This is a genomic window from Clostridium puniceum, assembly GCF_002006345.1.
GTDB classification, from domain to species: domain Bacteria; phylum Bacillota; class Clostridia; order Clostridiales; family Clostridiaceae; genus Clostridium; species Clostridium puniceum.
The window spans coordinates 57,672-115,342 of the sequence record NZ_LZZM01000099.1; the positions used below are offsets into that span (position 1 = coordinate 57,672).

The following is a 57,671-nucleotide window of genomic DNA, read 5'->3' on the forward strand; positions in this document are numbered from 1 at the left end:
ACAAGGAGATTATAATGTTGTGGAACGGCTTCTTAAAGTTCTTTCCTGTCCTTATGCTCACTCTATAGAACAAGATGAGTACTCCACATTACCCGCTAAATGCAACCAGCCTTATCGAACTTTTTGTGGCACCTAAAATAGGAGAATTAGAGCAGCTAATTGATATAAAATTTTTTAATAATTGTTAATCAATTAAATATAACTTGGTATAAGTAGTATACTGAAATAATTATATAACAATTTATATATAAGAAAATCCAAATTTAAAATTTGGATTTTTTTGTTTTCAAATCATATTTTTTAAATTTTCATTGACAGGCTAAAAATAATGTATATACTAGAAATATATAAAGTATACTATTAGTATACTTTATATATAGGAGGTGTATTCAAATAGGTATTACAGAACGAAAAGAAAGAGAAAAACTAGCTCGTAAAACTGAAATAATAAATGCGGCTGAAAAGATTTTTTTCAAAAAAGGCTTTGAAAATTCTACAATGGATGATATTGCAAAAGAGGCTGAGTTTACTAAGAAAACTATATATTCATATTTTAAAAGTAAAGATGAATTATACTTTGAAATAATGTTATTAGGATACAATATATTAAATGAATTATTTGATAAGGTAATCAAGGAAAATAGCAAAAAAAGTGAAATTGAAAAAATCAGAAAGCTTGGTGAAACTTTTGTTAAATTTAGTAAAGATAATCATGGATATTTTAAGGTTATTTCAGATTATGAAAATAAAGAATTTGATTTCCAAGTTGATGATGATAATTGTTTAATTAAAAAAAGTTATATAGTGGGCGAGCATTCTTTAGAGATTTTAAATGACTGTATTATAAATGGAATTAAAAAAGGTGAGTTAATAGATCATATTGATTCATATACAATTTCTCTTATGCTTTGGTCAAGTTTTACAGGTTATATTGGTTTAATAAATAAAAAAGAAAAATATATAAAAGCTTATTACAATAAAAATATTGAGAATTTAATGGAAGATGGAATAGAAATTTTATTAAGGTCTATTAAAAAATAAGGAGGGATTTTATATGGTAAATATAAACAAAATATTAGTTGTAGCAGTTTGTTTTGTACTTTTAATTGCTATTATTATTGGGGGGAAGTATTTAATTTCCGTAAAGAACTATCAAAAAGCCGTTAAAGATTTGAAAATTGGTACTATAGAATTATCAAAGGTTTCTGATGGAGAATATACTGGTACTTGTAATGTTGATTACATTTATGCAAAAGTTATTGTTACAGTTAAAGATCATGAAATTAAAAATATAAATTTATTAGAACATAAAAATGAGAAAGGAAAGCCAGCAGAAGTCATTACAGATAAGGTAGTTAAGGAGCAAAGTGTTCAAGTAGATACTGTTTCAGGAGCAACCAATAGCAGTAAAGTAATTTTAAAAGCAATTGAAAGCGCATTAGTATCTGGAACTCAAAAATAATGAATTATATGAAATATGTTTCTTATAATTTACAGCTATAATACGTCAGTAGGGGAAATGAATAGAAATAAATTGATACTAGATTAGAATACTATGAATTAATCTTTCTATATAAATTTCACGAATATGTTAGAAGTTCATTATAGGACAAACTATATATTAACCAAGTGGGTATTAATAGAAGTATAATTAAACTTTATTAATGCCCATTTGCTCAATATTACACTATTTTTTATACAGCCAAATTATTAAAGAGAATAGGAGCTTATTTCTATGAATTGTCATTGTTTATAGAAGTTTGACAATTTATAGATGAAGTAAGGAAGTTAAATATATTTAACTTAGAATTCACGTAATCAAAAAATTATTTATTATTAACAATTCTTTTTATACAATCATTAAGCCAATCTATATAACTTTTTTCTCTCATAATAGCGCTATTTAAGACGATGTAATCACCAAAGCTGGGAGAGGAAACTTTAGATATATCTTTTGTTTTTGAAAGTTTTTTCATAGAAGCTTCTAAGTATTCAAGCCTTTCCGAATGTTTATTTAGAGCAATTTCAAATTGTTGTAATAAAATATCAATATTCATTTCATCACAAAAATAAGCTTTCAATTTAAAGACATCTTTAGGTGTCGGTTCTAAAGGATCATCTTTTGCAAGCCATTTTTGTAAAGATCTTTTTCCTTTTTCAGTTATGGTATATAATTTTTTTTCTAGTTTTTCACCCTGTATAATTGTTTCATATGAAATAAGATCTTCATCTGTCAATTTTTTTAATTCAGGATATATTTGGCTATGTCTAGCATACCAAAATTCTACTAACCCTTCATTAAATTTCTTTGTTATATCATATCCTGTTAATGAACTTCTATTAACAAGACCTAAAATTGCATACTTCAATGTTCTCATATATATTGTTAGCACCTCATTCTTCTTATTGTTTTAGAATTTACAAAATAAAGTTAAAATTTATAAAATAAAATTTATAAATAGATTTAAAAGCATCAGAAATGAACAACCTGAAAATCAAATTTTATTGTAAAACAATTTTAACACAATTAAATATAAAGGAAAACAAAGTGTGAATAGTAATACATGTCAATGTTGACATATTTAGTTTAATGGAGATATAATGTATAAGAGTTATTATTTAGGAGCTATAATATGTTAAAAGCTTCAAATATTTGTATTTAGGAGGGTGTGTATGAACAAGTATAAGAAATTATTTGAACCAATTATGATTGGTAAATGTGAAATAAAGAATCGTTTTGCATTGGCACCAATGGGTCCACTTGGATTAGCTGATAGTGAAGGCGGCTTTAATCAAAGAGGAATTGACTATTATATTGAAAGAGCAAAAGGTGGGACTGGCTTAATAATCACAGGAGTCACTTTTGTGGATAATGAAGTTGAAGAACATGGAATGCCAAATGTTCCATGTCCTACACATAATCCAGTTCAATTTGTTAGAACAGGAAGGGAAATGACAGAAAGAATACATGCGTATAATGCAAAAGTATTTTTACAAATGTCAGGCGGATTTGGAAGGGTTACTATACCAACTAATCTTGGAGAGTTTCCTCCCATTGCGCCATCACCAATTAAACATAGATGGCTTGATAAGACTTGTCGTGAACTTACAGTAGATGAAATTAAATCTATAGTTAAAAAATTTGGAGCTGGAGCTTTCAATGCAAAGAGAGCAGGTTTTGATGGAGTGCAAATTCATGCTGTTCATGAAGGGTATCTTATAGATCAATTTGCTATTTCATTATTTAACCACAGAACTGATGAATATGGTGGTAGTTTAGAAAATAGACTTCGCTTTGCACAAGAAATAGTTGTAGAAATTAAAGATAGGTGTGGAGAAGATTTTCCAGTAACGCTTAGATATTCACCAAAAAGTTTTATTAAAGATTTAAGAGACGGAGCACTTCCGGGCGAAGAATTCACTGAAAAGGGTAGAGATTTAGAAGAAGGAATTGAAGCTGCTAAATTGCTTGTATCATATGGATATGATTCATTAGATACAGATGTTGGATCTTATGATTCGTGGTGGTGGAGTCATCCTCCAATGTATCAAGAAAAGGGCTTGTATAGGCCATATGCTAAGCTAATGAAAGAAAATGTAGATGTACCAATCATATGTGCAGGAAGAATGGACAATCCAGATATGGCACTTGAAGCTATAGAAAATGGAACATGTGATATTATAAGTTTGGGAAGACCACTTCTTGCTGATCCTGATTATGTAAATAAATTAAAAGCTAATAATTATAAATCAATTAGACCATGTATATCATGCCAAGAAGGATGTATGGGGCGTATTCAACACTATTCAATGCTTAACTGTGCTGTTAATCCTCAAGCTTGTAAAGAAAAAGATAATGCACTTACACCTATATTAAAGAAGAAAAAAGTTCTAATAATTGGTGGTGGAGTAGCAGGCTGCGAGACAGCAAGAGTTCTATCTCTTAGAGGTCATGAACCAGTATTGTATGAAAAAAGTGATAGACTAGGAGGAAATCTTATTCCAGGAGGATCACCAGATTTTAAAGAAGATGATATTGCATTAGCTGATTGGTATGAAAATACATTAAAAGAACTAAAAGTTGAAGTACATTTAAATAGTGAAATAACAAAGGAACAAATATTAAATTATAATGTTGATAGCGTAATTATGGCTACAGGTTCAATTCCAAAGGTATTTTCACTTGGAGATGATCATAAGGTATTTGTAGCAACAGACGTTTTATTAGGTAAGAAAAATGTGGGAAATAGTACAGTTGTAGTAGGTGGAGGTTTAGTTGGATGTGAACTTGCACTTGATTTGGCTAAAAAAGGTAAAAAGGTTACTATAGTAGAGGCTTTGCACAAAATTTTAGCATTAAATGAACCTCTATGTTCTGCAAATAGTGAAATGCTTGAAAAGTTAATTCCGTTTAATAATATTGATATTAAAACAAATTCAAAGGTAAAAACATATAAAGATGGATGTTTAGAAATAGAAACAGAAAATGGAACAGAAAAGCTTCAATGTGATTCAGTAATACTTTCTGTAGGATATAAAGAAGAAGATTCTTTATATAAAGAATTAGAATTTGAAATTCCAGAAATTCATCTTTTAGGGGATGCACGTAAAGTATCTAATATTATGTATGCCATTTGGGATGCTTATGAAATAGCAAATCATATATAGCTATTAATAATAAAGTGTCATGTATATTTTATGGATGGCACTTTGCCAGTAATTTAGATGAAGCGTATATGAAGGGAGAAAATTAATTTATGAGTGATAAAGAAAATAGTTTGGAAATTGTAAACAACATGAGAAAAGGAAGCCTTGCTAGAGCAAAAGCTTCAAAGATTTTAGGAGAAGAAATTTTTATTCCAACTAGAGAGGGAAAAACACGTTGTTTGGTTTATAAATCTAAAAATGAGAAAGTAATGTCACCTATATTTTTCGATGTTCATGGTGGCGGATTTGTAGCGGGCTTACCAGAGGATGATGATAGGTTTTGTGATAAGGTTAGAAATGAATTAGATATTACTGCTATTTCAATTGACTACAGACTTGCACCTGAATATAAGTGTCCAACAGATAAAAATGATGTTTATGATGTTATAAAGTACTTAAATTTACATAGTGATGAATTTGGAGTTGATCCGAGTAATATGGCAATTGGAGGTCATAGTGCTGGTGCTAATATTTCAACAGTAGTGTGTATGATGGCAAAGGAAAAAAAAGAATTCTCATTTAAATGCCAAATATTAGATTATCCACCTCTTGATTTGTCAACACCAGCAACAGAAAAATTCTATATAGAAGGGGCAATACCACCTGAAATAGCTTTAATATTTGATGAGTGTTATAGGAAAGAAGAGAATGCTAAAAAACCATATTGTTCTCCAATATTTGCAATAGAAGAGGAACTTAAGAATCTCCCACCAGCAGTAGTTATAACTTGCGAAATAGATTCTCTTAGAAACGAAGGAGAATATTATGCACAGAAGCTTGTAAAATCAGGAGTTGAAACAAATGCAAAGAGATTTTATGGAGTAAGACATGGCTTTACAATTTCAGATTTTGATTTACCTGAAAGTAAAGAAGCACATAAGATGATGATTGATGGAATAAGAAAATATCTATCTAATTAGTTTTAGAAAATTTTTAATTTTAGAAGTTTCATCATCATCAGAAGTGTTAAATAATATGATGCAAGAAATGATTGTACATGTTAGAAAACTCAAAATATAGTTAAATTTCAAGATGGATAAAGATCTGAGACTATCGAATTATTAAAAAGATTTATTAATAAAAACATTGAAACTTTGATTTGATTGGCTATTTAAAAATAGAAATAAATTTTCTATTTTTAAATAGCTTATTTTTTATATGATTGAATCACAATATGATTAGATAATAATATTATGAATTCCTTTAAAATTCATAATGTATGATTTTTAAAGAAATGATATGTATATAAAGAAATGAATGAAAAATTAATCTGGACATATTTAACAATGAGACTTTTTATTGAATTTTATGACATAGTTTGTTAGAATGCGTATATACACATAAGTAAATCTTAAGTATATAAAAGGTATATGTTTTAATATAGAATTAAGCATCTGAAAATAAAATTCTATGTATAATTATATAAAATTTTAGGGGGAAATTAATTGGTTGATTTTGATTTAGAAATAAAAAATGCACGTTCGATTAATATAAAGGAAATAGAATTGAGCCAATATATAATTGATGATAATATTAAGAAATCTATTATTTTATATAATACAGCAATAGGAGAAGTGAAGAAAGGCAATTTCGATTTAGTAATAAATGATTTAAAAAAAGCTTTATCCTATAATGAAGGTTTTACAGAAGCTATTAAACTTATGGGGTTATGCTATGTTAATATGAAAGAATATAAAAAAGCAGAAAAAACTTTTAAAAAACTTAATAAAGATATAATGTACAATGAATTAGCAAATGAATATATGCAAAGTTTATCAATTAAAAAATCTATGGATGAATGTATAACGGTTACAGAAATTGTTAAAAATGTTTCTAATAATAAAAAGAAACAATATAATTTAGCCATATATTCAAAAAGAAATATTGTTATAAGTTTAGTAATTTTTATGGTTGTTATAGCTGGAGTCAGCATAAACTATTTTTATCAAGAAACTATTCAAGGAGTTTTCACAAAATTTAATACAAGCATTCAAGGGGAGCAAAAAAATAATAAAATGCATGATTCTAATGAAGAAACATATATAAATTCAGATGAAGATGAGGTTTTGATGCAGGAAAATACTGTATCAAATGGAGAATATAAAAATATGCAAAATAATTTAGCGGATACTAAATTGGACTCAGACAATTATAAAAATAATATTGTAAGTATGTTAAAGGATGCTGAAGAATTTTTGAATAATGGAAATTATGAGAAAGCTGCTAGCATTTTAATAAGTATGAAAAGTAATAGCTTTGATGACGAAACAAAAATGAAATTTGATAAGTTGTGGCAAAGTTTAAAACCAAATTCACTATGGATTATATACAATGATGGTAATAAGCTGTACAAGCAAAAAAAGTATTTAGAAGCACTTCCTAAATTAATAATAGCTTCAGAGATTGATCCTAAATTAGATCTTATGCCATGGATTACTTTTCAAATAGGGATGTGCTATAAAGAAACAAATGATAATGATAATGCTCTTATATATTTCAATAAAGTAAAAGATAATTATCCCAAGTCCCAATATGCCTCAAATGCTCGAATGATGATAAGTCAAATTGGTAATTAGAATTATTATTCAACTGCTAAAGTAAACAGACTTTTTACATAAGCTACTTATTGTTTATGGAATTAAATGGGAAAGAGATACTGCAAAAGGTATTATGTAAAAATAATCAAAACATTATTTTTACATAATACCTTTTTTATATTAAAATGTTTAAACTGCTAAATAAAAGTTAATGTATATAAATTAAGAGGTTTTAATAAGTTTAACTATTAATTAGCATAAAATGAAATAAGTTATAGTATTGTTATATATTATATTCATATAACATTAAAGAATAAATTTTCATCTTTATGTAAACGATATCTATAAAAGAAACACTTGGAGGGATGCATAATGAGTAAATTTTTAAAAATCAGAAAGAAAAAAACATTAAAAAATATAACTGATAACAAAAAAAACAATATTTGAAGGCATGGATAAAATAGAGAATCAATTAAAAGAAATGGTTTTATCAATTGATGAAATAGTTAGTTCTACAGATAAGACTAAAATATCAATGGAAAATATTTCTTCTATTTCAGAAGAAACAGCTACAACAACAGAACAGGTATCAGATGCAACACAAGAACAAATTCAAGGAATTCAAAAGGTATCTGAATTTGCTCAAGAATTAAATGACGTGGTTGAAAATTTAAATGGTGCAATATCTCAATTTAAAGTTAATTAAGTTATGTAAAATAATAGATTAAAGATATGCATATATTTTCTGTAAGCAAAGCAGGTTGGTCAATTATTTCTGAATATACTCAATATAATATAATGGAAGCATGTGGTTAATAAAAACTGCATGCTTTTTACGTATACTAGGAAATTATAGGATTTTTAAGTAGGAAAGGTTTATAAAACAAAAAAATAAAAATTAAGAAACAATATTAAATTAGAAATTGACAAGAAAATAAAATAATGATATTATCTTTATAAATCCTATACGAATACTTTGAATTATTGCTGACTAGAAAACTAGAGGCGTTAAATAAAATTACTAAAATTTTATTTAACGCCTTTTTTATTTCATTAATACCTAGTATTTATATAAGATTGCAAGAATAAAGGGGGACTATACAATGAAAAAATTAAAATTTATTAACGCTATTGTAGGAATATTAATGTCAACAACAGTCTTAATAGGATGTGCAGGTAATGCCACTGAAAAAGGAGCGGATAATAAATCAGGAACTGAAGCGAAAACTATAGTAATAGGAACGGGAAATGCTTTTAAGCCATATTGCTATTTAGATGAAAGTGGCAATCTTTCTGGTTATGAAATCGAAGTGCTAAAGGAGATTAATAAAAAACTTCCACAATATACATTTGAATTCAATCAACTTGAATTCAAAAATATATTATTAAGCTTAGAATCAAATAAAGTAGATGTAGGGGCACATCAATTTGAAAAAAATCCAGAACGTGAATCTAAATATTTATTTGGAACTGAAAGTTATACTAATTTTATTTTAAGAATTACTGTTGGGAAAGATAGAAAAGATATAAATTCAATTAAGGATTTAGAAGGCAAAAAGGTACAAACAAGTGCAGGAAGTAATGATGCTTATATTTTAGAACAATATAACAAAGAACATAATAATGCTATAAACCTTGTTTATACATCATCATCTGATGCAGCTACTACTATCAAAAATATTGAAGATGGAAGAATAGATGCTTTTGTGTCAATTAAAAGAATTGTTGACTCATATAATCAAACTTATGGAGATAAATTAAAAACTGTTGGTGATCCTATAGCGACATCAAATACTTACTATGTTTTTAGAAAAGATGATATAAATCTGCAACGTGAATTTGATAAAGCATTAAAAGAATTAAAAGATGATGGAACATTGGCTAAAATTTCAATAAAAATTTTAGGTGGGGATTACACAACTAATGAATAATTATAAGTAATAAATTTGATGAAAGTCATTTTTAGTGAAAGTTAACCTAAAAGATATTTTATATAGATATGATTGTTACTATAGAATACATATATATAATCGTCATATCAGAATTAAGTTTATTAGTGGATTTCTATCATTACTATAAAGGAGAGATAAAATGGGAAATTACCTTGATGTTAATCTAATATTTCAATATTTACCGCAATTGTTATCTCGCCTTCACATTACATTATTGATTGTGCTAAGTGCAACTGTTATTGGATTAGTTTTGGGCGTTATATTAGCTTTATTTCGTGTATATAAAGTACCATTGTTAAATCAACTTTCTATTGTTTATATATCATTTATGCGTGGGACACCAATACTTGTGCAAATGTTTATAGTATTCTATGGACTGCCAATATTATTAATGAAAATAGGGATAAACATAAATAGATGGGATAAATTATACTTTGTTATAATTACCTATGGACTTAATGCAGCAGCCTTTAAAGCAGAAATGATGAGAGCAGCAATAGCAAATATTCCAGTAGGACAAGTTGAGGCTGCATATTCAGTTGGGATGACAAAATTGCAAGCTTTTTCAAGAATAATCGCACCCCAATCAATTATTATAATATTGCCAACACTTGGAATTACTTTAGTGGGACTTCTTCAAGATACATCATTGGCATTTACACTTGGAATAATAGATGTAATGGGAAAGGTTAATGCTATAGCAGCCAATACATATCGTTCTTTAGAAGGGTATGTTTCAGCAGCAATTATTTTCTTTATATTATCTATTTTACTAGAACAGCTTTTTTCGAGAATAGAGAAAAAATTGCATGTAAAAAAAATATAGTGTGGCAGGTGAAGATATGAGTTTTGATATAAGCTTTATGATTACAGCTTTAAAGGAAGCGCTAAAATATATACCTATTACTTTGGAACTCGCTGCCATACCTCTTATTATAGGCAGTATTTTAGGGACATTGATAGCAGTAATAAGAATATATGAAGTTAAAGTTTTGAGTAAGTTAGTACAGATTTTTGTTGTTATTATTAGGGGAATTCCTCTTGTGTTAATACTTTATATAGTTTATTTTGAAGTAACCAAAGAGTTTGATACCTTTGCAGATAAATTTAATTGGACTATTCACTCTAAAGATATAAATGTTATTTATATAGCAATTGTAGCAATATCAATTTCTGCTATTGCTAATATATCAGAAACAATAAGGGCAGGTTTAATTTCAGTAGGCAAAGGACAGTTTGAAGCATCATATTCTGTAGGACTTACAAGAAGACAAACATTAAGAAGAATTATAATTCCACAAGCATTACCAGTAATTGTTCCATCATTATGTAGTAATTTTATAGGGCTTATTAAAGGCTCTTCTATAGCTTATTTAGTAGCTATAGTAGACATAATGAATGGAGCTTTAATAACGGCGACTGCAAATTATAAGTTTTTAGAAGCGTATATAGCAGCAGCGATTGTATATTGGATATTATGTGCTTGTATAGAAAAAGGCTCCTTTATTATAGAAAAATATTTGAGATTATATACAAGAGGTGAATGTGTATGAAAAGAATAAATATAATAGAATTTCTTAAAATTTATTTATTAACACTAATCTTAATAGGTATGGCGTTTATATGCTCAAATAGTACAACTGTTGTAGATAGGGAAAATAGAGTTACTGTTAAAACAGGAACTGATTTTGAACCATATTACTATTTAGAGGGAGAAAGGAGTTGAAATTTTGATTGAAATAAAGGGAGTCCATAAGAAGTTTGGTAAAAATGAAGTTTTAAAGGGTGTTGATATTAAAGTTAATAAAGGCGAAGTAGTTGTAATATTAGGTCCAAGTGGATCAGGAAAGACTACCTTATTAAGGTGTATAAATTTTCTTGAAAAAGCAGATGAAGGTCAGCTAGTAGTAGGCAGAAAAATTGTTCATTTCAAAAGTGCAAATAAAAAAGATATATTAGAAATTAGAAGACAGACAGCTATGGTTTTTCAATGCTACAACCTTTTTAGCAATAAAACAGCACTTGAAAATGTAATGGAAGGCTTAATTATTGCGAGGAATATACCAAAAAGAGAAGCAGAAGAAATAAGTAAAAAGACACTAGATAAGGTTGGATTAAGTGATAAATACAATTTTTATCCATCTCAGCTTTCAGGAGGGCAACAACAGAGGGTTGGAATAGCACGTGCGGTTGCTCTTAATCCAGAAGTAATTTTATTTGATGAGCCAACCTCTGCTCTTGATCCTGAGCTTGTAGGAGAAGTACTTTCTGTAATGAAAACTGTAGCGAAAGAAGGGATTACTATGATTGTAGTTACTCATGAAATGTCTTTTGCATCAGATATAGCCAGCAGGGTGATTTTTATGGATGGAGGAGTTGTAGTAGAGGAAGGTTCTCCAGAGGATATATTTTCCAATCCCAAGGGAGATCGAACTAAGCAATTTTTAAAGAGAATACTTCCAGAATGGAATTACACAATTTAGTCATATTCAAAAAAATAACAACTCATCATGAATATGTATTAGTTTAGGAGTGATAAAATGGCGAAGATAGTTGAAAGAAATAGAGAAGATAGGAAATATGCAGTTACTGGAGGCGGTGATTGTAGTCGAAAACTTTCAGAGCGTTTAAAAAAAAGATGCTTAAAAAATGCCGACAGAAGTTTTGCACAAACTACTCAATGTCAACAGATAAATAGTATTCAAGCATTTTTATCAATGGAAGATGCAGCCTTTGTAGTACATTCACCTAATGGTTGTGTGGGATGTGTATCATTTATGAATGATAATTTTAAGGTAGGTCAATATCATAGAGGAATTCATAATATTAGAAATGCTAGATATATTGTTACTAGTTTAGATGAAAAAGATATTGTTTTTGGTGGAGAAGAAAAATTAAAAAAAGCAATTGTTGACTTAAATTCTAGATATAAGCCAAATATAATATTTATATTTACTTCTTGTGCATCAGGGATAATTGGTGATGATGTTGATTCTGTAGCAATTAATCTGCAAAAAGAAATTGATGCTATTTTAGTTCCAGTGCATTGTGAGGGATTTAAGTCAAAGGTACCAGCAACAGGATTTGATACAGCATTTAATTCAATAATAAAATATGTACTTACAGATGAACATATTGAAAAAGAAAAAGGGCTAATAAATGTTTTTGCAACCACGTCTATAGGATATGAAGATCAAAAGGAAATAGAAAATTTATTAGATGTATTAGGGTTACATGTAAACTATATACCATTTTATTCAAGTGTTGAAAAACTTAGAAAAATAATAAAGGCAGAATATTCAGTAGCTATATGCCAAGTGTTTGCAGATGAATTTATGGAATACTTAAAGAATGAATATGATATTCCTTATTCTATAACTGGTATGCCAATAGGTATAAGAAGTACTGATGAGTGGTTTTTATCTGTTGCAAAGCTAGTGGGAAAGGAAGGCGTTGCTCGTAAATATATTGAAGAACAGCATAAAAAGGTTATTCCAGAAATTTCTAAAATAAGAAAGATAACAGAAGGTAAGAAAGTATTTATATGTGCAGGTACAGGAAGAGGAATTGCAGCAGCAAGCTTAATAGAAGACTTTGGAATGAAACTTGTTGGAATACAAACTCCTACTTATGAGGAAGCTTTTATAGAAAGCTTCGATGAATTAGAAAAAATTCATGGTGGAGATTTTATTATTGATGTGGCTAATATGCAGCCTTTTGAGCAGGTTAATCTTGTTAATAGGTTAAAACCAGACTTTTTTCTTGGAATGTCTAATTGGGTATCAAAGCTTGGAATTCCATCAACACACATCCTAGAAGCTAAGAGACCAACCTTTGGATATAATGGACTCATATATTTAGGAAGAAAAATTGAAAATTCAATTGAAAATCCAAGTTTTAATATTAAGCTAGCTGAACATAAAAAACTTCCATACAAGGAAGCTTGGTATAAAGAAAATGCATTCAAGTATTTGAAGGAAAGGGTGTAAGTTAATGAAAAATTATGTGGAAAATCCTAGATCTTTATGTGCTCTTAATGGGGCTATAGGTGTTTTTTCAGCATTAGGTAAAACTATACCTATTCTTCATGCAGGACCTGGGTGCGGACTTCAAGCTTCAATAGGTGTAAAATCAGGTTATATAGGTGGAGGAACTGGATGCCCAAGTTCTAACATGTTTGAAAAAGAAGTTGTTTTTGGTGGAATTAATAGATTAAGGGAAACAATAGAAGGAACCTTGGAGATAATGGAAGGCGATTTATATGCTGTTCTTACAGGATGTACTTCAGGTATTATAGGTGATGATGTAGAAAATTTAGTTGAAGAATTTAAAAAAAAGGATATTCAAATAGCTTATATTGAAACATCTGGCTTTAAAGGGGATTCTTATTTTGGATACGAAGTTTCTTTAACCGAACTTGTGAAACAGTTTGTGAAAAAGAGTTCTGAAAAAGAAGCTAAAACAGTAAATGTTTTTGGAATAGTACCAACACAGGATATAACCTGGAAAGGAAATCTTGAAGAAATTACAAGAATCTTAAAAAAACTTGGATTAAAGGTAAATACATTTTTTACTGAAAATCAAGGTATAGAAAATATAAAAGCATCTTCAAAAGCGGAGTTAAATATAGTATTTTCTTCATGGCTTTTGAAAGAACTATCAGAGATCTATAAAGATGAGTTTGATATTAATACTTTTAGATATGAAGGTCTTCCAATTGGTCCTACAGCTACATCAGATTTTATAAGAAGATTAGCAAAACATATTTCAATAGATGAAAAACTTATAGAAAGTATAATTAAAGAGGAAGAGGATTACGTGTACAGTTATTATGAGTATATTAATGCAATGATAAAAACATATCGTTTTATAATTGTAGGTGACTCAAATACAGTATTAGGCTTAAATAGATTTTTGGTTAATGATTATGGACAAATTCCTCTAATATCGATAATTACAGATGATGTGCCAAAAGAAGGTAGAGAAGAAATAGAAAATCAGTTAAATAATTTAGAATATGCAAGAAAACCTGAAATAATTTTTGAAAATGATAAATGGAAAATAAGTGAAATTATAAGAGAAGCACAAGATGAAGCAACTTTGATTTTAGGAAGTAGCTTTGAAAAGGAAATAGGAATAGAACTTGATATTGTTACAATTGTTGTTTCAAATCCATCAACAGAAGCACTTATTCTTAATAAAGGCTATGCAGGGTATAGGGGATGTTTAACATTCTTAGAAGATTTATATGATAATAATTAATTTTTATAAAAATAGTTATAAATAAATTAGAAACATAAATTATTAATTTAATTTTAATATGAAAGAAGGATAAATAGGAGTGAAGCAATTAAAAAATAAATAAAATATGTTGAGGAATCAAAAATTGATTTGTTTTTAATTTTAGTTAAGGTAAATATTAGGTAGGAGGGAAATAAAGAAATGGCTATAGATTTAAAAATATCTGCAGTTGGGACAAGAGAGAGTCGTTTAGGTTCTATTACAGGATACAATGGTGATTTACATGATATCGTAAATAAATCTCAATGTGGAACGCTAAAAAATAAGGAGAGATGCTTTAGTCAATCAAGTTCATGTAATGCAATGTGTGCATTAGGGCAATTATCTGGAATAAGAGATGTAGCAATAATAAATCATGCACCATCAGGGTGTACAGCAGTTGCATCAGGTATTAATGTAAATAACAATCAATTAGCAACTAAAAGAGGAGTTTCAAATAATACAGTGTTTTTAGGAACAGATATGGATGAAAATGATACTGTATTTGGAGCAACTGGGAATCTTAAAGAAATAATATTAGAAACTTACAATAGATACAAACCAAAAGCTATATTTATAGGTACATCATGTGTATCTGGAATTATTGGTGAGGATGTTGATAGTGTAGTTGAAGAAGTTAAAAAAGAAATACAGGAGGATATTCCGGTAGCGGCAGTTCACTGTGAAGGTTTTAGATCAAGAATATGGGCTACAGGATTTGATGCGTCAGATCATGCTGTTCTAAGCAGCATAGTAAAACCACCAAAAAAGAAAACTAATAAAATTAATTTTAAAAATTTCTATGAGAGTGAAAGAAAACAAATAACTGATATATTTAGTAACTTTGGAGTTGAACCAGTATTTTTTTATCAAAATTCAACAGTTAAAGAATTAGAGCATCTTTCAGAAGCACTTGCAACAGTGAGTATATGTGGAGTTTTAGGTTCATATTTAGGAAATGGACTAGAACAGCAATATGGAGTTCCATTTGTAAAAACAATTAATCCATTAGGAGTTGTAGGTTTTGAAACCTGGCTAAGAGGCATTGGTGCTGCAATCCAAAGAGAAAAAGAAGTAGAATCTTATATTGAAAGAGAAAGAGCTATTTACATTCCTAAAATAGAAGAAGTTAAAAAAGAACTTAAGGGACTTAAAGCTGTACTTGGAATGGGACCAGGATATACATATGAAGTATCTCGAGTTCTTCAAGAATTGGGAATGGAAGTAGTTTGGGCTGCATCGTGGCATCATGATAAGATGCATGATAATGAAAAAATGCCAGCATCTCTTAAATATTTAGCTGAAAATTCTAAAGATAATTTTAAAGTAAGTGTTGCTGATCAGCAAAATTTCGAAATTTTAAATATAATAAATCATCATAAACCAGATATATATTTTTCACGTCATCCAGGTACAACTGTCTGGGCAATTAAACAAGGTGCAGCGGCACTATGTGTAAATGATGAATATATGATCTTTGGATATAAGGGGACTCTTGATTTTGCTTATACAGTATTAGATACAATTAAAAATAGAAGTTTTGAAAAAAATTTAGCATCTAGAGTTAAACTTCCTTATACAGAATGGTGGTATAAACAAGATAACTCAACATTCTTAGAGGAGGCAAAATAAAATGGCTAAAATATTAGATCAACCAAGATACAAATGTGCTTTGGCAGCTATGCAGACTGTGCAATCAATAGAAGGTGCTATACCTATATTACATGCAGGACCAGGCTGTGGCGCTAAACTTGGAGGTGGAGCAGGAAATTCAGGACATTTTTCACATAACATTTTTCCATGTACTAATATAAGTGAAAAAGAGGTAGTTTTCGGTGGAGAAAAAAAATTAAATGAAATAGTTGAAAATTCATTAAAAGTTATAGACGCTGATTTATATGTGGTATTAACGAGCTGCACATCAGAGGTTATTGGTGATGATGCAGAAGAAATTGCGCGTTCTTTTAGGGAACAAGGAAAGCCAGTAATATTTACATCTACACCAGGATTTAAAGGCAACAACTACTTAGGGCACGAATGGGTAGTTGACGCAATTATAGATCAATATTTAGAACCAAGTGATAAAAAAATAAAAGGACTTATTAACATTTGGGCAGGAATTCCACTACACGACCCATTTTGGCTAGGAAATTTAAGAGAACTCGAAAAACTTATAGAACAATTAGGCTTAATACCAAATACTATATTTGGACATGATAGAGGAATTAAAAATTTAAATAAAGTTCCACAAGCTGAATTTAATCTTTTAGTTTCACCATGGCTTGGATTAAATAATGTAAAAAAACTAGAAAGAAAATTTGAAACCCCATATCTTCACTATCCTGTATTACCAATAGGTGCAACAGAAACAAGTAAGTTTTTAAGAGCAGTAGGAGATTTTGTTGGAATTAATAAGGAAAAGGTAGATAAAATTATAGAAAAGCAAGAAAAAGAATATTATTATTACATAGAACGATTTGCAGATGTATTCCTTGAAACACGTGTAATGTCAAAGCGTTTTGTTGTAGTTTCGGATTCACAATATTCACTCGCATTAACAAAATTCTTAGTAAATGATCTAGGCTTATTTCCAGCTAAACAATTTATAATTGATGATGCACCGGAAAAATATAGAAAATCTATAACAGAATATTTTAAAGAATTAAATTACGATATAGAAGCAGAGGTTGAATTCTCTGTTGATGGATATAAGGTTCATGATGAAATAAAGAATACTGATTATCATGGTTATCCTTTAATTTTAGGTAGCTCATGGGAAAAGAAAGTAGCTAAAGAAACAGAAGGTCATTACTTAGCTATATCATGGCCAATAAATGAAAGATTAGTTATAAATAGTTCATATGTAGGATATTCAGGAGGGCTTAAGCTTTTAGAAGATATATATTCTGTAGTTCTTACTAGATTTAATTAAAAATAATTTACCACTGATTTAACAAAGAATTTAACTCAAACATGGGGAAATTAGGAATTGATTAAGTTATAAAAACTATCTATATAATGAAACCAAGTAAACGTATAGTAATAAGTGAATACTTGAATCTGACTGGAAAACCAGAGGGCTTACTTCTAAAAAAATAGAAGTGAGTCCTCTAATTTTAATAAATATTATTGAAATAGAAATCAAGAGGAGTGATGAATAATGAAGAGAATGTAAAAGCATTAAAAGTATTAAAAGCAATATTTAGTGAGATTATTAAGATTAATTAACTTCGATTAATATGCTAATTAATAATATTTAATACAATAAAAAATAATAGATCAATAAAAGGCTTTAAAATTTGCAAAACATGAAATTTAAAGCCTTTTGTCTTTATATAAATTTTTTTAATGGATCTTTACTTAGAGTTTCTCTGCCATGAGGTATGTACCAAATGCTTAGATCTGGACCTTTTGGCAATATTTTGTATTTATTTCCTTTAATGGTTGATAAATGATAATGCTTTTTTATGCTAAGAAAATCTGTTGTATCTCCAAAACCGGGAGTTTGATATAAGTCTCTTGCATATCCCCATAAATTGGGAAATTCGATTATTCTATTACGATTTACCCTAAAGCCATTGTAATAAGCGGCATCAAACCTAGCTAATGTAACATATAGTCTAATATCTGAATCTGTTATATAATCTCCAAATAAATATCTTTTATTTTTTAACCTTTTCTCTAACTCGTCCAGACGGTTAAAGACTTCATCATAAGCTTTTTCATATGCTTCTTGAGATTGAGCAAATCCGGCCTTATAAACACCGTTATTTACTTCGTGGAAAATAACATAATTTAGCTTATCAATATCGTTTCTGAGCTCTTCTGGATATAAATCAGGAGCATCTTTCTTGTGAAATTTATTCCAAACTGTTTCGAAATAATTGGTCAATCTAAAGTAATCATTGTTTACTACTTTTTTTGTAGTTATATCTACAACAGCTGGAACTGTAGGTCTGCCTTCATAGTTTGGATCTGCATTAAAATAAACTTCACTTATGTATTTAATTTGTAATACAGGATCTACATTATCCTTGTCTAAAGTGAATGCCCAATCAGTATGAGGAACTTTAGGTCTAATTGGGTCTGCAGTACCAACACTAATTACATCTTCTAGGCCAAGTAATTTTCTAACGATAATAGATCGATGAGCCCAAGGGCACACAGGAGACCATAGTATACGATATCTCCCTGCTTCAATTGGCAATTTCCCAGGACCATCACCAAAAGGTGTATCAAATTTATTAAATTGTCTTTTAAATCCGCCCTTTTTATCTAATTCTTCTTTTTTGATTATCAATTCCATTTTACCTACCCCTTTAATTTAATAAAATTTCATTACTATCAGTTCATCCAAAATGCTTATTACACTAATTAAACAAATCAAATGTATATTTTAATAATAAAATATCTAATTACAAAATAGAAATTAAAAAAATCATTTCTTAGTAATTCAATATGTTTAGTTGTATTACAAATAAACATATTCCACTTCTTCACTTTTGTCAACTATTTTTTTATTACGGTAAAAATATAAATAATTTATTTTACAATAATATTTTCCTTCAAAATATCTTTTGAATTATAATTAAACTAAAATATATAATTAAATATTTCTTCTTGACAAAACGTACAATAACTTTCATTATGTATTCATAGTATTGATATGAATTTAAAAGTTTAGTTCATTTTTGAAAGTGTATTGACGCGTAGTAGAATTTAAACGTTAAACTTGTCTAGCTCAAGTTCTAATGCTATGAAAGTATGTAATATAAGGGGGAGTTTAAATGCAAATCAATAAAGAGAGGATAATTTCTGAATTTACCAAACTAGTGTCTATAGACAGCAAATCCTTTTGCGAAAAAGATATGGGTATATATATTAAAAAGCGCTTAGTTTCACTTGGCTTCTCAGTATTTGAAGATGATGCTGGAAAGATTTTGAATGGAAACTGCGGTAATATATATGGTTTTAAAGAAGGGAATACTTCATTAGATCCATTATTGTTTTGTGCACATATGGACACAGTTGAACCATCAGAGGGAAAAGAAGCTGTAATTGGCGAAGATGGCATAATTAGAAGTAATGGAAAGACTGTACTAGGAGCTGATGATTTTTCTGGAATAGCCGCAATATTAGAGGCTTTACAGACTATAGAAGATAAAAATATTTCACATCGTCCAATTGAAGTTTTGTTTACAATTGCAGAAGAAGTATATTGTAAAGGGGTTCAGCAGTTTGATTTTTCTAAAATAAAATCAAAGGAAGCATATATTCTCGATTTAACAGGTCCTGTTGGATTTGCGGCCTTCAAGGCACCAACAATTTTGTCATTTAATATTATTATAAACGGAAAATCATCACATGCTGGCTTTGCACCAGAAAAGGGCATTCATTCTATTTTAGCTGCTGCAAATTCTATTAGTAGCCTAGAAATTGGACGTATAGATAAAGACACAACTCTTAATATTGGAAATATAGAAGGTGGTATAGCAACTAACATAGTACCTGATCAGTGCATAGTTAAGGGTGAAATACGAAGTTATTCACATAAAAAAGCACTTGAATTACTGGAAAATATAAAGCAAAATTTTATTGATTCAGCTGCAAAAATTAAGGCGATAGTAGATTTTCATAGTGAAATTCATTGTGAAGCTTACGAAATATCTATTAATCATCCTGTTATCAAAAGATTTGAAAGAATTTCTAATGAACAAAAACTTCCAACTACTTTAGTAGAAACCTTTGGTGGAAGTGATAATAATATATTAGCAAAACATGGAATAAAGGGAGTTGTTTTAGCTAATGCTATGAATCAATGCCACTCTTGCGAAGAATATACCACTATAGATGAATTATGCAATATTGCAGAATTGACAAAGTCGTTAATGATTTCACAAGATTAAATAATAATTGTAATTTTGAAAAAGCTGTTAAAGAATTATTTACTAGTAATTATTCTTTAACGGTTTTTTTATATTTATAAAATTAGTGTTTATGTTATGAAAAAGTCGTAGTTATAAATAATCTTTAGACAAGGTAATAAAAATTTGTAATATGTGAAATTAAAGTATTGACAATTCAGATCAACTTAGTTAGAATTAGTTAAATAAAAACACACTAAATCTATAGGGATTGTGTGAGAAAAATAAATGCAGTACTAAATATAATTATAAAAAAATGAAAAAGAGATAAAATTGGGGGAGGATAAAGGAATGGAATTAATTCGGGCTACTGAAAATTGGCAGAGGGCAGCAGCATATAATGTTCGAATAGAAGCTATGGTAAAAGGATTTGGCATAAGGTTAGATCAAGAAATCGATGATAATGATAGAGAAAATACAAATTATGTTGTTGCTATTGCTGGAAAATATCCAGTAGGAACATGTAGGTTAAACTGGCTTGATGAAAAGACTGGGAAAATTGAACGAGTATGCGTTCTTAAGGAGTATAGAACAAAAGGTATAGGAAAGCAAGTTATATTAGAAGCAGAAAAATGGATGCAGGAAAAAGGCATAAGCAAGATATTAATTTCAAGTAGAGTAGATGCTGTAGGTTTTTATGAAAAATTAGGATATGAAGTAAACTGGGATACAAGAGAAGATCATGGTGTCTTTGAATGTGTAAATACAGAAAAAATATTATAAAAACAATTAAATTATGAATTGATTAGTAGGAGGAATGAAAAGGCATAAAAAGAAGAACAGTGAGCAAAACTTAAACTTATAAAAGAGATTTCAGAAGAAGTATTGGGTAATAATTAATCAACTATGGAAAATATCAGTTATGGATAACTTTATAGGATATTTTATTAAATTTCAAATTTGATGTAGGGTATAAAGATAAAATTAAATTTATAGAAAAAGGAAGGTTTTTATTATGAGTAAAGATGAGCAAATAGTTTTAAATGATGTGATTGAAGAAAAGAAAGAATCAAAAATAGCTACTTCAGAATCTGCACATGAAATTAGTAAAGATGGAGCTTTTATAAGACAAAAAAATCACTTTGCAACGCCTTTTGGAAGTGGAGAGAATGAACTTCCTGTTGAAGCAAATAGATATAGGTTATTATGTGCAGGTATTTGTCCATGGGCACATCGTCAAATAATTGCACTTAATTTATTAGGATTAACCGACGTAATTAGCATAGGAGAAGCTAGTCCAGTTAGAACAGAAAAGGGATGGGAATTTTCTTTAGATAAAGGCGGGGTAGACCCAGTACTCGGAATTCGTTATTTGCCAGAAATCTATGAAAAAACAGATCCTAATTATGACGGACGAGCTACAGTACCAACAGTTGTTGATGTGAAAACCGGTAAAGTTGTTAATAATGATTATTTTAAATTAAGTAACTATTGGGAAACCGTTTGGAAGCCATTTTATAAGAATGATGCACCAGATTTATATCCTATAGAATTGAGAGATGAAATTGATAAACTTAATGATATTATTTTTCATGAGGTAAATAATGGAGTTTATAAGGCAGGATTTTCACAATCACAAGGATCTTATGAAAAAGCATATGACACTTTATTTGCAAGATTAGATGACTTAGAAGAAAGATTATCAAAACAACGCTATTTATTTGGAGATAAAATAACTGACTCTGATATTCGTTTATATGTTACATTAGTTAGATTTGATATCGCATATTATTTAGTATTTCGTGTAAATAGAAATAGAATTATTGATTTTCCTAATTTGTGGGCATATGCTAGGGATTTATACCAAACACCTGGGTTTGGTGACACTACCAATTTTGATGCAATAAAAAGAGGTTATCATTTAGGAAGCCATGCAGAAAATCCTTATCAAATTTTAGCAAAGGGGCCTGATTTATCTATATGGAATACACCACATGGAAGAGAAAAATTAACAAAATAGAAGTTGTGAAGTAAATTATCAGAAATAAATGATGGAGGGATGGATTATGTCAGATAAAAATATAGTAGGACCACGTCCAAAGGAAACAGAAAATGAAATTGATGAAAAAGGAGCTTTTGTAAGGCAAAAAAATCATTTTGATAAGCCTTTTGGAGATAGAGAAAATGAAAATCCAGTTGAAGCTAATAGATATCGCTTAATTTGGGCAAAAGGATGCAATTGGTCAAATCGAGCTTCTATAGTAAGGGAATTATTAGGTATAGATGCAATAAGTGTTAATTTGGTAGGTAGAGAAAAAAGAGAAATAGATTTAGGCTGGGAATTTGTATATGACGAAAATAATACAGATCCAGTTTTAGGAGTTCAATTTTTAAGTGAATTATATACAAATGGTGATTCAGAGTATAAAGGACGTTCAACAGTACCAGCATTAGTAGATGTTAATGCAAAAAAAGTTGTTAATAATGATTACCACAGATTAACTAACTATTTTGAGGTGGATTTTGCGCCTTTTCACAAGAAAGATGCGCCTGATTTATATCCAAAACTTTTAAGAAAAGATATAGATGAGTTTAACGAATGGTTATTTCATAATATTAATAATGGGGTGTATAAGGCAGCGTTTGCGCAATCAATTGAAGCTTATACAGAAGCATATGATAATTTTTATAAAGGTTTAGATAAATTAGAAAAACGTCTTGAAACTAATAGATTCTTGTTTGGAGATTATGTAACTGACAGTGATGTACGCTTTTTTGTAACCTTAGCAAGATTTGATATATCCTATTATAAAAATCTTGGACCAACACGCGGTCGTATAGTTGACTTTAAAAATATATGGGGGTATGCACGTGATTTATATGATATACCAGCATTTAAGAATAATACATACCTTAGAGATTTAGCAGAAAGACATGGTGATACAAATACAATTTTTATTGATTATAATACACGCTTTTGGAATCAAATTGATTTTGATGGTATTTGGGGAGAACCACATAATAGGAAAGTATTGAGCAAAGATCAAGAAAATAAATTTTTAATACATAAAAAATAATAAAGTAAAAGAAAAGGGGCAATATTTAATGAAAAAGAAAATAAGTAAAAAAATAGGAATATTAATAACTGTTATATTAACCTTAGCATTTACAGTTGTAGGCTGTGGTCAAAAAAATGATACAAGTGCTTCGAAAAGTGGTACTGAAGATTCAAAAAAGAAAATTATAATAGCAACAGGTGGAGCACCAAAGCCATTTTCTTATGTTGATAGTAATAATAATGTAACTGGTTATGATATTGATGTAGTAAAAGCAGTTTTTGAAAAGCTACCTCAATATGAAATTTCTTTCGAAAAGACAGAATTTGCTTCAATATTTGCAGGTCTGGATTCAGGGAGATATCAAATAGGTGCAAATAATTTTGCCATGAATGAAAAGCGTAAAGAAAAGTATATTTATTCAGATGCAATTTTTAAAAATCAATATGTTATAGCTTTAGCAAGTAATAATAAAGATATTAATTCATTTAACGATCTTTTGGGAAAGAAAACTGAAGTTACTTCTGGTACAAATTATGCAACTGCTCTTGAAAATTATAATAAGAATCATTCAGATAAGCCAGTAACGATCAACTATACTGATGCGGATTTAATATCTATTTTGCAACGAGTAGAAAGTGGACAATTTGATTTTCAATTAATTGATGCAGCAATGCTTAAAGGGTATATTGAGGAACATGGCTTAAAATTAAAAACTATACAATTAAGTAAAGAGGATTCAGATTTAATAGGAACTCCTTATAGCTATTTGCTAATTGGAAAAGGTGCAGATGGAGAAACTCTTTCAAAAGATGTTAATAAAGCTTTATCAGAAGTAATTAGTGAGGGGAAAGTTAAAGAAATTAGTGAAAAATATTTTAAGGAAGATTTTACTCCAAAGTCAAATTAAGAGAGGGTGTAGCAAATGCCAAATATCTTTGATTTTAAACTTGTATTCACTCAAATTCCTGAATTATTGAAGTACCTACCTATGACTTTGGAAATTACAATATTGTCAATGATTCTTGGATTGATAATAGGTCTTGTTTTAGCAATGATTAAGATAAAACAAATACCTGTATTAAAACGCATAACTGCTATATTTGTTTCATTTATAAGAGGTACTCCTATTATAGTTCAATTATATATAACTTATTATGGAATACCAATTCTATTAAAATATTATAACTATTATAATGGAACAAATTATAATTTGAATAGCATTCCTTCATTACTTTTTGTATTAGTTGCCTTTTCATTAAATGAGGCAGCGTATAATTCAGAAAATATTCGTGCAGCGATTCAATCCATTGAGAAAGGGCAAATTGAAGCTGCTCATTCGCTTGGAATGACTTCCTTGCAAGTGCTTAGAAGAATAATAATTCCAGAAGCTTTTGTTGTAGCACTTCCAACCTTAGGTAATGCATTAATAGGTTTGCTTAAAGGAACTTCATTAGCCTTTGTATGTTCAGTTGTAGAAATAACAGCTCAAGGAAAGATTTTAGCTGGAGCTAATTATAGGTATTTTGAAGTATATGTTTCACTAGCTATAATTTATTGGATATTAACAATTATCATTGAGCAAATTATAAAATTTCTTGAGAAAAGAATAAGTATCCCTGATGTTATTCAGGCTCGATTTGCAAAAGAGGAGGTTCTTTCATGATAGAAATTAAAGGATTATCAAAAAAATATAATAATAATATTGTTCTAGATAATGTTGATTTAAAAATCCAAAAAGGTGATGTTGTAGCTGTTATTGGACCATCTGGAACAGGGAAATCTACTTTTTTAAGATGTCTTAACTTGTTAGAAAATCCTGAAAAAGGTTTTGTGAAAATGGAAGATTTACAGGTAGACCTTACAAAGAAATCTAAAGCAGATATAATAAATATTCGTAAAAATACTGCAATGGTATTTCAACAATTTAATTTGTTTCGAAGAAAGACCGCTTTAGAAAATGTCATGGAAGGTTTAGTTATAGTAAAGAAAATTTCAAAAGCTGAAGCTGAAAAAATTGCTATTGAACAATTAAAAAAGGTAGGGTTATTTGAGCGAATTCATTATTATCCAAAACAGTTGTCTGGAGGGCAGCAGCAACGTGTTGCAATCGCAAGAGCATTAGCAATGAATCCTAAAATATTGTTGTTTGATGAGCCAACATCAGCTTTAGATCCAGAACTTGTAGGTGAAGTTCTAGAAACAATCAAAGCAACTGCATTAGAAGGAAATACAATGATTATTGTATCTCATGAAATGAATTTTGTTAGAAACGTAGCAAACCGTGTTCTATTTTTTGATAAAGGAAAAATAATAGAAGATGGAACTCCAAAAGAGGTATTCCAAAATCCTAAAAGTGATAGAGCAAAAGAATTTATTTCAAAAATATATTATTCAAAGGCTCCAGAATATGAGATTTAATCTATAAAACAAAAATCAAGACTTCAAAAGCATTGATTAGAAAGTTATGAATCGATAGTAGGAAGTGATAAAATGAGTGAACTAAAAAAATTTAAGACTTTTTCTAATGAAATACAAAAAGATGGGGCTTTTATTCAACAAGATAATCTCTTTATAAAAAAGTTTGGAAATAAAGCAGACGAATGGCCAGTAGAACCAAATCGTTATAGATTACTTTGGATGCCAGCCTGTCCTCACTCTCATAAAGTAGTGATTGTTCTTAAGCTTTTAGGTTTAGATAAAGTAATTAGTATAGGAGCAGCTGGACCTTATCGTACAGAAAAAGGATGGATTTTTAGTTTAGATAAGGATGAGAAAGATCCAGCACTGGGAATTCACTATATTAGTGATATTTATGAAGCAGAAGATCCAAATTATTCAGGACGTCCAACAGTTCCAATTATAGTAGATACAGTTACAGGAAAAGGTGTTAATAATGATAACTTTAATTTGACAACTTATTTAGAAACAGATTGGGAGCATTACCATAAAGAAAATGCACCAGATTTGTATCCTGTAGAATTAAGAGAAGAAATAGAAAAGCTTAATAAAATTATATATGAGGATATTAATACAGGGGTATATAAGGCTGGGTTTGCTCATACTCAAGAAGCATATGAGAAGGCATACGATAAACTATTTTTAAGACTCGATGAATTTGAAAAGAGATTGGAAAATCAGAGATATTTGTTTGGAAATAAAATAACTGATTCTGATATTCGCTTATATACTACATTAGCAAGATTTGATTCAGTATATTACCAAATATTTAGAACTAATCGAAATAGACTTGTTGACTATAAAAACTTATGGGATTACGCAAGAGATTTATATCAAATTAAAGGGATAGGTGATACAACAGATTTTGAATTCATAAAAGATAGCTATCATTTATCACCACATTTAAAAATTTTATTTGGAAATATACACAGTTTATTGCCAAAAGGTCCTGATTTATCGGTATGGATTAAACCTCATGGTAGAGACAGATTTTAGTGAGAAGTAAATTTTATGGAGAATATAAAAATGAACTATAAAATACAGAAAACCGCAGAAAATATTAATTGGTCAAAAGTTGCAGAATTATTATCGCATTTTGGATTAAGTGATTTTGACGCTGAAACTCAACAAAAAGTATTTGAACAGAGTTATGCTGTTGTGTTTATTATCGATAATGGAGAACTAATTGGAGTTGGACGGGCTATTTCAGATGGTATCTGTCAAGCGGCAATTTACAATATTGCATTAGATGAAAAATATCATGGAAAAGGCTTAGGAAGAGTAATTATTAATCAGCTTATTGAGCAAGTAAAGCAGTGTAATATTATTTTATATACACATCCTAATACAGTTAATTTTTATGAAAAACTTGGTTTTTCACAGATGAAAACTGGTATGGCAATGTATCAAAAAGAGCATATAGAAGAACTTAAGAAGATGAACTTTATTTGATAAAAGGATAATAAATTTAAGAGGAACTGACTAGATAACTAGAGGTTTTGAAATTTGTGAAGCACATATTTCAAAGCCTTTTGTTTTTGTAAAAAAATAAAAGAAGGAAGGGACAATTATGAGGTACATGAAAAGAGTAAATAAATTAATTGGATTAATGATAGCAAGTGTATTTATTGTAGGGGCATTCACAGCTTGTGGAAATCAATCAATGCAAAAAAGCAGTACCGAACCATCACAAGAGAAACAAAAGATTGTGGCAGCAACTAGCGGATCACCAGCACCATTTGTCTATATGGATAATAACAATATAGTTGGATATGATATTGAAGTGCTTAAAGAAATTTTTAGGAGACTTCCTCAATATGAGCTTGAGTTTCAAAAAACAGAATTTGCTTCTATTTTTGCAGGACTTGATTCAGGGCGATATCAAATTGGATGCAATCATTTAGGATATAATGCAGAAAGAGCAAAAAAATACATATTTACAGACGAGATGTGTTTTTCAAAAAGAGCTCTTTTAGTAAGAAATGATAATACGGATATTAAATCTATTGATGACATAGGGGGGCATTCAACAGAAGTTACAGCTACATCATTTAACACGGACTGGTTTGAAAAATATAATAAAAGTCATACGACTAATCCAGTAATTTTAAAATATGTAGAAGAAGATCATTCAGTACAAGATGTGTCAGATGGAAAAATTGATTTTGAATTTTTTACAAAAGCTACAATACAACAGCAAATAAAGGATATTGGTCTAAAGAATTTAAAACTTATTGATGTTTCAAAAGAAGATTTTTCAGAAGGTGTTGGAAATTTCTTTATTGTTCCAAAGGGACAGGAAAAGCTAGGAAAGGATATGGATGAGGCATTTGAAGCTGCTTTGACAGATGGAACTATATTAAAAATCAGTCAAAAATATTTTGAGGGAGAAGACTATACACCAACATTAGAAGATATTAAAAAAGAAAAGGAAAAACAAGAGAAGGATCAGTAGAAGGTGTATTAAAGTAAAAATGCTAATTTATTATTTGAGTTAGGAAAGGAATAAAAAATGAATGAGATAGTGAATAAACAAAAATCAGAATTTCATGTGGAAATTATAATTAAAGGAAAAGGTGGACATAGTTCAACTCCTCATAAAACTCGCAATCCAATTATAATAGGCTTTGAGATTATCAATGCTATTAACGCAAAATTGGCTTATCAATTTGATAGCTTTGATGATTTTACATTAGTGCCAACTGCATTTGAAGCAGGAGCAAAGGAAAATATAATTCCAGAAGAGGCTAAAGTTACGTATCAGGGTGTATTTGTAGATTTTTCATATTCAAAAATATTGTATGAATTAATATCTAAAACTTCAGAGGCTATTAGTGTATTATATGGTGCTAATACTGAAATATCATTTAAAAATTCTTGATATTTATTAGATGATGAATTTGGAAGAGATAAGGAGAAGAAAAATATATGAGCAGAAATATTAGGAAGAAAGTACTTGAAAATTATAAATATTTAGTTGATGCAAGAAAGTATTTTCATATGTATCCAGAATTAAGCTGTCATGAATATGAAACGGCTAAGTATATAAAACGGGAATTGGAGAGATTTCAGATACCGTATGAAGTAGCAGGAGAAAATAGTATTATAGCAACAATAACAGGAAAAAGAAAAGGAAAAACAGTAGCGCTTAGGGGAGATATAGATGCTTTACCAATACAGGAAAAAACGGGTAGTGATTTTGCATCTAGAAATGAAGGTGTTATGCATGCTTGTGGACATGATTGCCATGCTACATTCATGTTAGGTGCTGCAAAAATATTAAATGAATTAAAAGAAGAAATTTATGGAACTGTTAAGGTTATTTTTCAAGAAGGTGAAGAAATAGGTGTTGGTGCAATAAAAATAATGTCATCAGGACTTCTAAATGATGTAGATAATATAGTAGGATTACATGTGAGTCAGGAATTAGATTTAGGTAAATTCGTACTTGGGCATGGGATACAGACTTCGTATGGAGCTGGTGCAAGAATAACGGTTTTGGGAAATAGGGGAAATATTGAATGCCCATACAAAGCAGTAAATGCTTTAATAGTAATTGGTCAAATTGTGACAGCAATTAATGCAGCTGTCGTGTATGAATTTGCTAGTGAGCAACAGGTTGTATTGGTACCTACTGTTATAAGATCTGGATTGGAATTAAATGTAATTCCAGATAAGGCAGAAATAGCATATAATTTTAGAACTTTAAACAAAATAAATGTTGATGGGCTAAAGAGAATTTTTGAAAACATTCCTCAAAATGTTGCTAAAGCATATGGAGCAGAGGCAATAGTAGAACTATGGGGACCAGGAGAAGCAGTGAATAATGAGATAGAAAGTACAGATAGAGCAATTAAAGTAATTAAAGATAGTTTTGGAGAAGATTCGATTTTTAGCAATAGACCTTTTATGGGTGGTGAAGATTTTTCAATTTATCAAAAAAAAATACCAGGTGTATTTGCACATGTAGGTAGTGCAGTTGATGGAATTTATAGGAATTTACATACAGACAAGACTTTAATGAATGAAGAAGTATTAAAGTATGGGGTTGAATTCTTAATTAATTATGCATTTGAATATTTAAGTGAAGCTGATAAAATATGCTGAATATGTTGATATTAAAACTATGCAGATGTTTCAGCTTCTTTAGAATTTGATTAAAAACAAAATAATGAGATAATTTTAAGAAAAATAAAAACCTTATTGACTAATTATACCAACATATACTATAATTTATATATAAATCATAGTAAATTAATAAGAATAATAGGAATATTTTTTATAATGTAAATGCAGTGAAAGGAAGAAGTATATTAAGGAAAATTTTCAGAGAGGAATTCTTGAAAGAGCTGAAAGGAATTTTAAATGGAACTTAATAGAATGCATCCCAGAGCACTAAGTTGAAATTACAGCATATTCAAAAAATGCCAGGTCAGTCTCCTAGTTATTTTTTGATCATGCTTAAAAAGTAGGCTTAGCAGGAGTGCCTGATATAGCACAAAGAGATTTTATGCATAACAATTTTAGCATAATAATCAGAGTGGGACCGCGGATATATTCTGCCTCTGTGTAATAATAGAGGCAGTTTTATTTTGGAAAGAACTATGCTTTGAATAATTAAATTAATGTTCAGAATAAGTTTTAAGTTAATTACAAAATATGGGCTATACAAATAAATTTATAAACATAAATTGTATAATAATTACAATTTGTCATAAAAATTAATATAATAAATTTTTATAATTAAAAAAATTGGGGGGATAAACTTATGGCAATTAATGGTAAAGAAATAGAAAATAAAAAACTTGAAGAAATACTGAAGATGATTGATAAAATAAGATATGGATCTATAACTTTAATTATACAAGATGGTGTAATCATACAAGTAGATAAAAATGAAAAAATAAGAATGAAATAATTAAAATTAAAATTTAACAAAAATAGGAGAAAGAAATATGTTAGTTGAAGAAAAATATAGATTACTTAAAGATGTAATAGAGAAAAAAAGAGCGCAGCTATAGCTTTCTCAGGAGGTGTTGACAGCACTTTTCTTTTAAAAGTAGCTAAGGAAATTTTAGGAGATAAATTAATTGCAGTTACCGCAACATCTTCTACCTATCCAGAAAGAGAATTAAGGGGGCAATTAAATATTCTGAAAATATTGGAGTTAAGCATATAATAATTTCTTCAGAGGAATTAGAAATTGAAGGTTTTGCCAATAATCCTGAAAATAGATGCTATTATTGTAAGAAAGAGCTTTATACAAAAATTAAAAATATTGCTTCAGAAAATGGAGTAGATTACGTATTTGATGGGTCAAATCTTGATGATATAGGAGACTACAGACCAGGAATGCAGGCAGCCAAAGAACTTGATGTAGTAAGCCCATTAAAAGAAGCAGGACTGACTAAAAAGGATATAAGGGAATTATCGAAGGAGCTTGGACTTCCAACTTGGAATAAACCTTCTTTTGCTTGTTTGTCTTCTAGATTTCCTTATGGAAATAAGATAACTTTGTCTAAGTTAAATATGGTAGACAAAGCTGAACAATTTCTTTTAGATATGGGTATAACTCAAGTAAGAGTGAGACACCATGGAGAGATTGCAAGGATAGAAATAGAGTCATCTGAAAGAGAAATTTTTTTTGATATAGAAATAATGAATCGTATAGGTAACGAATTAAAAAAATTGGATTTACTTATGTTACTTTAGACCTGATTGGTTATAGAACAGGAAGTATGAATGAGAATTTATCCCAAGAAGAAAAAATGCATAAGAATGCTTGAAAAATAATTAATAAATTTTAAAAAGTTATTGACAAATATAATTAAAAAGCATATATTATAAAAAAACACAGTAAACTAATAAGAATAAGCGGAAATATAAACCAGATATTTTAAGTAAATCTGACTGGAAAACCAGAGGATATACTTCTAAGTAATAGAAGTATATCCTCTTTTCTTTTTGATTAATAACTAAAAATAAACGAGGAGGAAGAAAAGTCTTATTCTCATATCTAATTTGCAAGAAAACTTAAAATAGGAATTAATTAAATTCACAGATTAAGAATGAGAAATACTTTAGGCATATGAAAAATAAGAAGTGGAAGACACGATTTATATTTTGAAATATACCATACATAAAGTTTTTAATAAATAATTAAAAAAGGAGAATTTAAAAATGGCAGAAAAAACATTAAGACAAGTAGCGATTTATGGAAAAGGAGGAATAGGAAAATCAACTACAACACAAAACCTAACAGCGGGGCTTGCAGAGCTTGGGAAAAATGTATTGGTGGTTGGCTGTGATCCTAAGGCAGATTCAACAAGATTATTATTGGGAGGACTTGCTCAAAGAACTGTTTTAGATACCTTAAGAGAAGAAGGAGAAGATATAGAATTAGATTCTATAATGAAAACAGGTTTTAAAGGAATAAAATGTGTTGAATCTGGAGGACCAGAACCAGGAGTTGGGTGTGCTGGAAGAGGAATAATTACTTCTATTGGAATGCTTGAAAGGCTAGGGGCTTATACAGAGGATTTAGACTATGTATTTTATGATGTTCTTGGTGATGTTGTATGTGGAGGATTTGCAATGCCTATAAGAGAAGGTAAGGCAAAGGAAATTTATATAGTTGCAAGTGGTGAAATGATGGCATTATATGCTGCAAATAATATATCAAAAGGAATTCAAAAATACGCACTAAAAGGCGGAGTTAGACTTGGTGGAATAATATGTAATAGCAGAAATGTTGATAGAGAGCTTGATCTTTTAAGGGCTTTTGCAAATGAACTTGGAACTCAATTAATTCATTTTGTACCAAGAAATAATGTAGTACAAAGAGCAGAAATAAGAAAGAAAACTGTAATAGAATTTAGTTCAGAAGATAAACAAGCTGATGAATATAGAGATTTGGCAAAAAAGATAGAAGAAAACAAATTATTTGTAATACCAAAGCCAATGACTCAAGAGAGACTTGAAGAAATTTTAATAGAATATGGTTTAATGGACGATTCTGAATATATAATTTAATTTTGGAAACATAATTATTGGAGAAAATGAGATAACTAAGTTAAATAGAAAAGGACTTAGAAATTAGTGTGACAGTAGTTCCAGCATTCTAAAAGGGGAGAAAAGATATGTCGTATAAAATAGCATTTGCAAGCAGTGATGGAAAAGTTGTTAATCAACATTTTGGAAGAACGAAGAAATTTTTAATAGTTGAAATAGAAAATAAAGATTATAAATATGTTGAAGCCAGAGTTAATGAACCATCTTGTCAAGATTTTCAACATACTGAAGAATCAATGAATAGATCTATTGAATTAATATTAGATTGCAAAGCAGTTTTTGTTGCTAGAATAGGACAAGGTGCTTTAGCTCAAGTTGAAGCTAAGGGAATAAAAGGAATTGAAGCGCCATATTTTATTGAAGATATAATAGATAAAATATTAAATTCAAAGGTGAATATTCTAAATATATATTAATGAGAAAATTTAAAATTAAATTATAGAATTAAACTTATAAAATAAAGTTTAGTTAAAGTCAACAAAAGGAAGTGAATTAAATTGGGTAATTTTGATCATCTTGCAAAAACTCATCCATGCTTAGGAGGAGAAGCACATTTTAAATATGGAAGAATACACTTACCAGTAAGTCCTTCTTGTAATATACAATGTAAGTTTTGCAAAAGAGGATTTAATAAATCAGAGGTACGTCCAGGAGTAAGTTCACTGCTGCTTACTCCAGAAGAGGCAGTTAATACAATAAGAAAAGCATTAACGTTATGTCCAGAAATTAGCGTTGTCGGAATCGCAGGGCCAGGAGATACACTTGCAACTGATCATGCTCTTGAAACTTTTAGTTTAGTAAAAAAGGAATTTCCACACCTTATTAATTGTTTAAGTACTAATGGATTAAGATTAGAAGAAAAAGCTGAAAAAATTGTGGAAGCAGGTGTACAAACTATAACAGTAACTGTTAATGCCATAGATGCGAGAATACAAAAAGATATATGTTCCTTTGTAATTGATGGCAATGGAAAAAAATTAGAAGGAGAAGAAGGCGCACGAAAATTAATAGATGCACAACTTAGAGGAATTAAGAAAATTAGTGAATTAGGAGTTATAGTTAAAATAAATAGTGTTTTAATTCCAGGGATAAATGATGAGCATATTAAGGAAATAGCTAGAGTAACTAGAGAATTAGGTGCTTCAATATTAAATATTATTCCATTAATTCCACAAAATGAGTTATCTCATCTAAAAGCACCAACATGTGTGCTTTTAGAAAAGTGTAGAGGTGAGGCAGGAGAATATCTTGATGTATTTAGGCATTGTAAGCATTGTAGAGCAGATGCCTGCGGAGTGCCAGGTAAAAATCAAGATATACATGGTCAATTATATGATAAAGAAGTAGTAGAAACTTTTTCTCATGGTTAGAAATATGGTCATAGAAGAATAATCATTTATTATAAAAGAAAAATTTATATGCTTTATTTTATAATAGATGGAATAGAAATTTTGCTAAGTTAAAACAGAGTAAACAAATAGGAATGATTGAAGAAGTTTGTAATTCTATAATTAGTAAATTTCAGACATTAATGAAATAGAAAGTGTATTAAATTATGAAATGTCTTTAGATGAGGGGGAGAAAAATGAGAATAGAATCATTATTAATTCATGGTGCAATTGATGGAGACGAGACAACAGGAGCAGTAAATGTTCCTATATATCAAACCTCCACATATAAGCAAGAAGAATTAGGTAAAAATAAAGGATATGAATATTCAAGAACAGGAAACCCAACAAGGGAAGCATTAGAAAAAACTATTGCCTTATTGGAAAGCGGAACAGGAGGCCTTGCATTTAGCAGTGGAATGGCTGCAATTACAGCTATTTTATCTTTATTTAAAAGTGGGGACAAAATAATAATACCAAGCAATCTTTACGGAGGAACTTTTAGAGTAATTGATAAGATATTTAAAAATTTCAATATTCAATATGAAATAGTTGATTTTTCAAGATTAAGTGATGTTAAAAGAATTTTAGAGAGCAATAAAAAATTTTCTAAGATAAAGGCTGTGCTAATAGAAACACCTACGAATCCGCTTATGGATATTACCGATATTGAAGAGGTTAGTAAACTTGCAAAAAAATATGGAGCATTAACTGTTGTAGACAATACATTTATGTCCCCATACTTGCAACGACCATTAGAGCTTGGGGCTGATATAGTAGTTCATAGTGCAACTAAATATTTGGGTGGACATAGTAATGTAGTGGCTGGCTTGATAGCTGTAAATGATAATGAACTTTGGGATAAATTACATTTCATACAAAATTCTACTGGTGGAGTACTTGGACCATTTGACTCTTTTATATTGCTTCAAGGTATAAAAACCTTAGGGATTAGATTAGATAGACATAATCAAAATGCAGAGAAAATAGCAGAATTTTTAGCACAAAGTGAATATGTTTCAAAAATTTATTATCCAGGTTTAAAGGATTCTAAAGGATATGAAATTCATAAAAAACAAGCTTCAGGATTTGGCGGAGTATTATCTTTTGTTATTAATGAAAAAATTGATTATAAAAAATTCTTAAGTTCATTAAAGCTTATAACGTTAGGAGAAAGTTTAGGTGGAGTAGAATCTTTAATATGTCATCCAGCAACTATGACTCATGCTGCAATCCCTTATAAAATAAGGCAAGAAGTTGGTATAGTTGATAATTTAGTAAGATTATCAGTTGGAATTGAAAATATTGAAGATTTATTAGAAGACTTAAACAATGGATTTAAGGAGAGCATAGTATGAATTACGTAAGTGATGTAAAGGAACTTATAGGAAATACGCCTTTAATAAAGCTTAATCATATTGATGTGAAAGAAAATGTTAATATATTTGCTAAACTAGAATGCTTCAATCCTGGTGGGAGTATAAAGGATAGAATTGGTGTCACCATGATTGAAGGTGCTGAAAGAAAAGGAATTTTAAAAAAGGGATATACAATAATTGATGCAACAGCAGGAAATACTGGCCTCGGAATAGCATTGGCTGCAATAAATAGAGGATATAATATAATTTTTGTAGTACCAACAAAGTTTTCTATAGAAAAGCAAAAATTGATTAAAGCTTTAGGTGCTAAAATAGTAAATACCCCTGATGAAGAAGGAATGCTTGGAGCAATAAAGAAAGCAGAACAATTACTAAAAGAAATTCCACGCAGCATTAGCTTAGAACAATTTCAAAATGCTGATAATCCTTTAGCTCATTATGAAACAACTGCACCAGAGATATATGAAGCATTAGAAGGTCAGATAAGATACTTTGTAGCAGGTGCAGGAAGTGGAGGTACATTTACTGGAATTGTTAAATATTTAAAGGAAAAGAATAAAAACATTCAAGGTATATTAGTGGATCCAGAAGGTTCAACTATGTTTGGTGGAGAGCATAAAAACTACAAAATAGAGGGTATTGGGAATGATTTTGTACCTAAAACAATGGACATATATTTAGTAGATAAGGTTATAAAGGTTAATGATGACGAAGCTTTTAAAACCGTAAGGTTATTAGCTAAAAAGGAAGGTTTAATAGTTGGATCATCATCTGGAGCAATACTTGCAGCAGCGCTAAAGCTTTCCAAGGAAATAGAAAGTGGAAATATAGTTGTTGTATTTCCAGATAGAGGAGATAGGTATTTAAGTACTACTTTATTTGATGAATAAAAAAGTATCAAGATAAAGTTAGAAAATATATTTAAAGAAGTTGACTAGAAAACTTGAGACTGAGTTTCTTGAATTACACAAGATGTATGTATAAGAAATTCAGTTTTATTATTTACAGTTAAGTTTGTAATTAATCTAAGAAAATAAAGAAATTGAGTTAACGTTACTATTTAGAAGTTAATTTTAGGAGGTATCAAATATGGCAAATAAAAAGATCAATTTGAATATTCCAGAAGTTCAAAGCCGAGAACAAAGGCTTGGAACAATTATTGCATGGGATGGAAAAGCATCAGAATTATCTAAACAATCTGCTTATGAACGCAGAGGATGTGAGGGAAAAGGTAAACAATGTAGACTTTGTGAAGTAAAAGGACCTTTTACGCAAGGATCAGTATGTAGTGAACAAATGGTTGAGTGTCAAGCTGGTAATATTAGAGATGCAGTACTTATTCAACATTCACCAATAGGTTGTGGTGTAGGTCAAATACCATACAATTCAATTTACCGTAATGGGCTTTCACTTAGAAACTTGCCAGTGGAAAATATAAGAATAATTTGTACCAATTTAGATGAGAGCGATATGGTATTTGGAGGCGTAAAAAAATTAAAGCAATCAATTAAAGACGCTTACGAAAGATATAATCCTAAGGCTATTTTTTTAGGAACATCTTGTGCAACTGGAATTATCGGAGAAGATATGGAAAGTGTAGCTAATCAGGCAGAAGAGGAACTTGGTATACCTATAATTCCACTTACTTGTGAAGGTTTTAGATCAAAACATTGGAGTACAGGCTTCGATGCGACTCAACATGGAATACTTAGAAAAATTGTGCGTAGAAATCCTAAAAAACAAGAGGATTTAATTAATGTTATAAATCTTTGGGGGTCTGACGTATTTACTCCAATGCTTGCTGAATTAGGATTAAGAGTAAATTATGTTGTAGATTTAGCAACAGTAGAGGATCTCGCACAGCTTTCAGAAGCAACTGCAACAGTAGGTTTTTGTTATACTTTATCATCATATATGGCAGCAGCACTTGAACAAGAATTTAATGTTCCAGAAATTAAAGCACCTCAACCTTATGGATTTGCAGGGACAGATGCTTGGTTACGTGAAATAGCAAGGGTTACACATAGAGAAAAACTCGCAGAAGTTTATATTCAAAAAGAACATGAAAGAATAAAACCTAAATTAGAAGGGCTTAGAGAAAAGCTTAAAGGGGTGAAAGGTTATGTTGCAACAGGATCAGCTTATGCACATGGATTAATTACTGTTTTAAGGGAACTTGGTGTTGAAGTAAATGGATCTTTAGTTTTCCATCATGATCCAGTTTATGATAGTGGAGATCCAAAACAGGATTCTCTTAAATTTTTAATAGATAATTATGATGATGTACCGTCATTTAGTGTAAGTAATAGGCAACAATATCAATTTTATGGACTCCTAAAAAAAACGACTCCGGATTTTATATTGATTAGACACAATGGACTTGCACCTTTAGCTTCTAGGTTAGGAATACCAGCAGCTCCACTTGGAGATGAACACCTTGCTATTGGATATGAGGGAATGATTAATTTGGGAGAAGCTGTTTTAGATGTTCTTGCACATAAAAAATTCCATCAAGATCTTAAAGAGCATGTTAAATTGCCCTATACAAAGTGGTGGCTTGATCAAGAAGATCCTTATATACTTGCAAAAAAACCAGAAATGTTGAATGAAAAAATATTATGATAAATTTTCAAAGGAGAATTTTATGAATAGTGATAAAGATATACACAGTGAAATAAAGAAAAATATTACTCAAACAAATTCTATAAATCAAGTGCGTTATGGATGTGCAATAGGCGCTCTATATAGTGCATCATCAATTCCAGGTGTAATGCCTATTGTAAACTGTGGACCAGGATGTGCAGACAAACAATATATGGGACTTGCTTTTTATAATGGATTCCAAGGAGGAGGTTATAGCGGAGGTGCAGTATCACCAAGCTCTAATGCAGGTGAAAATGAAGTTGTATTTGGAGGGGAAAATCGGCTTAGAGAATTAATTAAATCTTCTTTAAAAATTATGGAGGCAGATTTATTTGTAGTTCTTACTGGATGTATTGGAGAAATTGTAGGAGATGACGTAGGTGCAGTAGTTGGGGAATTTCAGAAAAAAGGAGCACCTATAGTATATGCAGATACAGGTGGATTCAAAGGGAATAATTTTATAGGACATGAACTAGTTACAAAAGCTATTATAGATCAATATGTAGGAGAGTATGATGGAGAAAAAGAAGAGAGGTTGGTAAATGTGTGGTCACTTTTACCTTATCAAAATACTTTTTGGCGTGGAGATCTTACGGAAATAAAACGTGTACTAGAAGGAGCTGGTCTTAAAGTTAATATTTTATTTGGACCAGAATCGAAAGGTGTAAGTGAGTGGAAAGATATACCTAAAGCTCAATTTAATTTAGTACTTTCTCCTTGGCTTGGTTTAGATACAGCAAAGCATTTAGAAAGAAAGTACGGACAACCTTTCTTGCACATTCCAACCATACCTATTGGAGCAAAGGAAACAAGTCAATTTTTGCATAAGGTAGTAGATTTTGCAGGTATTGATAAAGAAAAAAGTGAAGAATTTATAAGAAATGAAGAAAAAGATTACTATTATTATTTAGAGCATTTTGCGGATTTTTATGCAGAATATTGGTGGGGATTACCTGCTAAATATGCAGTAGTAGGAGATAGTGCTTATAATATAGCTCTTAATAAATTTTTAGTAAATCAGCTTGGACTAATCCCTGCTAAGCAAATAATTACAGAAAATCCACCAGAGCAATATAGAAAAGATATTGCCAGTGAGTACAGAAATTTAGCGGAAGATGTATCTACAGAAGTGGATTTTGTGGAGGATGGATATATAATAAATCAATTGCTAAAGCAAACAGATTTTGGACATAAGCCACCTATTATTTTTGGAACTACATGGGAAAGAGATACAGCAAAAGAATTAAAAGGAGCAATTATTGAAGTAGGCTTTCCGACTTCTTATGAGGTAGTTTTATCTAGATCCTATGTAGGGTATAGAGGTGCTCTTAATTTACTAGAAAAAATTTATACAACAGCAATTAGTGCAAGTGCATAAAATAGAGATATAAACAAAAGGTATTATTCTCAAATAATGTTTGATTATTTGGAGATAATACTTTCTTTATTCTATACATTCCTATTTCATAAAATAAACTAAACCTAACTATGTGTATACAGAATTTTTTTATAAATAAAATATATACTTGTTTTAAAAGATTTAATATTATTGTCATAAAATGTAGATTTTTAATCTCAAAAATAATATTTTAGAATAATAATAGAAATATATAAATTGTTTGTTGTGTTATGTATTATTATTAGCCTTTCATGCCATAACTATTTACTTAATTTAAATATCATGAGAATATATCCTTGTAAGTAGCTGAAGAGTTACGTATAAGTTTAATTCTGGAAGTGAGGTTTTTTATGAAAAGTAGTAGTTTAAAAAGAAAATTTATTGTATCGACTGTAGTTGCTATTAATGTTTTATTGTGTTCATCAGTCCAAGCCTTTGCTGCGTGGAATGACAATCATTCAGGCTATGCTACATATACTGGTTCAGGATATTCTGGAGGTGCAGTACTTCTAGATCCTATTCCTTCTACAATGGAGATTACTGCGCTAAATCCTAATGATCTTAACTACAATGGAATCAAGGCTGCCTTAGCCGGTGCATATTTAGAAGTACAAGGACCAAAGGGAAAAACTACTGTATATGTTACAGACTTATATCCTGAAGGAGCAAATGGAGCTTTAGATCTTTGTCCAACTTCTTTTGCTAAAATAGGTAATATGTCTGCAGGAAAAATCAATATCAATTGGCATGTGGTAAAGGCGCCCATAACTGGAATGTTTTCTTATCGTATAAAAGAAGGCAGCAGTCAATATTGGGCGGCCATTCAAGTAAGAAATCATAAATATCCTGTTGTAAAAATGGAATTTCTAAAGGGAAAGACTTGGATTAACATGGAAAAGATGCCGTATAACCATTTCGTGGGTAATAACATGGGGACAGGTACTATTAAGATAAGAATCACAGATATACGTGGAATATCAGTTACAGACACAATATCATCTTTGCCTAAAGATGGAAGTTCTCCAGCTTATATTATTCCTGGACATGTTCAACTACCAGATTAAATTAATTTAAAAATATAAATTAAATATATAGTTAGAGATGTTTTTTATTGAGAAATTTTTTGACTGGAAGTGAACAGTTTTTGATTGCTTTCAGTCTTTTTTTATTTGAGAATTTACAATTAACAAAATGAAAGACTTATAAAATTTGTTGTTTAGAATATTTTACTTCATTTATCCTATGCTTAATAGCAACAATTCCAACAGAATTTTTAGCTAGAACAATGACTATTAGCAGGCGCATTATATCTATTGAAATATTTAGTGTATTTACTTTATTAACAAGTTTTTTATAAAAAAGGGATTAGAAAGATATTCTAATGTAAGTAGTGAAAAGTTATTAATGCTGAAAAATAAAAAGTATGAGATTAGATTTTATAAGTTTGGAATAAGTGGAAAATAAATCTTAATATATAGAAAAATGATATTTTTTGAAGTATACTATAAGAGCTAAGTGATATGAAATACTATTTTCAATAAACAATATTTATCATTAATGAATCGATATTGAAATACTTTACTTAAGCTTCAGAAAATTATAATGTGATTTATTAAACTAAATGGAAACTGTAGAAAAATTGGAGGTTATTTTATGAATGAATTTTTAAAAATAGTTAGAGAAAGAAGATCTGCTGATAAATTTGTTGAAAATATTACAATACCTAGGGAAGATTTTAATGAAATCTTTAGAGACTTATCTTTAGCACCTTCTGCATTTAACCTGCAACACGCTAAATATTATGTTATAGAGGATAGAGAATTAAATGAGAAAGTTTATGAAGTGGCATTTAAACAATATAAAATAAAAACTGCTTCAGCAACAATAATAGTTACTGGAGATAAAAATGCATATTTATCAGCAAGTAAAATATATGAAGGATCAATGATGCTAGGAATGATAGATAAGACACAATATGAAATTATGATTAACTCTATTAAGAATCTTTATGAAGGTTGGGGAGAAAGTTTTCAGCATGATGAAGCTATTAGAAATTCATGTTTATCAGCAATGCAATTTATGTTATTAGCTAAAAATAAGGATTGGGATACATGTCCTATGATATATTTTGAGAAAGATAAAATTAAAGAGCTTCTAAATATTCCAGAAAATGAAGTACCAGCACTTATGATTACTATGGGAAAGGCGGACACAAGTAGTAGTAAAATAAGAGGTTATAGAAAACCTGCTGATGAATTTGTGAAATTTTATTAAATCAAAGCGAGATAGTTTAATTACTATATATGTTGCAAAAGAATTCTTTCATAAAATTTGTATCTGCATGATTTATATTATGTAGATTTGTAATTGCAACATATATAAATTAAAGTTTCAAAGAATTATTGTGAATATAAAAGATTAAAAGCTTAGTGGTCTTATACTAAGCTTTTTTTTACTTCTATTATATATTCCTATTTAATGTAGTAAATTAATTAAATGATTTCTAATAATATAACGTGATTTAAATCACATTCGTTTTAAGTTTAATCATTTAAAATATTATCGTTAATATTTTTAGTTTATAACAATAAATATATGATATTGATGAATTTACAGTAAATTATCATATTATTTGTTATATGGGAAGGAAAGAAAGAGTATGAAAAGATATAAAGAGCAAAGAGAGTTTTTAAAGTCCAATTTTAATGAATTTAAAAATATAAAAACTGATAAAATGAATGGAATGCCTCAGCCTGAGATTGTAAAATCTCATAATTCATCCTGTCAAGTCATTGAGCTTCCAAAGGTAAGTGAGGATTTTGTAAAAAAACAAAATATATATGGTGTATAAAAGAACGAAGAAGTACAAGATTTTATTCTGATGAAAAAATAAACATAGAGGAAATATCGTATTTGTTATGGGCAACTCAAGGAATTACAGATACAAATAAGGCTGGACTTACATTTAGAACAGTTCCATGTAGTGGAGCTACTCATTCTTTTGAAACATATTTGTTCATTATGAATGTAGAAGATATAGAAAAAGGAATATATAGATATGATCCATTAAAACATAAACTTTTATTTATGTTTCAAGTGGATAGTATAGATACAAAAGTAGATGAAATCACGTTAGAACAGCCTTTTGTACCTAATTTTCCTAAAAAGGCTGCAGTTATATTTGCATGGAGTACTATTCCATACCGTTCTGAATGAAAGTTTGATAGTACTGCCAAAAAAAAAATCCTAATAGATATTGGACATGTATGCCAGAATCTTTATTTAGCTAGTGAATCTATTGATGCTGGAACTTGTGCTATAGGAATATATGATCAGAAAATGATAGATAGATTTTTAGAACTAGATGGAGAAGATGAATTTGTAATATATCTTGCAGCAGTTGGGAAAAAGCTAAAAAATGGCATAAAATAGGATGTTTTTGTATTGAAATTTATCAATTTTTTCCTAAATATAAAAGGAATATTTTTTTGAAGTTCTTTAATTCAATTATTAGGTATAATTGAAAATATTTAACTTAGAAGGTGGATGCGTCAAAAATGAATATCCTGCTTTGCAATATACCATCTTTTTATTTTATATATTTTTTTATTTCGTAACCGTTGTTACAGATTATATCATAGTATTTTAGTAATATACAATCATGGCGAAAAGCTAACAAAGAAAATAAAAATTATTAATTTTATATAAAAAATAGGAGGGTATAATATGTCAATGTTTTGTTATCAATGTCAAGAAACAGCTGGGTGCACAGGTTGTACTAAAGTAGGAGTGTGTGGTAAAGATGAGTATGTAGCAAAAGCTCAAGACTTATTAATATATGTAACTAAAGGACTAGCTATTGTAAGCAACGAAGGAAAAAAAGTTGGAGTTACTGATAGTAAAGTTGATAAATTTATAGTAGAAAATTTATTTACAACAATTACAAATGCTAATTTTGATAGAGATTCTATTTTAGATAGAGTAAGAGAAACTTTAAAAATAAGAGAAATTTTAAAAGCTAAGGTTATTAAAGCTGGTGGAACTGTTGGAGAAGTAAAAGTAACTGGTGGCTTCTTCAAAAAAATATTTGGAATGCAAACTACAGAAATGATTATGCCAGAGGCAGCTACCTGGACAGCCGACAACACAATAGAATTTGATGCAAAGGCTGAAAAAATTGGAGTTCTTGCAACTGAAAATGAAGATATAAGAAGCTTAAGGGAGCTAATCACTTATGGATTAAAAGGATTATCTGCTTACATGAAGCATGCTATGAATTTAAAATACAATAATGAAGAAGTTCATGCATTTATGGCCAAAGCATTAGCAGCTACAATTGATGATGCTTTAACAGTTGATGATTATGTTGGACTTGCATTAGAAGCAGGGAAATTTGGTGTTGATGGTATGGCATTACTTGATAAAGCTAATACTGAAAGTTATGGACATCCTGAAATAACAACAGTTGATATTGGAGTTAGAAATAATCCAGGAATATTAATTTCAGGACATGATTTAAGAGATTTAGAAATGTTGCTTGCACAAACAGAAGGAACAGGAATAGATGTTTATACTCATGGAGAAATGCTTGCTGGGCAATATTATCCAAAGTTTAAGAAATACAGTAACTTTGCAGGAAATTATGGTAATGCATGGTGGAAACAAAAAGAAGAATTTGAACAATTTAATGGACCAATTCTTATGACTACAAACTGTATAGTAATTCCAAAGGATTCTTATAAAAATAGATTATTTACAACAGGTGCAACAGGAATGCCTGGATGTGAACATATAGAAGCTAAGGCTGATGGAACAAAAGATTTCTCTAAAATTATAGAAATGGCTAAGAAATGTAAAGCTCCTACAGAAATAGAACAAGGACAAATAGTTGGTGGATTTGCTCACAATCAAGTTTTAGCTCTAGCTGACAAGGTTGTTGATGCTATTAAATCAGGTGCTATAAAGAGATTCTTCGTAATGGCTGGTTGTGATGGAAGAGCTAAGTCAAGAAACTACTACACAGAATTTGCGGAAAAATTACCAAAAGATACAGTTATATTAACTGCAGGTTGTGCAAAATATAAATATAACAAATTAAACTTAGGCGATATTGGTGGAATTCCAAGAGTATTAGATGCAGGACAATGTAATGATTCATATTCATTAGTTGTTATAGCTCTTAAGCTTCAAGAAGTATTTGGATTAAAGAGTGTAAATGAATTACCTATTTCATACAACATAGCTTGGTATGAACAAAAAGCAGTAATAGTATTATTATCCTTATTACACTTAGGAGTTAAGAACATTCACTTAGGACCAACACTTCCAGCCTTCCTTTCACCAAATGTTGCTAAAGTATTAATAGATAACTTTGGTATTGGTGGAATAACTAATGTTGATGATGACATGAAGATGTTTATGGAGGCTTAATAAAATTTTTTATATATCAAGTTTATATATCACATGGATAATAATGATAAACTTTTTATTAAAAGAAAAAATTTCATTAAAATTAGTTAGAGGTAATGAATATTAAGTTAAATGTTGCAAATAAAATACGAATATATAGGAAGTTTTTTATGATGTTAGAAACTTAAAAAAGTTGAAATTTTAATAATACTTAATGACTAAAAAAATAATTAACCTTTATGTAAAAATTTTAATTTAATAGTTTTACCCAATTATTACAAGTTATGCTATGATTATAGTAGATGATTTTAGAGCATAACTTGTAATAATTTTTTATGTATAAAAATAATGGATAATATATATTATTTATCAAAGCCTCGGAAAAGATTCTTTTAAATCATTAAGAGAAGTTAATAAAGGAATCAGATTTCATAAATTAAAAAAAGAGTTAGAAACTGTACGCGTATTAGTCCCTAATTGAAAATTTAAAACAGCACTTCAGCTAAAATAGTTGACATAAAAGTATAAAATCCTAAAAGTGCTATTAAACCGATGGTAATCTTTCTAAATATACTTTCATTAATTTTAGTCGAAGTTTTAATACCAGTAAACACGCCAAGCATAAGTGCTGGTAAATAGAGTGCTGTAAAATTTAAAATAGAAGTGTTAATAATACCTTCTACAATAAAGATGATAATAGCAAAAATATTAGTTGCAATCCCATAAAAGGAAAGATTTGCTCTAAATACATCCTTATCAGTATTTTGATTTGTTAAAAATAGAACAACAGGAGGTCCACTTAATCCTGTACTTCCATTTAAAAGTCCACTTAAAAGACCAACAATTCCATAGTATATGTTTTGGTTTTTAATATTTATTTTAAAGTTCTTAAACATTGATAAAGCTGTAATTGAAGTCACTAAGCCTATAATAATTTTCAAAGTACTTACTTTAAACATTAACAATAGGTATGTTCCAATAGGGGTTGCTATTATTCCAAATATGATTAGTGGAATAATCCTTTTGAGGTCTATAAATGATCTAGATTTATAACCTATAATAATATTTGTAAGAAGACTATAGATAACAATAATAGGGGTAATATTCCTAATTTCAGGTATAAATAGAGAAAGTAAAGGTACTGCTATAAGTGCAAAGCCAAAACCAGTAATACCTTGAGTAAATGCAGCGAGTAAAATAGATATAAATCCAAACATAAAAACACCATCCTTAATATTTGAATAGAAAACGCTTTCTAAAAGTATAGTATAATATGGACTAACATATGTCAATATATAAAGTAAAATATATAGAAATCCTTTTCTTTAAAAGTGTTCAAACCATGATTAGAAAATTCAAAGCTATTTTATGATACGATGAAAAAAATAGCATTAGAAAAATGTCTTGTTAAAAATAATAATATTAAACTTACCAAATAGTAGAAAAGATAAATCTATAGTAACAGATATATTTATGCAAAAATTATTAAATTAAAAGATAAAGATGTAAAATTATTAATCCAACAGCATTTTTAATTGGAGAATTTGATATTAGATAGTATATTAATTACAATTGAGATTATACTAGGTATATTGATAACTCGATATAATGGAGGACTACTTTTTTATATAAATTTATTGGAATATAATTGTATTTATTGTATTGATATTTTTACTAAGAAAAAGCAAAAAAATGGAATAGTGTTTTACATATATAGGACTGTATTCAATAGGTTGTTTCGTAATTGAAGAAATGAGAACAGATAGTTTAATCCTTTGGAATATTAGAAGGGCTCAATTGGTAAGTTTAAGCGGTGTAATTGCATGGATAATTAAATTATTATAAAAATAGAACAAAGGGAAGTGCGTATAAAGAATGGATGTAATAATATTTATAGGAATTGGAATACTTGCTGGAATTTTAAGTGGGATGTTTGGAATTGGAGGAGGAATAATAATTGTTCCAGCCTTGATGTATTTATGCGGCTTTAGCCAGCTAAAGGCGCAGGGAACGTCACTTGCAGTTATGCTTCCACCGGTTGGAATAGCAGCTTTTACCTATTATTATAAAAAGGGGCAGGTAGATTTAAAGGCAGGAATATTAATATGTATATTTATAGTTGTTGGTTCATTGTTTGGAGCTAAAATAGCTAATAATATTCCTACATTAATACTTAAAAAAACTTTTGGTGTATTAATGATTTTAATATCCTTAAAAATGATTTTTTCAGAATAATAAAAAATAACATAAAATTAACACTATATGTATTTATATTTATCATTAATTTGAGAAAATTTAATTATAAATATAAATAAGGAAGGTGGAAAGCTATGACTCCCAAAGAACTAACAGATAAGACTATTCAAGATATAATTAAAAGAAGAATGAAAGCTGAAAAAGAATTTTATGGATATCGAAAAGAGCAAAATGTTAGAAAGCTAAGAAATTGGAGTGTCAGAGTTGGAGGCTGCAGATGGTAAGAATTATGGTAAATTTATAAAACTTTATTTGAGAGATTTTTATATATACATTTCAAAATAGTGCAAAGTACAATTAAGAACTATATTATAGGTTTAGAGACTTTAGTTACAAATCTAAATATCATAATGCATTTAAATGTTTATAAGGCTATATTTTTATTGAAATGTTAAAACATAGCCTTCTTTAGGTAAACCAATAAAAAATATTTGGTTTATGATGAAAATTATGGAAATACTTATTATTAATAAGTGGACGGAAATAAGGCAATTGAATAGCTAAGTTATGGCATATAGCAATGTAATTAATGCATATAAACTAGATTTTAACGGAACATGGATCAGATAGATCTTTTTAGGTATATTAAGGTTAAATTTTATAATTTGCGAAACAAACAATGGAGAGGGAAATTATTAGATTATTTCCCTCTATTTTTCATTTAATAATATGCTGTCCATATTAAATTTCTATTTTATCTTCATTATAAGTTAGTACTTTATTAACAATATTAGCTTAGAAAAATATATTATGGTATGATATTAATGAAAATGAATATCAATTAAATAATAATATAAAATTTGTTGCAAATGATAAGGAGATAAGTATGGAAATAAAACAATTAGAATATTTTGTAGTAACCGCAGATTATGGGAGTATTAATAAAGCAGCAGAAGCTTTATATACATCCCAGCCTAATGTGAGTAAAGTTATAAATGGATTTGAAAAAGAAATGGGTGTTTCTTTTTTTCATAGAACTAATAAAGGGGTAAGATTAACTCAACAAGGTAAAAAAATCTATGAGTATGCAAAAATAATTTTAAAAAATACTAACATAATGTCTTTAGTTATTAAAGAAGAAATTACCCGTAAATTCAGTGTTTCATGTTATCCAAGTCATATGATTTCAAGAATTTTTAGTGAATTTTATAATTCCAAAAAAGATGAGAATATTAGTTTAGAATTTTATGAAGGAACAGTAGAAGAAATTACAGATCATGTAGCAAATTACCTTTCTGAAATTGGAATTGTTTATTTTTCAGAAAATCAGCTTAAATCATTTAATCATATAATGGGACATAAAAAATTAGAATTTTGCTTATTGGATCAAAGAGAAGCTTGTATTTACGTAGGAGAAAAAAATCCTCTATTTGAAAAAGAAGCAGTAAACTTTGAGGAATTAGACAATTTAAAATTTGTTCAACCTATAAAGGATTTTTTTTCATTAGAGCACCATTTAGATAGCATTAGTGTAGGGGCAATTAATATGGATAATTTTAAAAATGTGGTTCAGACAAATAGTGATAATCTTACAATAGATTTATTGCTACATACAGATATATGTAGTTTTGGTATCCATTTTATGAATTCAAATTTTCAACAATATAAAATACATCCATTAAAAATTAACGGATGTACAGAATGTCTAGTTATTGGATACGTAAAACAAAAAGATAATGATTTATCTGTAGAGGCTGAAGAATTCCTTCAATATATAAGAAAGGTTTTAAAAGAAAGCAAATAAATTTGGTTATAACGAATAGTTATTACACGTTATGAATAAATGATATTATTAAAAATTTATGTCCTATGATATAGTATGTTTTAGATGTGATAATGAAAATCAATTAGGAGGTAAATATGAAATTTAAAAAATTTAGTGCAATATTACTTGCATGTGGGATTATGGTAGGTGCACTATCAGGATGTGCTGCAAACAAAACAGCAGAGGGGAATAATGTAAAAGCAAAACAAGAAGAACTAGTTTTTGTTAATTTTCGTGATATAAGAGATTTAAATCCACATTTATATGCGGGAGAAATGTATGCACAGGAAATGATATATGAATCTTTAGTTAATATTACAGAAAATGGATATGAACCATGTTTGGCAGAAAGCTGGGATATTAGCCAAGATGGAAAAGTATATACTTTTAAAATAAGAAAAGGTGTAAAATTTTCTGATGGAAATGTATGTGATGCAAATGCTATAAAAGCTAATTTTGATGCAATAATAGAAAATAAAAGCCGCCATACTTGGTTAGAAATGATGAGTTTGCTTGAAAGTGTTAAAACCATAGATGACTATACTTTAGAGATAAAATTAAGTAAGCCATATTACCCAATGCTTACAGAATTAGGGGTTACAAGACCTTTTGCAATGATTTCTCCTGCTGCTATGAAGGATGGTTCCACTAAAGATGGTGTTAAGGAGCATATAGGTACAGGCCCATATGTGCTTAAGGAATTTGTTACCGATGAATATGCTATTTTTGAAGCAAATGAAAATTATTGGGGAGAAAAACCTAAAGTTAAAAAGATTACAGTTAAAGTAATACCAGATAATCAAACACGTATTTTAGCACTTGAAAAAGGCGAAATAGATTTGATTTATGGGAAAAATATGATTGATGCTGATGCTATAAATAAATATAAAGATAGTGATAAGTTTGAAATTGCATTATCTGAAGCAACATCTACAAGACAAATAGTATTAAATACTACAGATGAGGTTTTAAAAGATACAGCAGTTAGAAAAGCTCTTCAATATGGAACTGATAAAAAAGCAATTTCAGATGGAATATTTTATGGATTGGAAAAACCAGCAGATACCTTATTCTCAAAGACTGTAAAATATTGTGATATTAATTTAACATCATACGATTACAACAAAGATAAGGCAGCATCTGTACTTGAAGAAGCAGGATGGAAACTTGGAAGTGATGGTATTCGTGAAAAGGATGGAAAGAAATTAGAATTGGCATTACTTTATAATAGTAACAGTGTTACTGAAAAAGCAATAGCTGAACTTATGCAAGGAGAATATAAAAATATAGGAATAAACTTATCAATAAAAGGTGAAGAAGAGCAATCATATCGTGATAATATGAAAGCTGGTAATTTCGATATGGTATTTAACATTAGCTGGGGAACACCATATGATCCACAATCTTCTTTAGCTGCTATGAGAAAGCCTGTATATGGAGATTATGCAGCACAACAAGGCTTAACAGATAAAAAAGAAATTGATGATGCAATAACTAACATATTAACATCTACTAATGAAGAAGAAAGACAAAAATTATATAGTTTTGTTTTAACAAGATTACATGAAGATGCAGTATATATACCACTTACATATGAATGTAATAAAGCAATCTCAAAAAAAGGACTAAAAGGAGTTCAATTTACTCAAACTCAATATGAAGTTCCATTTTCAAAGATGTATGTAGAATAAAAAAATTATAAGGATCTGCTGATGTTGAGAATATCCAATATTAGCAGTTCTTTTTATAAAGGGGAAATAAAAAGTGAAAAATTATATTATAAAGCGATGCTTAATTGCAATTCCATTATTAATGTGTATATCTTTCTTTTGCTTTGTTTTCATAAATCTAATTCCATCTGATCCAGCAGAAGTAGCACTTAGAGTTAGACAAACACCAGTTATTACTGAAGAAGCTATTTTACAAATAAGAGAAGAACTTGGATTAAATGATCCTTTTCTCATTAGATATGTAAGATGGTTAGGTGATTGTTTAAGATTTGATTTTGGAGTAAGTTATGTAAATCCAGCTAGAACAGTTTTAGGTGAAATAGGAAGATGTTTGCCAGCAACTATACAATTAGCAGGATTTTCACTTATTTTTGTAATAATATTAAGTTTGCCAATTGGATTTTTCTGTGCAATATACAAGGATAGCTTATTTGATAGAATTGTGAGAAGTGTTGTGTTTATGACAACAGCAATGCCAGCTTACTGGATAGGGCTTTTACTGATGTGGTTAATAAGTATTAAATTTGATTTACTTCCAACTAGCGGTAGTGGGACAATTAAGCATTTGGTACTACCGGCTTTTACTATTTCTTTAACTTATATATCTACATATATCAGATTAATTAGGAATAACATTTTAGATAATATGAAGGAAGACTATGTATTATATGAAAAGGCAAGAGGATTAAAAGAAAGAACAATTCTTATTAATCATGTTTTAAAAAATTCATTACATACTTGTATAGTGGCTATTGGAATGAGTATTCCACAATTAATTTCAGGAACTATTGTTGTGGAAAATGTTTTTGCTTGGCCAGGCGTAGGAAAGTTATGTATTGCAGCTATTTTTAATAGAGATTATCCAATAATTCAAGCATATGTACTAATGATAGGCACTTTATTTGTAGTATTTAATCTTATCTTTGATGTTATTCAATACATTACTGATCCTAGATTAAGAAGGGATGTGAACTAATATGATAAAGCAGCTTATGAAAAATAAAATGGCTATATTAAGCTTGGGAATAATAGCGCTAATTTCAATACTCGGAATATTTGCACCAGTATTTGCACCAAACGATCCTTATGAAAGTAACATAATAAAAAAGTTTGCAGCATTTTCTTATGAATATCCCTTAGGAACAGATCATTTAGGAAGATGTATACTTTCAAGAATGATTTATGGAATAAGACCAACACTATTTTTGTCATTAATTACAATGCTTGGGACTATTGGGTTAGGAACTATTATGGGATTATTAGCAGGATATTTTAGAGGCATAGTTGATGAAATTATAATGCGTATTGTTGATGTAATGCTGTCTTTTCCAAGTCAAATAATGATATTGGCAGTTGTAGCATTGCTTGGAGTTGACATAAGAAACGTAATTATAGCTAATATTTTTATAAAGTGGGCTTGGTACGCAAGAATGATTAGAACAAGTGTATTGAAGTATAGAGATAAAAATTTTATTTTGTTTTCAAGAAGTATTGGTTCTAGTGAAAGCTTTATTTTAATTAAGCATATGCTGCCTTGTATTGGATCTGAAATGGCCATACTTGCGACTCTAGATATAGGATGGGCTATTTTGAATATATCTACCTTATCTTTCTTAGGACTTGGTGTTCAAGCACCAATACCAGAATGGGGAGCGATGTTAAATGAAGCTAAAAATGTTATGACTACTAACCCTTATCAAATGCTAGTTCCAGGTATTGCTGTAGTTATTTTAGTTGCATCATTTAATCTATTAGGGGACTGCATTAGAGATGCACTTGATCCAAAGGAGGCAAGCTAATGAAAGAATTATTGAGAGTAGAAAATCTTACAATAAAAAATATTGAAAATAAAAAACAAACAACGATAGTAGAAAATATTTCATTTTCAGTTGAACTGGGAAAATGCATTGGTATACTTGGAGAATCAGGTAGTGGAAAGAGTATGACTTGTAAAGCTATTATGGGACTTTTAGATAAAAATTTTAATATAACTGGAAGGGCAATATATAAAGAAAAGGATTTATTTTCTGAAAGTAAAGAGAATATGAGAAAACTAAGAGGTAAAAAAATCTGTATGATTTTACAAAATCCTATGACCTCTTTTGATCCACTATATAGAATGGATAAACAAATTAGAGAAACTTTAATTGAGCATACGGATTTATCAAAAGTAGAAATAAGTAAAAAAAGTTTAGAAATATTAGAAATTATGCAAATAAGAAATCCACAAGATGTATTAAAAAAGTATCCTCACCAACTTAGTGGAGGTATGCTTCAAAGAATTATGATAGGAATGGCTTTGAGTTTAGAGCCAGATTTAATTATAGCAGATGAGCCAACTACAGCTATTGATGCTATAACTCAATATGAAATTGTAAGTGAATTTTCAAAAATTAAAGAAAATAATCAAGTTGGGATTATATTTATATCTCATGATTTAAGTGTTGTAAGTAAAATAGCAGATGAAGTCATTGTTTTGGATAGAGGGAAAATAGTAGATAAGGGATCTGTAGATTATATATTTAATGAAGCAAAAAATCCATATACAAAAAATTTAATTGATAAAAAAATGGCTGTAATGAAAAAATTTCAAAGAATAATAAAGGAAGGATGATTGAATTTTATGCTTTTAAAGGCAGAAGGTGTTAGTGTTAAACTTAAAAAGGAAAACCAGAAAAAGCTATTTGGTAAGGATGAACAAGAAATATTAAAAAACATAGATATAGAATTAAATCAAGGTGAATGTATCGGAATTATAGGAGAAAGCGGAAGTGGTAAAAGTACTTTTGGAAAAGTCTTAGTTGGACTATTAAAGCCTAATACAGGAACAGTTTTAATAAATGACATGAGCATATATGCAAAGGTTAGTAAAGAAGAAAAAAGAAAGTTAACACAAACTATAAGTATTGTATTTCAAGATTATACGTCTTCAGCAAATCCAAGATTTAAAGTGAAGGATATAATAGGAGAATCTCTAATTGTTAAAGAGAGAAATTCCGGTATAAAAATAAATAAGGAAGAAAAAATAAAAGAGCTCCTTGATCAAGTTGGCTTAGATGAAAATTTAAGGGATAGATATCCTCATGAATTAAGTGGAGGTCAGCTTCAACGTGTATGTATAGCAAGGGCTATTGCAATAGAGCCTAAGGTAATTCTTTTGGATGAAGCAATCAGTTCATTAGATGCATCAATTCAAACACAAATTATGGATCTTTTATTAGAACTAAAGGATAAATATAGTTTATCATATATTTTCATTACTCATGATTTAACAGCAGTTACGTATATGTGTGATAAAGTAATATTTTTTAAGGATGGAAGAATTGTTGAAAGAGTTGACAATATTTCAAAATTATCTCTTGTTTCTAACGAGTACGCAAAGAAGTTGTTAAATTCAGTTATGACAATTGACTGTAAAGAACATTTAGGTTAGTTAAAGATGGAAAAAAGATTTTAACTCAATCATATCAATGTGTTTATGCTGCTGCTGATATTTTTATAATGAGAGAGATGTTAAGAGAAAACTAAAGTACAGAGAGGAAGGATTTTTAAATGAATTTAAAAATAAGAGATTTAGAGGCCTCAAAAGGTGAGAAGGTAAGTGGATTTATAAATATAGAAGATACAAATTTAAAAATTCCTATAACACTAATTAATGGAGAGTGTGAGGGTAAAAGTATATTAATAACGGCAGGAATTCATGGTTGTGAATATCTTGGAATAGAAACAGTCAATGAATTAGTAAGAGAAATTGATCCCAAAGAGGTTTCAGGAAGAATTATTTTTGTTCATATGGCTAATGTTTCGGGATTTTTTGCCAGAGTACCAGCAATAGTTCCAGAGGATGGTATTAACTTAAATAGAGCGTTTCCAGGTAAAAATGAAGGAAGTGTAGCTGAAAAAATAGCGTATACTATTACACATGAATTACAGCTAAAAGTAGATTTTTACATAGATCTCCATGGTGGTGATTTACATGAAAAAACTATGCCTTTTGTGTATTATCCAGGAAAGGGAAAAGAGGAAGTTATTAACGCCTCCTGTGAAGCAGCTAAACATTTAAATTTAAAATATAGAGTGAAATCTAATGCTACTTCAGGTGCGTATAATTCAGCAGCAATTTTAGGAATACCATCTCTATTAATTGAACGGGGAGGCTGTGGATTATGGAAAAAGTCAGAGGTAGACTTATATAAGCAGGATATTTATAGAATACTTGAGCATGAACAAGTTATAAAAAAAGAGCTTTTACAAAAAAATGGAGCACAGAAGGAAATTAAAAATGCAATATATATAGATTCAGAATTTAATGGATACTGGTATCCAAAAGTAAATCAGGGAGATAAAATACAAAAGGGGCAATTAATTGGTTTAGTTTGTGATTGCTTTGGAAAAAAGCTCAAAGATTATTACTCAGAAGTAGATGGGGTTGTTTTATATATTACATTATCGTTGGCTATAAGTAAAAGTAATTCGTTAATTGCATATGGAGAAGAGAACTGCTTATAGATTTTATGAATAAAATTAGTAATATTTTAATTTCGTTTTTAGATAATATTGATTTAGTTAATAAAATTATAATATGTATGGATTCATAGATTTAGTAAGGAAAAATTTTTTCTAAAAAGATTTAATTACTTTATTTAAATTTCCATTTTACAAAAAGGGGTAAGAAAGTTTCTGCGTTATATTTGGTAATAGGTTTTATTTAAAACAAAAAAAGAATTACTTGGTAATTTATTTGACAAAACTATGAAATTTATGATAGGATGTATGAAAATGATAACCGTTATCAATTAGTTAAACGCAGGAGGTAAAGTAATGATTAATCAATCTAGTATTAAATCAAAGGTTGGTATAAAAACTAATCTAATGAACAGCATACTAACTACTACAATTTTAACAATAGGTATTTTACTTTTAATTTATTCTATTTCTTTTTATGAAAAATCAATGAATAATATAATTATAATTGTTTTACTGGGATTTTGTATTTTAATTGCTATTATTGAATTTAAAAAAGCAAAAGGTCTTAAAATATTAAATAAGGCTATTATAGAAATGAAAAAGGGTAATTTCATAGAGATAGAAGAAAGGCATTTAAAAGACAAAACAGAAGTTGGTGAAATAAACAGAGGATTAAATTCTATTATTATTTCAACTAATAAAATGTTGAAGGAAATTAAGAGGGATTCGGAGGATATAGATGCTCAGGCAGTAGGATTAACGTACATATCGGAAGATATGTTAGAGTTAACTTCTGATATAGCTAGATCTACAGAAATCGTTACAAATGCAACTAGAAGTCAAACAAAAAATATATCTGATATCGTAGAAAAATTATTTCAATTTGGACAGTATATAAATGGAGTAAATGATAGTACTATATGCATTGATAATTTAGCTACTGAAATTGGTGAAAAATCTTTAAGCACAAATCAAGAATTAAAAGAATTATCAATAGTTATTGAAAATCTTAATAGTAATTTTAATAATTTTAGGGAATCTTTAAATATTATGATGAAAGAAATAAAAAGTGTAAATGAAATGACAGATATTATAAATAGTATTTCTGAGAGAACAAATCTTTTGGCTTTAAATGCTGCAATTGAGGCAGCAAGAGCAGGAGATGCAGGCAAAGGATTTAGCGTTGTTGCAAGTGAAATAAGAAAACTTGCAGAAATGAGCCAGAGTTCATCAAATAAAATATACTATATTGTTGATAGCATATTAAAAAATATTTCAATACTAAACGAAAAGACATCATTGATTGACACCGATATAGTAGAACAAAATCATGCTGTTGATAAAACTATAAATGTATTTGACGATATATCAAAAGGAATTAATATTATAATGCCAAAGGTGCATGAAATAGTAGAAGCATTTGATAATGTAAATACAAAGAAAGAAAATATATTAGAGGATATTGAAGCAATTTCTTCAATGTCACAAGAAATACTTGTAACTACAGAAGAAATATCAAATACAGCAAACGAGTTAAATTCAATGGGAGATGAAGTAACAGGAGCTGCAAGTAATTTGAAAAAATCAATAAATAATATGAAAAAAAATGAACTTAATTAAAATTAATTTAAAATTTTCAAAGGATGTATAGGGAGTTATTAAAAAGACAAAAATTTATATAAACATATAGAAACCTTAATTTTAATAGAGTTTAAGATTAGCGTATTGATTTGACTAAAAAGTTTGATAAATATAAATAAGATAAAAAAGTACAGAAAGTATAATTTTTTCTGTACTTTTCTCGTTTATACTTTGAAAATATAATCATACTAAGCTAGAAATTAAGAAATAAATATAAAAATTAAGTTTCCTTGTATAATAATATAAACTATAATAACAGTTTTAATCGTTATTGAATATAAACATGTATAAGGAAGCTAGAAATATAACAATATACCCAATTACACTTAAATAATCTGGAAGTATTCCAAATAAGCATAAACTTATTAATGCTGAAAAAATTATATTACTATAATCAAATATTGATATTTCTCTTGCAGGTGCATATTTATAAGCAAAAGTTATTCCAAACTGTCCAAGACTAGCAAAAATTCCAGCTAAAATTAAATAAGTAAATTGAAGAGTTTCCATAGATTTATAAGATATTAACATTAAGGGAAGTGTGATAATACTTGAAAAAAGTGAAAAATAAAATACTATTGTATCTGGATTTTCTTTTCCGCTTAAGGCTCTGACACATGTATAAGCAGCAGCTGCTGAAACTCCTCCTAACAGTCCGATAATAGCT

General features: G+C 29.0%; 55 protein-coding genes and 2 pseudogenes (2 of these 57 cut by a window edge). 53 read left to right on the forward strand and 4 right to left on the reverse strand.

Annotation, left to right across the window (positions count from 1 at the left end):
• From CLPUN_RS07690 to CLPUN_RS07700, 3 genes are all read left to right on the forward strand, one after another.
• A protein-coding gene (locus CLPUN_RS07690) for a protein adenylyltransferase SelO (protein WP_077846723.1) crosses the window boundary here: on the forward strand, positions 1 to 136 show its end. It extends 1,340 nt beyond the left edge of the window; only the last 136 of its 1,476 coding nucleotides appear in the window; the start codon falls outside the window, past its left edge; the stop codon is at positions 134 to 136.
• A gap of 311 nt (positions 137 to 447) precedes the next feature.
• Positions 448 to 1,041, forward strand: coding sequence for a TetR/AcrR family transcriptional regulator (locus CLPUN_RS07695; protein ID WP_278281614.1), 594 nt, complete (start codon positions 448 to 450; stop codon positions 1,039 to 1,041).
• A gap of 13 nt (positions 1,042 to 1,054) precedes the next feature.
• Positions 1,055 to 1,462 carry an FMN-binding protein gene (locus CLPUN_RS07700; RefSeq protein ID WP_077846725.1) on the forward strand — a complete coding sequence of 136 codons (408 nt, stop codon included), beginning with the start codon at positions 1,055 to 1,057 and terminating at the stop codon, positions 1,460 to 1,462.
• A gap of 364 nt (positions 1,463 to 1,826) precedes the next feature.
• Here the strand turns inward: CLPUN_RS07700 and CLPUN_RS07705 are convergent, their stop codons facing one another.
• Positions 1,827 to 2,378 (reverse strand): PadR family transcriptional regulator, encoded by a 552-nt coding sequence (locus CLPUN_RS07705; RefSeq protein WP_077846726.1) that lies wholly within the window; start codon positions 2,376 to 2,378, stop codon positions 1,827 to 1,829.
• Positions 2,379 to 2,673: 295 nt separating this feature from the next.
• Between CLPUN_RS07705 and CLPUN_RS07710 the strand changes: the two genes are divergently transcribed.
• The 13 genes from CLPUN_RS07710 to CLPUN_RS07765 all read left to right on the forward strand — a co-directional run bounded on the left by CLPUN_RS07710 (position 2,674) and on the right by CLPUN_RS07765 (position 17,408).
• Positions 2,674 to 4,668 carry an oxidoreductase gene (locus CLPUN_RS07710; protein ID WP_077846727.1) on the forward strand — a complete coding sequence of 665 codons (1,995 nt, stop codon included), beginning with the start codon at positions 2,674 to 2,676 and terminating at the stop codon, positions 4,666 to 4,668.
• A gap of 89 nt (positions 4,669 to 4,757) precedes the next feature.
• Positions 4,758 to 5,627 (forward strand): alpha/beta hydrolase, encoded by an 870-nt coding sequence (locus CLPUN_RS07715; RefSeq protein WP_077846728.1) that lies wholly within the window; start codon positions 4,758 to 4,760, stop codon positions 5,625 to 5,627.
• 525 nt (positions 5,628 to 6,152) lie between these two features.
• Positions 6,153 to 7,283, forward strand: a complete 1,131-nt coding sequence (locus CLPUN_RS07720) for a tetratricopeptide repeat protein (RefSeq protein ID WP_077846729.1) — start codon at positions 6,153 to 6,155, stop codon at positions 7,281 to 7,283.
• A 412-nt stretch (positions 7,284 to 7,695) separates the two neighbouring features.
• Positions 7,696 to 7,950, forward strand: a complete 255-nt coding sequence (locus CLPUN_RS07725) for a hypothetical protein (protein ID WP_242954076.1) — start codon at positions 7,696 to 7,698, stop codon at positions 7,948 to 7,950.
• Between the two features lie 397 nt (positions 7,951 to 8,347).
• On the forward strand, positions 8,348 to 9,175 hold the full coding sequence (locus CLPUN_RS07730; protein WP_077846730.1) for a transporter substrate-binding domain-containing protein: 828 nt from the start codon (positions 8,348 to 8,350) through the stop codon (positions 9,173 to 9,175).
• A 160-nt stretch (positions 9,176 to 9,335) separates the two neighbouring features.
• Positions 9,336 to 10,022 (forward strand): amino acid ABC transporter permease, encoded by a 687-nt coding sequence (locus CLPUN_RS07735; RefSeq protein ID WP_077846731.1) that lies wholly within the window; start codon positions 9,336 to 9,338, stop codon positions 10,020 to 10,022.
• A 16-nt stretch (positions 10,023 to 10,038) separates the two neighbouring features.
• Entirely contained in the window at positions 10,039 to 10,749 is a 711-nt protein-coding gene (locus CLPUN_RS07740; RefSeq protein ID WP_077846732.1) for an amino acid ABC transporter permease, read from the forward strand.
• Positions 10,746 to 10,922, forward strand: coding sequence for a hypothetical protein (locus CLPUN_RS27565; RefSeq protein WP_158078720.1), 177 nt, complete (start codon positions 10,746 to 10,748; stop codon positions 10,920 to 10,922). Before CLPUN_RS07740 ends, CLPUN_RS27565 begins: the two co-directional genes overlap by 4 nt.
• A 4-nt stretch (positions 10,923 to 10,926) precedes the next feature.
• A complete protein-coding gene (locus tag CLPUN_RS07745) occupies positions 10,927 to 11,679 on the forward strand; it encodes an amino acid ABC transporter ATP-binding protein (protein ID WP_077846733.1) in 753 nt (250 codons plus the stop codon).
• 57 nt (positions 11,680 to 11,736) lie between these two features.
• Positions 11,737 to 13,185 (forward strand): nitrogenase component 1, encoded by a 1,449-nt coding sequence (locus tag CLPUN_RS07750; RefSeq protein ID WP_077846734.1) that lies wholly within the window; start codon positions 11,737 to 11,739, stop codon positions 13,183 to 13,185.
• A gap of 4 nt (positions 13,186 to 13,189) precedes the next feature.
• The gene (locus tag CLPUN_RS07755; protein ID WP_077846735.1) at positions 13,190 to 14,458 is read left to right on the forward strand and encodes a nitrogenase component 1; all 1,269 of its coding nucleotides are present in this window, start codon (positions 13,190 to 13,192) and stop codon (positions 14,456 to 14,458) included.
• A 180-nt stretch (positions 14,459 to 14,638) separates the two neighbouring features.
• On the forward strand, positions 14,639 to 16,108 hold the full coding sequence (locus CLPUN_RS07760) for a nitrogenase component 1 (protein WP_077846736.1): 1,470 nt from the start codon (positions 14,639 to 14,641) through the stop codon (positions 16,106 to 16,108).
• 1 nt (position 16,109) lies between these two features.
• Positions 16,110 to 17,408, forward strand: a complete 1,299-nt coding sequence (locus tag CLPUN_RS07765; protein ID WP_077846737.1) for a nitrogenase component 1 — start codon at positions 16,110 to 16,112, stop codon at positions 17,406 to 17,408.
• A gap of 399 nt (positions 17,409 to 17,807) precedes the next feature.
• Here CLPUN_RS07765 and CLPUN_RS07770 read toward each other — a convergent pair whose 3' ends face one another.
• Positions 17,808 to 18,782, reverse strand: coding sequence for a glutathione S-transferase family protein (locus tag CLPUN_RS07770; protein ID WP_077846738.1), 975 nt, complete (start codon positions 18,780 to 18,782; stop codon positions 17,808 to 17,810).
• A gap of 481 nt (positions 18,783 to 19,263) precedes the next feature.
• Between CLPUN_RS07770 and CLPUN_RS07775 the strand changes: the two genes are divergently transcribed.
• From CLPUN_RS07775 to hcp, 26 genes and pseudogenes are all read left to right on the forward strand, one after another.
• On the forward strand, positions 19,264 to 20,382 hold the full coding sequence (locus CLPUN_RS07775) for a M20/M25/M40 family metallo-hydrolase (protein WP_077846739.1): 1,119 nt from the start codon (positions 19,264 to 19,266) through the stop codon (positions 20,380 to 20,382).
• 309 nt (positions 20,383 to 20,691) lie between these two features.
• Positions 20,692 to 21,123, forward strand: coding sequence for a GNAT family N-acetyltransferase (locus tag CLPUN_RS07780; protein WP_077846740.1), 432 nt, complete (start codon positions 20,692 to 20,694; stop codon positions 21,121 to 21,123).
• Between the two features lie 232 nt (positions 21,124 to 21,355).
• Positions 21,356 to 22,360 (forward strand): glutathione S-transferase family protein, encoded by a 1,005-nt coding sequence (locus tag CLPUN_RS07785; RefSeq protein ID WP_077846741.1) that lies wholly within the window; start codon positions 21,356 to 21,358, stop codon positions 22,358 to 22,360.
• Between the two features lie 46 nt (positions 22,361 to 22,406).
• The gene (locus CLPUN_RS07790; RefSeq protein ID WP_077846742.1) at positions 22,407 to 23,417 is read left to right on the forward strand and encodes a glutathione S-transferase C-terminal domain-containing protein; all 1,011 of its coding nucleotides are present in this window, start codon (positions 22,407 to 22,409) and stop codon (positions 23,415 to 23,417) included.
• Between the two features lie 28 nt (positions 23,418 to 23,445).
• Positions 23,446 to 24,306 (forward strand): transporter substrate-binding domain-containing protein, encoded by an 861-nt coding sequence (locus tag CLPUN_RS07795; RefSeq protein ID WP_077846743.1) that lies wholly within the window; start codon positions 23,446 to 23,448, stop codon positions 24,304 to 24,306.
• Positions 24,307 to 24,321: 15 nt separating this feature from the next.
• Positions 24,322 to 25,062, forward strand: coding sequence for an amino acid ABC transporter permease (locus CLPUN_RS07800; protein WP_077846744.1), 741 nt, complete (start codon positions 24,322 to 24,324; stop codon positions 25,060 to 25,062).
• Entirely contained in the window at positions 25,059 to 25,817 is a 759-nt protein-coding gene (locus CLPUN_RS07805; RefSeq protein WP_077846745.1) for an amino acid ABC transporter ATP-binding protein, read from the forward strand. The genes CLPUN_RS07800 and CLPUN_RS07805 overlap by 4 nt, the downstream gene beginning before the upstream one ends.
• 72 nt (positions 25,818 to 25,889) lie before the next feature.
• Positions 25,890 to 26,852, forward strand: a complete 963-nt coding sequence (locus tag CLPUN_RS07810; protein WP_077846746.1) for a glutathione S-transferase C-terminal domain-containing protein — start codon at positions 25,890 to 25,892, stop codon at positions 26,850 to 26,852.
• Positions 26,853 to 26,882: 30 nt separating this feature from the next.
• A complete protein-coding gene (locus tag CLPUN_RS07815) occupies positions 26,883 to 27,308 on the forward strand; it encodes a GNAT family N-acetyltransferase (protein WP_077846747.1) in 426 nt (141 codons plus the stop codon).
• Positions 27,309 to 27,426: 118 nt separating this feature from the next.
• A complete protein-coding gene (locus tag CLPUN_RS07820) occupies positions 27,427 to 28,311 on the forward strand; it encodes a transporter substrate-binding domain-containing protein (protein ID WP_242954077.1) in 885 nt (294 codons plus the stop codon).
• Positions 28,312 to 28,368: 57 nt separating this feature from the next.
• Positions 28,369 to 28,737, forward strand: a complete 369-nt coding sequence (locus tag CLPUN_RS07825; protein WP_077846748.1) for a peptidase dimerization domain-containing protein — start codon at positions 28,369 to 28,371, stop codon at positions 28,735 to 28,737.
• Positions 28,738 to 28,784: 47 nt separating this feature from the next.
• Complete coding sequence (locus CLPUN_RS07830; RefSeq protein ID WP_077846749.1) at positions 28,785 to 29,963, forward strand: M20 metallopeptidase family protein; 1,179 nt, start codon at positions 28,785 to 28,787, stop codon at positions 29,961 to 29,963.
• Between the two features lie 661 nt (positions 29,964 to 30,624).
• Entirely contained in the window at positions 30,625 to 30,774 is a 150-nt protein-coding gene (locus CLPUN_RS07835; RefSeq protein ID WP_077846750.1) for a YezD family protein, read from the forward strand.
• 37 nt (positions 30,775 to 30,811) lie between these two features.
• Positions 30,812 to 31,642 (forward strand): annotated as a pseudogene (gene larE, locus CLPUN_RS07840) (ATP-dependent sacrificial sulfur transferase LarE).
• Between the two features lie 394 nt (positions 31,643 to 32,036).
• Positions 32,037 to 32,888: a nitrogenase iron protein gene (gene nifH, locus CLPUN_RS07845; RefSeq protein WP_077846751.1), complete on the forward strand. Its 852-nt coding sequence runs from the start codon at positions 32,037 to 32,039 to the stop codon at positions 32,886 to 32,888.
• A 107-nt stretch (positions 32,889 to 32,995) separates the two neighbouring features.
• A complete protein-coding gene (locus CLPUN_RS07850) occupies positions 32,996 to 33,343 on the forward strand; it encodes a NifB/NifX family molybdenum-iron cluster-binding protein (protein ID WP_077846752.1) in 348 nt (115 codons plus the stop codon).
• Between the two features lie 81 nt (positions 33,344 to 33,424).
• Positions 33,425 to 34,297, forward strand: coding sequence for a radical SAM protein (locus CLPUN_RS07855; protein WP_077846753.1), 873 nt, complete (start codon positions 33,425 to 33,427; stop codon positions 34,295 to 34,297).
• A gap of 215 nt (positions 34,298 to 34,512) precedes the next feature.
• Complete coding sequence (locus CLPUN_RS07860) at positions 34,513 to 35,673, forward strand: trans-sulfuration enzyme family protein (RefSeq protein ID WP_077846754.1); 1,161 nt, start codon at positions 34,513 to 34,515, stop codon at positions 35,671 to 35,673.
• The gene (gene cysK / locus CLPUN_RS07865) at positions 35,670 to 36,584 is read left to right on the forward strand and encodes a cysteine synthase A (protein ID WP_077846755.1); all 915 of its coding nucleotides are present in this window, start codon (positions 35,670 to 35,672) and stop codon (positions 36,582 to 36,584) included. The genes CLPUN_RS07860 and cysK overlap by 4 nt, the downstream gene beginning before the upstream one ends.
• A 199-nt stretch (positions 36,585 to 36,783) precedes the next feature.
• Positions 36,784 to 38,316: a nitrogenase component 1 gene (locus CLPUN_RS07870; RefSeq protein WP_077846756.1), complete on the forward strand. Its 1,533-nt coding sequence runs from the start codon at positions 36,784 to 36,786 to the stop codon at positions 38,314 to 38,316.
• A gap of 22 nt (positions 38,317 to 38,338) precedes the next feature.
• A complete protein-coding gene (locus tag CLPUN_RS07875; RefSeq protein ID WP_077846757.1) occupies positions 38,339 to 39,715 on the forward strand; it encodes a nitrogenase component 1 in 1,377 nt (458 codons plus the stop codon).
• A 371-nt stretch (positions 39,716 to 40,086) separates the two neighbouring features.
• Entirely contained in the window at positions 40,087 to 40,800 is a 714-nt protein-coding gene (gene exlX / locus CLPUN_RS07880) for an expansin ExlX (RefSeq protein WP_077846758.1), read from the forward strand.
• A 589-nt stretch (positions 40,801 to 41,389) separates the two neighbouring features.
• The gene (locus tag CLPUN_RS07885) at positions 41,390 to 42,010 is read left to right on the forward strand and encodes a nitroreductase family protein (RefSeq protein WP_077846759.1); all 621 of its coding nucleotides are present in this window, start codon (positions 41,390 to 41,392) and stop codon (positions 42,008 to 42,010) included.
• A 385-nt stretch (positions 42,011 to 42,395) separates the two neighbouring features.
• Entirely contained in the window at positions 42,396 to 42,587 is a 192-nt protein-coding gene (locus CLPUN_RS29375; RefSeq protein ID WP_341424556.1) for a hypothetical protein, read from the forward strand.
• Positions 42,588 to 42,640: 53 nt separating this feature from the next.
• Positions 42,641 to 43,168: pseudogene (locus tag CLPUN_RS07890) on the forward strand (SagB/ThcOx family dehydrogenase).
• Between the two features lie 294 nt (positions 43,169 to 43,462).
• The gene (gene hcp / locus CLPUN_RS07895) at positions 43,463 to 45,166 is read left to right on the forward strand and encodes a hydroxylamine reductase (protein WP_077846760.1); all 1,704 of its coding nucleotides are present in this window, start codon (positions 43,463 to 43,465) and stop codon (positions 45,164 to 45,166) included.
• A gap of 464 nt (positions 45,167 to 45,630) precedes the next feature.
• On the opposite strand, the gene CLPUN_RS07900 is transcribed toward hcp, so the two are convergent.
• Positions 45,631 to 46,362, reverse strand: coding sequence for a sulfite exporter TauE/SafE family protein (locus CLPUN_RS07900; RefSeq protein WP_077846761.1), 732 nt, complete (start codon positions 46,360 to 46,362; stop codon positions 45,631 to 45,633).
• Positions 46,363 to 46,897: 535 nt separating this feature from the next.
• On the opposite strand from CLPUN_RS07900, the gene CLPUN_RS28600 reads away from it, so the two are divergent.
• The 11 genes from CLPUN_RS28600 (at position 46,898) to CLPUN_RS07945 (ending at position 56,983) form a co-directional block, all read left to right on the forward strand.
• Positions 46,898 to 46,990, forward strand: coding sequence for a hypothetical protein (locus CLPUN_RS28600; protein ID WP_242954078.1), 93 nt, complete (start codon positions 46,898 to 46,900; stop codon positions 46,988 to 46,990).
• Positions 46,991 to 47,020: 30 nt separating this feature from the next.
• Positions 47,021 to 47,380, forward strand: a complete 360-nt coding sequence (locus CLPUN_RS07905) for a sulfite exporter TauE/SafE family protein (RefSeq protein ID WP_077846762.1) — start codon at positions 47,021 to 47,023, stop codon at positions 47,378 to 47,380.
• Positions 47,381 to 47,475: 95 nt separating this feature from the next.
• Complete coding sequence (locus CLPUN_RS28010; protein ID WP_198944305.1) at positions 47,476 to 47,625, forward strand: hypothetical protein; 150 nt, start codon at positions 47,476 to 47,478, stop codon at positions 47,623 to 47,625.
• A gap of 602 nt (positions 47,626 to 48,227) precedes the next feature.
• The gene (locus CLPUN_RS07910) at positions 48,228 to 49,145 is read left to right on the forward strand and encodes a LysR family transcriptional regulator (protein ID WP_077846763.1); all 918 of its coding nucleotides are present in this window, start codon (positions 48,228 to 48,230) and stop codon (positions 49,143 to 49,145) included.
• A 116-nt stretch (positions 49,146 to 49,261) separates the two neighbouring features.
• Positions 49,262 to 50,857: a nickel ABC transporter substrate-binding protein gene (gene nikA, locus CLPUN_RS07915; protein ID WP_077846764.1), complete on the forward strand. Its 1,596-nt coding sequence runs from the start codon at positions 49,262 to 49,264 to the stop codon at positions 50,855 to 50,857.
• A 73-nt stretch (positions 50,858 to 50,930) separates the two neighbouring features.
• Positions 50,931 to 51,872 carry a nickel/cobalt ABC transporter permease gene (gene opp1B / locus CLPUN_RS07920; RefSeq protein WP_077846765.1) on the forward strand — a complete coding sequence of 314 codons (942 nt, stop codon included), beginning with the start codon at positions 50,931 to 50,933 and terminating at the stop codon, positions 51,870 to 51,872.
• A 1-nt stretch (position 51,873) separates the two neighbouring features.
• Complete coding sequence (opp1C, locus tag CLPUN_RS07925; RefSeq protein ID WP_077846766.1) at positions 51,874 to 52,695, forward strand: nickel/cobalt ABC transporter permease; 822 nt, start codon at positions 51,874 to 51,876, stop codon at positions 52,693 to 52,695.
• The gene (locus tag CLPUN_RS07930) at positions 52,695 to 53,510 is read left to right on the forward strand and encodes an ABC transporter ATP-binding protein (RefSeq protein ID WP_077846767.1); all 816 of its coding nucleotides are present in this window, start codon (positions 52,695 to 52,697) and stop codon (positions 53,508 to 53,510) included. The genes opp1C and CLPUN_RS07930 overlap by 1 nt, the downstream gene beginning before the upstream one ends.
• 9 nt (positions 53,511 to 53,519) lie before the next feature.
• Positions 53,520 to 54,329, forward strand: a complete 810-nt coding sequence (locus CLPUN_RS07935; RefSeq protein WP_077846768.1) for an ABC transporter ATP-binding protein — start codon at positions 53,520 to 53,522, stop codon at positions 54,327 to 54,329.
• A 119-nt stretch (positions 54,330 to 54,448) separates the two neighbouring features.
• Positions 54,449 to 55,405: a M14 family metallopeptidase gene (locus CLPUN_RS07940; protein WP_077846769.1), complete on the forward strand. Its 957-nt coding sequence runs from the start codon at positions 54,449 to 54,451 to the stop codon at positions 55,403 to 55,405.
• Positions 55,406 to 55,717: 312 nt separating this feature from the next.
• Complete coding sequence (locus tag CLPUN_RS07945) at positions 55,718 to 56,983, forward strand: methyl-accepting chemotaxis protein (protein ID WP_077846770.1); 1,266 nt, start codon at positions 55,718 to 55,720, stop codon at positions 56,981 to 56,983.
• 282 nt (positions 56,984 to 57,265) lie between these two features.
• On the opposite strand, the gene CLPUN_RS07950 is transcribed toward CLPUN_RS07945, so the two are convergent.
• Positions 57,266 to 57,671: the final stretch of a DMT family transporter gene (locus tag CLPUN_RS07950; protein ID WP_077846771.1), read on the reverse strand. Its footprint extends 455 nt past the window's final position; only the last 406 of its 861 coding nucleotides appear in the window; its start codon lies beyond the right edge, outside the window; it ends in the stop codon at positions 57,266 to 57,268.

Coding starts and splice junctions, on each gene's coding strand:
- CLPUN_RS07700 (WP_077846725.1), top strand. CDS start 1,055: ATGGTAAATATAAACAAAATATTAGTTGTAGCAGTTTGTTTTGTACTT.
- CLPUN_RS07705 (WP_077846726.1), bottom strand. CDS start 2,378: ATGAGAACATTGAAGTATGCAATTTTAGGTCTTGTTAATAGAAGTTCA.
- CLPUN_RS07710 (WP_077846727.1), top strand. CDS start 2,674: ATGAACAAGTATAAGAAATTATTTGAACCAATTATGATTGGTAAATGT.
- CLPUN_RS07715 (WP_077846728.1), top strand. CDS start 4,758: ATGAGTGATAAAGAAAATAGTTTGGAAATTGTAAACAACATGAGAAAA.
- CLPUN_RS07725 (WP_242954076.1), top strand. CDS start 7,696: ATGGATAAAATAGAGAATCAATTAAAAGAAATGGTTTTATCAATTGAT.
- CLPUN_RS07730 (WP_077846730.1), top strand. CDS start 8,348: ATGAAAAAATTAAAATTTATTAACGCTATTGTAGGAATATTAATGTCA.
- CLPUN_RS07735 (WP_077846731.1), top strand. CDS start 9,336: ATGGGAAATTACCTTGATGTTAATCTAATATTTCAATATTTACCGCAA.
- CLPUN_RS07740 (WP_077846732.1), top strand. CDS start 10,039: ATGAGTTTTGATATAAGCTTTATGATTACAGCTTTAAAGGAAGCGCTA.
- CLPUN_RS27565 (WP_158078720.1), top strand. CDS start 10,746: ATGAAAAGAATAAATATAATAGAATTTCTTAAAATTTATTTATTAACA.
- CLPUN_RS07750 (WP_077846734.1), top strand. CDS start 11,737: ATGGCGAAGATAGTTGAAAGAAATAGAGAAGATAGGAAATATGCAGTT.
- CLPUN_RS07755 (WP_077846735.1), top strand. CDS start 13,190: ATGAAAAATTATGTGGAAAATCCTAGATCTTTATGTGCTCTTAATGGG.
- CLPUN_RS07760 (WP_077846736.1), top strand. CDS start 14,639: ATGGCTATAGATTTAAAAATATCTGCAGTTGGGACAAGAGAGAGTCGT.
- CLPUN_RS07765 (WP_077846737.1), top strand. CDS start 16,110: ATGGCTAAAATATTAGATCAACCAAGATACAAATGTGCTTTGGCAGCT.
- CLPUN_RS07770 (WP_077846738.1), bottom strand. CDS start 18,782: ATGGAATTGATAATCAAAAAAGAAGAATTAGATAAAAAGGGCGGATTT.
- CLPUN_RS07775 (WP_077846739.1), top strand. CDS start 19,264: ATGCAAATCAATAAAGAGAGGATAATTTCTGAATTTACCAAACTAGTG.
- CLPUN_RS07780 (WP_077846740.1), top strand. CDS start 20,692: ATGGAATTAATTCGGGCTACTGAAAATTGGCAGAGGGCAGCAGCATAT.
- CLPUN_RS07785 (WP_077846741.1), top strand. CDS start 21,356: ATGAGTAAAGATGAGCAAATAGTTTTAAATGATGTGATTGAAGAAAAG.
- CLPUN_RS07790 (WP_077846742.1), top strand. CDS start 22,407: ATGTCAGATAAAAATATAGTAGGACCACGTCCAAAGGAAACAGAAAAT.
- CLPUN_RS07795 (WP_077846743.1), top strand. CDS start 23,446: ATGAAAAAGAAAATAAGTAAAAAAATAGGAATATTAATAACTGTTATA.
- CLPUN_RS07800 (WP_077846744.1), top strand. CDS start 24,322: ATGCCAAATATCTTTGATTTTAAACTTGTATTCACTCAAATTCCTGAA.
- CLPUN_RS07805 (WP_077846745.1), top strand. CDS start 25,059: ATGATAGAAATTAAAGGATTATCAAAAAAATATAATAATAATATTGTT.
- CLPUN_RS07810 (WP_077846746.1), top strand. CDS start 25,890: ATGAGTGAACTAAAAAAATTTAAGACTTTTTCTAATGAAATACAAAAA.
- CLPUN_RS07815 (WP_077846747.1), top strand. CDS start 26,883: ATGAACTATAAAATACAGAAAACCGCAGAAAATATTAATTGGTCAAAA.
- CLPUN_RS07820 (WP_242954077.1), top strand. CDS start 27,427: ATGAGGTACATGAAAAGAGTAAATAAATTAATTGGATTAATGATAGCA.
- CLPUN_RS07825 (WP_077846748.1), top strand. CDS start 28,369: ATGAATGAGATAGTGAATAAACAAAAATCAGAATTTCATGTGGAAATT.
- CLPUN_RS07830 (WP_077846749.1), top strand. CDS start 28,785: ATGAGCAGAAATATTAGGAAGAAAGTACTTGAAAATTATAAATATTTA.
- CLPUN_RS07835 (WP_077846750.1), top strand. CDS start 30,625: ATGGCAATTAATGGTAAAGAAATAGAAAATAAAAAACTTGAAGAAATA.
- nifH (WP_077846751.1), top strand. CDS start 32,037: ATGGCAGAAAAAACATTAAGACAAGTAGCGATTTATGGAAAAGGAGGA.
- CLPUN_RS07850 (WP_077846752.1), top strand. CDS start 32,996: ATGTCGTATAAAATAGCATTTGCAAGCAGTGATGGAAAAGTTGTTAAT.
- CLPUN_RS07860 (WP_077846754.1), top strand. CDS start 34,513: ATGAGAATAGAATCATTATTAATTCATGGTGCAATTGATGGAGACGAG.
- cysK (WP_077846755.1), top strand. CDS start 35,670: ATGAATTACGTAAGTGATGTAAAGGAACTTATAGGAAATACGCCTTTA.
- CLPUN_RS07870 (WP_077846756.1), top strand. CDS start 36,784: ATGGCAAATAAAAAGATCAATTTGAATATTCCAGAAGTTCAAAGCCGA.
- CLPUN_RS07875 (WP_077846757.1), top strand. CDS start 38,339: ATGAATAGTGATAAAGATATACACAGTGAAATAAAGAAAAATATTACT.
- exlX (WP_077846758.1), top strand. CDS start 40,087: ATGAAAAGTAGTAGTTTAAAAAGAAAATTTATTGTATCGACTGTAGTT.
- CLPUN_RS07885 (WP_077846759.1), top strand. CDS start 41,390: ATGAATGAATTTTTAAAAATAGTTAGAGAAAGAAGATCTGCTGATAAA.
- CLPUN_RS29375 (WP_341424556.1), top strand. CDS start 42,396: ATGAAAAGATATAAAGAGCAAAGAGAGTTTTTAAAGTCCAATTTTAAT.
- hcp (WP_077846760.1), top strand. CDS start 43,463: ATGTCAATGTTTTGTTATCAATGTCAAGAAACAGCTGGGTGCACAGGT.
- CLPUN_RS07900 (WP_077846761.1), bottom strand. CDS start 46,362: ATGTTTGGATTTATATCTATTTTACTCGCTGCATTTACTCAAGGTATT.
- CLPUN_RS28600 (WP_242954078.1), top strand. CDS start 46,898: ATGAGAACAGATAGTTTAATCCTTTGGAATATTAGAAGGGCTCAATTG.
- CLPUN_RS07905 (WP_077846762.1), top strand. CDS start 47,021: ATGGATGTAATAATATTTATAGGAATTGGAATACTTGCTGGAATTTTA.
- CLPUN_RS28010 (WP_198944305.1), top strand. CDS start 47,476: ATGACTCCCAAAGAACTAACAGATAAGACTATTCAAGATATAATTAAA.
- CLPUN_RS07910 (WP_077846763.1), top strand. CDS start 48,228: ATGGAAATAAAACAATTAGAATATTTTGTAGTAACCGCAGATTATGGG.
- nikA (WP_077846764.1), top strand. CDS start 49,262: ATGAAATTTAAAAAATTTAGTGCAATATTACTTGCATGTGGGATTATG.
- opp1C (WP_077846766.1), top strand. CDS start 51,874: ATGATAAAGCAGCTTATGAAAAATAAAATGGCTATATTAAGCTTGGGA.
- CLPUN_RS07930 (WP_077846767.1), top strand. CDS start 52,695: ATGAAAGAATTATTGAGAGTAGAAAATCTTACAATAAAAAATATTGAA.
- CLPUN_RS07935 (WP_077846768.1), top strand. CDS start 53,520: ATGCTTTTAAAGGCAGAAGGTGTTAGTGTTAAACTTAAAAAGGAAAAC.
- CLPUN_RS07940 (WP_077846769.1), top strand. CDS start 54,449: ATGAATTTAAAAATAAGAGATTTAGAGGCCTCAAAAGGTGAGAAGGTA.
- CLPUN_RS07945 (WP_077846770.1), top strand. CDS start 55,718: ATGATTAATCAATCTAGTATTAAATCAAAGGTTGGTATAAAAACTAAT.